The organism is Shewanella sp. 1180_01 (assembly GCF_052850535.1).
On record NZ_VXCT01000006.1, the window covers coordinates 1 to 57,671 of the forward strand.

At 45.2% G+C, this 57,671-nt stretch carries 50 protein-coding genes and 3 pseudogenes (1 of these 53 running past the window's edge); 31 read left to right on the forward strand and 22 right to left on the reverse strand.

Annotated elements, in window-relative coordinates; translation table 11 throughout:
- Positions 1–216 precede the first annotated feature (216 nt).
- Positions 217–2,847 (forward strand): TonB-dependent receptor plug domain-containing protein, encoded by a 2,631-nt coding sequence (locus tag FW758_RS05110; protein WP_446444816.1) that lies wholly within the window; start codon positions 217–219, stop codon positions 2,845–2,847.
- Between the two features lie 253 nt (positions 2,848–3,100).
- Positions 3,101–4,641: pseudogene (locus FW758_RS05115) on the forward strand (IS3 family transposase).
- A gap of 76 nt (positions 4,642–4,717) precedes the next feature.
- On the opposite strand, the pseudogene FW758_RS05120 reads toward FW758_RS05115, so the two are convergent.
- Positions 4,718–5,594, reverse strand: a pseudogene (locus FW758_RS05120) (IS982 family transposase).
- A 632-nt stretch (positions 5,595–6,226) separates the two neighbouring features.
- Here FW758_RS05120 and FW758_RS05125 point away from each other — a divergent pair.
- Genes FW758_RS05125 through FW758_RS05150 form a run of 6 tightly spaced genes read left to right on the forward strand, consistent with a single transcriptional unit; the run spans position 6,227 to position 11,181 of the window.
- Positions 6,227–7,009, forward strand: a complete 783-nt coding sequence (locus FW758_RS05125) for a DUF3450 domain-containing protein (RefSeq protein ID WP_012088828.1) — start codon at positions 6,227–6,229, stop codon at positions 7,007–7,009.
- Positions 7,009–8,364 (forward strand): MotA/TolQ/ExbB proton channel family protein, encoded by a 1,356-nt coding sequence (locus FW758_RS05130; protein WP_446444817.1) that lies wholly within the window; start codon positions 7,009–7,011, stop codon positions 8,362–8,364. Before FW758_RS05125 ends, FW758_RS05130 begins: the two co-directional genes overlap by 1 nt.
- The gene (locus tag FW758_RS05135) at positions 8,364–8,891 is read left to right on the forward strand and encodes a MotA/TolQ/ExbB proton channel family protein (RefSeq protein WP_006081157.1); all 528 of its coding nucleotides are present in this window, start codon (positions 8,364–8,366) and stop codon (positions 8,889–8,891) included. The genes FW758_RS05130 and FW758_RS05135 overlap by 1 nt, the downstream gene beginning before the upstream one ends.
- Before the next feature lie 13 nt (positions 8,892–8,904).
- Positions 8,905–9,309, forward strand: coding sequence for an ExbD/TolR family protein (locus FW758_RS05140; protein WP_006081158.1), 405 nt, complete (start codon positions 8,905–8,907; stop codon positions 9,307–9,309).
- 1 nt (position 9,310) lies between these two features.
- Complete coding sequence (locus FW758_RS05145) at positions 9,311–9,931, forward strand: energy transducer TonB (protein ID WP_012088830.1); 621 nt, start codon at positions 9,311–9,313, stop codon at positions 9,929–9,931.
- Between the two features lie 2 nt (positions 9,932–9,933).
- Positions 9,934–11,181: a tetratricopeptide repeat protein gene (locus tag FW758_RS05150; RefSeq protein WP_446444818.1), complete on the forward strand. Its 1,248-nt coding sequence runs from the start codon at positions 9,934–9,936 to the stop codon at positions 11,179–11,181.
- 75 nt (positions 11,182–11,256) lie between these two features.
- Here FW758_RS05150 and FW758_RS05155 read toward each other — a convergent pair whose 3' ends face one another.
- Positions 11,257–11,766, reverse strand: a complete 510-nt coding sequence (locus FW758_RS05155; RefSeq protein ID WP_259521925.1) for a diguanylate cyclase domain-containing protein — start codon at positions 11,764–11,766, stop codon at positions 11,257–11,259.
- A 79-nt stretch (positions 11,767–11,845) separates the two neighbouring features.
- Between FW758_RS05155 and FW758_RS05160 the strand changes: the two genes are divergently transcribed.
- The 5 genes from FW758_RS05160 (at position 11,846) to FW758_RS05180 (ending at position 15,452) form a co-directional block, all read left to right on the forward strand.
- Complete coding sequence (locus FW758_RS05160; RefSeq protein ID WP_413489548.1) at positions 11,846–13,675, forward strand: DUF885 domain-containing protein; 1,830 nt, start codon at positions 11,846–11,848, stop codon at positions 13,673–13,675.
- 170 nt (positions 13,676–13,845) lie between these two features.
- On the forward strand, positions 13,846–14,124 hold the full coding sequence (locus FW758_RS05165; protein WP_006081163.1) for a peptidylprolyl isomerase: 279 nt from the start codon (positions 13,846–13,848) through the stop codon (positions 14,122–14,124).
- Between the two features lie 68 nt (positions 14,125–14,192).
- On the forward strand, positions 14,193–14,729 hold the full coding sequence (locus tag FW758_RS05170) for a GNAT family N-acetyltransferase (protein WP_006081164.1): 537 nt from the start codon (positions 14,193–14,195) through the stop codon (positions 14,727–14,729).
- A gap of 74 nt (positions 14,730–14,803) precedes the next feature.
- Positions 14,804–15,034, forward strand: a complete 231-nt coding sequence (locus tag FW758_RS05175; protein ID WP_006081165.1) for an RNA-binding S4 domain-containing protein — start codon at positions 14,804–14,806, stop codon at positions 15,032–15,034.
- A gap of 22 nt (positions 15,035–15,056) precedes the next feature.
- Positions 15,057–15,452 (forward strand): ribonuclease E inhibitor RraB, encoded by a 396-nt coding sequence (locus tag FW758_RS05180; RefSeq protein ID WP_011846490.1) that lies wholly within the window; start codon positions 15,057–15,059, stop codon positions 15,450–15,452.
- A 166-nt stretch (positions 15,453–15,618) separates the two neighbouring features.
- On the opposite strand, the gene FW758_RS05185 is transcribed toward FW758_RS05180, so the two are convergent.
- Positions 15,619–16,506, reverse strand: coding sequence for a LysR family transcriptional regulator (locus FW758_RS05185; RefSeq protein WP_012088834.1), 888 nt, complete (start codon positions 16,504–16,506; stop codon positions 15,619–15,621).
- A gap of 156 nt (positions 16,507–16,662) precedes the next feature.
- Between FW758_RS05185 and FW758_RS05190 the strand changes: the two genes are divergently transcribed.
- The 4 genes from FW758_RS05190 to FW758_RS05205 all read left to right on the forward strand — a co-directional run bounded on the left by FW758_RS05190 (position 16,663) and on the right by FW758_RS05205 (position 23,632).
- Entirely contained in the window at positions 16,663–17,433 is a 771-nt protein-coding gene (locus tag FW758_RS05190) for a TSUP family transporter (RefSeq protein ID WP_259513322.1), read from the forward strand.
- 433 nt (positions 17,434–17,866) lie between these two features.
- The gene (locus FW758_RS05195; RefSeq protein WP_446444819.1) at positions 17,867–19,012 is read left to right on the forward strand and encodes an exonuclease SbcCD subunit D; all 1,146 of its coding nucleotides are present in this window, start codon (positions 17,867–17,869) and stop codon (positions 19,010–19,012) included.
- Positions 19,009–22,065, forward strand: coding sequence for an AAA family ATPase (locus FW758_RS05200; protein ID WP_446444820.1), 3,057 nt, complete (start codon positions 19,009–19,011; stop codon positions 22,063–22,065). Before FW758_RS05195 ends, FW758_RS05200 begins: the two co-directional genes overlap by 4 nt.
- 265 nt (positions 22,066–22,330) lie before the next feature.
- Positions 22,331–23,632 (forward strand): peptidoglycan DD-metalloendopeptidase family protein, encoded by a 1,302-nt coding sequence (locus tag FW758_RS05205; protein ID WP_006081171.1) that lies wholly within the window; start codon positions 22,331–22,333, stop codon positions 23,630–23,632.
- 358 nt (positions 23,633–23,990) lie between these two features.
- On the opposite strand, the gene FW758_RS05210 is transcribed toward FW758_RS05205, so the two are convergent.
- From FW758_RS05210 to FW758_RS05225, 4 genes are all read right to left on the reverse strand, one after another.
- Positions 23,991–24,446: a hypothetical protein gene (locus FW758_RS05210; protein ID WP_432325997.1), complete on the reverse strand. Its 456-nt coding sequence runs from the start codon at positions 24,444–24,446 to the stop codon at positions 23,991–23,993.
- Positions 24,447–24,536: 90 nt separating this feature from the next.
- Positions 24,537–25,061: a M48 family metallopeptidase gene (locus FW758_RS05215; RefSeq protein ID WP_107947072.1), complete on the reverse strand. Its 525-nt coding sequence runs from the start codon at positions 25,059–25,061 to the stop codon at positions 24,537–24,539.
- A gap of 47 nt (positions 25,062–25,108) precedes the next feature.
- Positions 25,109–25,546: a DUF3010 family protein gene (locus FW758_RS05220; protein WP_006081174.1), complete on the reverse strand. Its 438-nt coding sequence runs from the start codon at positions 25,544–25,546 to the stop codon at positions 25,109–25,111.
- 202 nt (positions 25,547–25,748) lie between these two features.
- On the reverse strand, positions 25,749–27,104 hold the full coding sequence (locus FW758_RS05225) for a DEAD/DEAH box helicase (protein ID WP_446444821.1): 1,356 nt from the start codon (positions 27,102–27,104) through the stop codon (positions 25,749–25,751).
- A 249-nt stretch (positions 27,105–27,353) separates the two neighbouring features.
- Between FW758_RS05225 and rssA the strand changes: the two genes are divergently transcribed.
- Positions 27,354–28,301, forward strand: a complete 948-nt coding sequence (gene rssA / locus FW758_RS05230; RefSeq protein WP_311999216.1) for a patatin-like phospholipase RssA — start codon at positions 27,354–27,356, stop codon at positions 28,299–28,301.
- A 130-nt stretch (positions 28,302–28,431) separates the two neighbouring features.
- Here the strand turns inward: rssA and FW758_RS05235 are convergent, their stop codons facing one another.
- A complete protein-coding gene (locus tag FW758_RS05235; protein ID WP_446444822.1) occupies positions 28,432–29,454 on the reverse strand; it encodes an NADP-dependent oxidoreductase in 1,023 nt (340 codons plus the stop codon).
- 147 nt (positions 29,455–29,601) lie between these two features.
- On the opposite strand from FW758_RS05235, the gene FW758_RS05240 reads away from it, so the two are divergent.
- From FW758_RS05240 to FW758_RS05270, 7 genes are all read left to right on the forward strand, one after another.
- On the forward strand, positions 29,602–30,120 hold the full coding sequence (locus tag FW758_RS05240) for a MarR family winged helix-turn-helix transcriptional regulator (RefSeq protein WP_446444823.1): 519 nt from the start codon (positions 29,602–29,604) through the stop codon (positions 30,118–30,120).
- Between the two features lie 120 nt (positions 30,121–30,240).
- Positions 30,241–30,930 carry a hypothetical protein gene (locus FW758_RS05245; RefSeq protein WP_446444824.1) on the forward strand — a complete coding sequence of 230 codons (690 nt, stop codon included), beginning with the start codon at positions 30,241–30,243 and terminating at the stop codon, positions 30,928–30,930.
- Positions 30,931–31,189: 259 nt separating this feature from the next.
- Positions 31,190–33,307, forward strand: coding sequence for an anaerobic ribonucleoside-triphosphate reductase (gene nrdD, locus FW758_RS05250; protein ID WP_347096542.1), 2,118 nt, complete (start codon positions 31,190–31,192; stop codon positions 33,305–33,307).
- Between the two features lie 119 nt (positions 33,308–33,426).
- Positions 33,427–33,888, forward strand: a complete 462-nt coding sequence (nrdG, locus tag FW758_RS05255; protein ID WP_115336134.1) for an anaerobic ribonucleoside-triphosphate reductase-activating protein — start codon at positions 33,427–33,429, stop codon at positions 33,886–33,888.
- Between the two features lie 114 nt (positions 33,889–34,002).
- On the forward strand, positions 34,003–34,359 hold the full coding sequence (locus tag FW758_RS05260; protein ID WP_107947079.1) for a YibL family ribosome-associated protein: 357 nt from the start codon (positions 34,003–34,005) through the stop codon (positions 34,357–34,359).
- Between the two features lie 273 nt (positions 34,360–34,632).
- Positions 34,633–35,247 carry a GTP cyclohydrolase II gene (gene ribA, locus FW758_RS05265; RefSeq protein WP_006087423.1) on the forward strand — a complete coding sequence of 205 codons (615 nt, stop codon included), beginning with the start codon at positions 34,633–34,635 and terminating at the stop codon, positions 35,245–35,247.
- A gap of 57 nt (positions 35,248–35,304) precedes the next feature.
- The gene (locus FW758_RS05270) at positions 35,305–36,282 is read left to right on the forward strand and encodes a hypothetical protein (RefSeq protein WP_432358327.1); all 978 of its coding nucleotides are present in this window, start codon (positions 35,305–35,307) and stop codon (positions 36,280–36,282) included.
- Positions 36,283–36,377: 95 nt separating this feature from the next.
- On the opposite strand, the gene FW758_RS05275 is transcribed toward FW758_RS05270, so the two are convergent.
- The 5 genes from FW758_RS05275 to FW758_RS05295 all read right to left on the reverse strand — a co-directional run bounded on the left by FW758_RS05275 (position 36,378) and on the right by FW758_RS05295 (position 41,743).
- Complete coding sequence (locus tag FW758_RS05275; protein ID WP_446444825.1) at positions 36,378–36,836, reverse strand: FlxA-like family protein; 459 nt, start codon at positions 36,834–36,836, stop codon at positions 36,378–36,380.
- Between the two features lie 278 nt (positions 36,837–37,114).
- Positions 37,115–37,498: a VF530 family protein gene (locus FW758_RS05280; protein ID WP_311900223.1), complete on the reverse strand. Its 384-nt coding sequence runs from the start codon at positions 37,496–37,498 to the stop codon at positions 37,115–37,117.
- A gap of 179 nt (positions 37,499–37,677) precedes the next feature.
- Complete coding sequence (locus FW758_RS05285) at positions 37,678–39,141, reverse strand: carbon starvation CstA family protein (protein WP_006087427.1); 1,464 nt, start codon at positions 39,139–39,141, stop codon at positions 37,678–37,680.
- 197 nt (positions 39,142–39,338) lie between these two features.
- Positions 39,339–40,049, reverse strand: coding sequence for a two-component system response regulator BtsR (gene btsR / locus FW758_RS05290; RefSeq protein ID WP_006081188.1), 711 nt, complete (start codon positions 40,047–40,049; stop codon positions 39,339–39,341).
- Positions 40,046–41,743 carry a sensor histidine kinase gene (locus FW758_RS05295; RefSeq protein ID WP_006087428.1) on the reverse strand — a complete coding sequence of 566 codons (1,698 nt, stop codon included), beginning with the start codon at positions 41,741–41,743 and terminating at the stop codon, positions 40,046–40,048. Before FW758_RS05295 ends, btsR begins: the two co-directional genes overlap by 4 nt.
- Positions 41,744–41,871: 128 nt before the next feature.
- On the opposite strand from FW758_RS05295, the gene FW758_RS05300 reads away from it, so the two are divergent.
- Positions 41,872–42,114, forward strand: a complete 243-nt coding sequence (locus FW758_RS05300; protein WP_115334993.1) for a YecH family metal-binding protein — start codon at positions 41,872–41,874, stop codon at positions 42,112–42,114.
- 289 nt (positions 42,115–42,403) lie between these two features.
- Here the strand turns inward: FW758_RS05300 and FW758_RS05305 are convergent, their stop codons facing one another.
- From FW758_RS05305 to FW758_RS05330, 6 genes are all read right to left on the reverse strand, one after another.
- Positions 42,404–42,748: a hypothetical protein gene (locus tag FW758_RS05305; protein WP_006081191.1), complete on the reverse strand. Its 345-nt coding sequence runs from the start codon at positions 42,746–42,748 to the stop codon at positions 42,404–42,406.
- The gene (locus FW758_RS05310; protein WP_006087431.1) at positions 42,735–43,403 is read right to left on the reverse strand and encodes an AAA family ATPase; all 669 of its coding nucleotides are present in this window, start codon (positions 43,401–43,403) and stop codon (positions 42,735–42,737) included. The genes FW758_RS05305 and FW758_RS05310 overlap by 14 nt, the downstream gene beginning before the upstream one ends.
- A gap of 76 nt (positions 43,404–43,479) precedes the next feature.
- Complete coding sequence (locus FW758_RS05315; RefSeq protein WP_446444826.1) at positions 43,480–43,782, reverse strand: PilZ domain-containing protein; 303 nt, start codon at positions 43,780–43,782, stop codon at positions 43,480–43,482.
- A 158-nt stretch (positions 43,783–43,940) separates the two neighbouring features.
- Positions 43,941–44,345 (reverse strand): phosphate-starvation-inducible protein PsiE, encoded by a 405-nt coding sequence (locus FW758_RS05320; protein ID WP_006081194.1) that lies wholly within the window; start codon positions 44,343–44,345, stop codon positions 43,941–43,943.
- Between the two features lie 138 nt (positions 44,346–44,483).
- Positions 44,484–45,656 carry an NnrS family protein gene (locus FW758_RS05325; protein WP_446444827.1) on the reverse strand — a complete coding sequence of 391 codons (1,173 nt, stop codon included), beginning with the start codon at positions 45,654–45,656 and terminating at the stop codon, positions 44,484–44,486.
- A 344-nt stretch (positions 45,657–46,000) separates the two neighbouring features.
- Positions 46,001–46,510, reverse strand: coding sequence for a DUF2062 domain-containing protein (locus tag FW758_RS05330; RefSeq protein ID WP_006087434.1), 510 nt, complete (start codon positions 46,508–46,510; stop codon positions 46,001–46,003).
- A 32-nt stretch (positions 46,511–46,542) separates the two neighbouring features.
- Between FW758_RS05330 and FW758_RS05335 the strand changes: the two genes are divergently transcribed.
- The 4 genes from FW758_RS05335 to FW758_RS05350 are packed head-to-tail and all read left to right on the forward strand — an operon-like array spanning position 46,543 to position 51,921.
- Positions 46,543–48,894, forward strand: a complete 2,352-nt coding sequence (locus tag FW758_RS05335) for a DNA internalization-related competence protein ComEC/Rec2 (protein ID WP_446444828.1) — start codon at positions 46,543–46,545, stop codon at positions 48,892–48,894.
- A 32-nt stretch (positions 48,895–48,926) separates the two neighbouring features.
- Positions 48,927–50,735, forward strand: a complete 1,809-nt coding sequence (gene msbA, locus FW758_RS05340; protein ID WP_446444829.1) for a lipid A export permease/ATP-binding protein MsbA — start codon at positions 48,927–48,929, stop codon at positions 50,733–50,735.
- Entirely contained in the window at positions 50,736–51,755 is a 1,020-nt protein-coding gene (lpxK, locus tag FW758_RS05345) for a tetraacyldisaccharide 4'-kinase (protein ID WP_446444830.1), read from the forward strand.
- Entirely contained in the window at positions 51,742–51,921 is a 180-nt protein-coding gene (locus FW758_RS05350; protein ID WP_006081200.1) for a Trm112 family protein, read from the forward strand. The genes lpxK and FW758_RS05350 overlap by 14 nt, the downstream gene beginning before the upstream one ends.
- 164 nt (positions 51,922–52,085) lie before the next feature.
- Here the strand turns inward: FW758_RS05350 and FW758_RS05355 are convergent, their stop codons facing one another.
- Positions 52,086–52,547, reverse strand: coding sequence for a hypothetical protein (locus FW758_RS05355; protein WP_446444831.1), 462 nt, complete (start codon positions 52,545–52,547; stop codon positions 52,086–52,088).
- Between the two features lie 132 nt (positions 52,548–52,679).
- Here FW758_RS05355 and FW758_RS05360 point away from each other — a divergent pair.
- Positions 52,680–53,369 (forward strand): annotated as a pseudogene (locus FW758_RS05360) (energy-coupling factor ABC transporter permease).
- Between the two features lie 169 nt (positions 53,370–53,538).
- Here the strand turns inward: FW758_RS05360 and FW758_RS05365 are convergent.
- Together FW758_RS05365 and FW758_RS05370 are read right to left on the reverse strand one after the other, a co-directional pair.
- Positions 53,539–53,895 (reverse strand): glutathione S-transferase N-terminal domain-containing protein, encoded by a 357-nt coding sequence (locus tag FW758_RS05365; RefSeq protein WP_006081203.1) that lies wholly within the window; start codon positions 53,893–53,895, stop codon positions 53,539–53,541.
- Positions 53,896–54,255: 360 nt separating this feature from the next.
- Positions 54,256–57,671, reverse strand: partial view of a DUF748 domain-containing protein gene (locus tag FW758_RS05370; protein ID WP_446444832.1) — the 3' portion only. The gene runs 55 nt beyond the window's last position; only the last 3,416 of its 3,471 coding nucleotides appear in the window; the start codon falls outside the window, past its right edge; its stop codon occupies positions 54,256–54,258.

Genomic DNA, 57,671 nt, shown 5'->3' on the forward strand with positions numbered 1-57,671 from the left:
AATATATGTTATAATTTTTGTTTAAAATGTTGATTAACTGTTTGCAATATGGTTGTATTGCGGTGGAAGAGTGATCTAGGAGTTTATATTGTTCCTAGATCTCAGATGGAGATTTAGGAAACTAAATAGTTTTCGAATCACAGATAGAGATAACTTTCTTGTCCACACGGCTTTAAAGAAATTAAGAAAAAAATTATATATCCAGGGAGATAGACAATGCTTACGAATAGCTTATTAGCTAAATCTGTGCGCTTAGCACTGATTGGCGGTGCCACAGTTGCAGCACTTAGTTCTTCAGCTGTATTTGCAGCTGAAGAAGATGGTGCAAACAAAGTTGAACGTATTGAAGTTACAGGTTCACGTATTAAACGTGTTGATATGGAAGGTCCAAGTCCAGTTCAAGTTTTTGACAAAGCGTTTATAGAGGCTACCGGAACACAAACTGTTGCAGACTTCTTATTTCAATCAAATTTCGCAGGCCCTGGCTTAACCTCAGAAAATGCGACTCTAGCTCAAGGTGCAGGAACTGCAAACTTCGATGCTCGTGGTTTTGGTGATGACTATACCGTATTTTTACTAAATGGTCGCCGTTTGCCAGGGTCTCCTGTGGGAGGTTCAGCCGCAACTGACTTAAATAACATTCCAATGGCTGCAGTTGAGCGTATTGAATTTTTGGCTGATGGTGCATCGGCTATTTACGGTGCAGATGCGATTTCTGGTGTTATTAACATTATCACTAAGAAAGATTTTGATGGTTTGTCGGTTAAAGCTCAGTATGGACAAAACCTTGAACACAGTGATGGCGAGCGCACCTCTTATGAGTTAGTTGCTGGCAGTGCAGGTGAAAAACACAGTACTTTAGTTGCTTTTGACTATTTCAAGCAAGAAGTTGTGGAAGCTGTAAATCGTCCTTTGATTAATTCAGCTGTTAGCCCAACTGGCGCTGATGGCCGCTCTCCTGCAGGCTTCCCAGGTACGTGGTTAGAAGAAGATTTTTCTACTGCTTATCCTGTAGCTGATTGTCCTGAATCGAGTAAACGTCCAACTACAGTAACTGATGCAGGCTTCGAGTGTGCATATGATGTTGCGCCATTATATCAAGCGGTTCCTAAATCAGAACGTTTCAACTTATTTGCATCTCATCATCAAGAGTTTTCAGATAATTTAAGCGGTTTCTTTGAAGCTCGTTACTCTCGCGCTAAAACAGAAGTGCGCAACGGTGCGGCGCCTGGTTTATTCGAAGTGCCAGCATCATCACCAGAAAATACTTTCGGCCGAGATATGCTTATCTATCGTCGAACAGTTGACGCTGGACCACGCTCACGTGATGGCGTTAACACAGCAACAAACTTAGCTTTTGGATTAGATTATCGTTTAAATGACAGCCATACGGTTTCTGGTTATTACGCAAAAAGCTGGGTGAATCAGAATCAAATGGGGCTTAATGGCCAAATTTCAAAGAAAGGTCTTTCAGATGCGGTTGCTGCTGGTCTAATTAAGCTAACAGAATTGAACCCTGCTGAACTATGGACTACAGAACCACATACTGCAGCGAATGGCAAAAAATATTGGATTTCAATCCCGACTCATCGTCAGGCGGCATTAACCGAAGAGATTGCCAACATTGGTATGAATGGTGACTTCGAAGTGATGGAAGGCTTAGGTTATGCAGTAGGTTATGAAACCCGTAAAGAAACCTATTACGATTATACTGATATAGCTCAAATTACGGCTGATGTTGCTGGTGGTGCTGCATCTTATGGTATCGGTGACCGCGAAATGAAAGCTGCATATGCAGAACTTGCGTTTACTCCAATTGAATCGTTAGAGCTTTCAGGTGCTCTACGTTATGACGATATCACAACTTCTGTTTCTGATCTCGGCAGTAAAACAACCTACAAGTTGGCCGCATCATGGCGCCCAGTGGATAGCTTGCTGCTTCGAGCATCTCACGCAACAGGCTTCAAAGCCCCAGCTTTAGGTCAACTTTTCTTAGGCGAGAGCTTTGGTGTGACAAGTGCTATTGATACTAAGGCTTGTCAAGCAGATCCAGTAAATGGCTGTAGTAAACGTGAACTTCAATCTAAAAGCGGTGGTAATAAAGATTTAAAACCTGAGGAGTCGACTTCTTACAACTTTGGTTTCTCTTGGGAAGCTATTGAAGGGTTAAGTATTACGACAGATTACTGGAATATTGAAGTTGATGGAAAAATCGGCTCACTTGGTGTTCAAGAAATCATTAACAACGAAGACAAATACCCACAGTTAGTGCATCGTGTAGGTGGAAATTTGTACCATCCTGATGCATATGTTGCAACCAACTTACAGAACCTAAGCTCTGAAAAAGGTCGCGGTATTGACTTCGATATTGGTTATAATTTTGACTTAGCTGGCGGTACTATGAGCCTAGGTCTGAAAAGTTCTTATTTAATTGAGCATTTGCGTCAGTCTTCTGCCACTCAACCTCTTTGTGATGATGCAGGAACGACTAGTGAACCAGAATGGCGTCAAAACCTGCGCGCTAGTTGGGAAACCAGCGATTACGGTGTAAGTGCGAATGCTAGATATATAGGTGAAACTACAGATAACCCAGCTGGTAAGCTAACAGGAACTTGTAATTCTCAAGATCCAAGCACAATTGTAACTGCTGACTCTTATACTCAGATCGATCTTCAAGCTTTCTACTTCTTGCCAACTGGAACAAAGTTAACAGTTGGTTTACGTAACGTGTTTGACGAAGCACCGGTGTACTCAGAAGAAGCTGGTGGCGGTTGGCCTTTCTATGATCAAGCTCTGTATGACAATATGGGTCGTTACATGTACTTATCATTGAGCCATTCGTTCTAATATCAGTTCGAAGTTCAAATTTTGAGTTCTTTAATAAGCCCTAATTTTTAGGGCTTATTTTTTATCAATTTAATTACATTCCAGTTGCAATAAAATCAATCCGAGCGTAAGTAAATAAAGTTCTGGTATTTTTTCAACACTTAAAATTTCAATAATTTTTTAGACGCACAAATTAGGATAGTAAAACCCTGTGTCAGGATAGTTGTCGCCTCAATTAATTGACAAATAAACAGGGAGCGGTAGGTTAAAGCAAGTGAATTATCAAAGGCATTCTGGTCAATTTAAAGAAGCGATATTAACCAAGCTTAGTCAAAGTGACTTGTCGGTTCGTCAGTTTGCAGCGCAAGAAGGCATTAAGCTCTCAACCCTGTATAGTTGGCAAAAGCAATTTAATACCTCAAGGTTAAACTTGTCAAAAGTCAGTTCATCGGATAAGTGGTCAAGTGAAGAAAAGTTTTCAGTGGTATTAGAAACCGCCTCTCTGACGGCAGTTGAGTTAGGTGAATATTGCCGAGCTAAGGGGTTATAGCCTGAGCAAGTTAACACATGGAAGCAAGCTTGTATTGCCGGTAATCCAAGCACGACACTGACGAGAAAAGCCAAGATAACACCTGAGCAGAAGACTGATAAAAAACGCATTAACGAGCTCGAACGAGAGTTACGTAGAAAGGATAAAGCGTTAGCAGAAGCGGCAGCTTTACTCGTCCTCGGAAAAAAGTTCGATGCCTATTGGAAAGAAAAAGAGGAAGACTGATTTCGCTGACTGATAGGCAAAATCACGCCCAGTGGGTCTACACTGCAATCGCATCAGGTGCGAGACAAGATAAGGCCTGTGAGGTGATTGGATTATCAACAAGAACCTTACAGCGTTGGCGAGTCGATGGTGACATTAGCGCAGATAAAAGGCCCAGCGCAACAAGGCCAGCGCCTGGGAATAAACTCAGTCAAGCTGAAAGACAGACTGTGATTGATGTGTGTAACAGTGAAGAGTTTGCCTCATTACCGCCAAGCCAAATTGTCCCTATACTTGCCGACAGAGGTGAGTATATCGCTTCTGAGTCGAGTTTTTACCGTGTCTTGCATGCTGAAAACATGCTGCATCACCGAGGCAAAGCTAAGCCAAGAAATGTCCATAAAAAGCCAACCAGTTATACGGCTAAAAAAGCGAACGAAGTGTGGAGTTGGGGTATTAGTTACCTGCCTACGACGGTGATAGGAAAGCACTATTATCTGTACATGATAGAAGATATTTACAGTCGAAAAATCGTCGGTTGGGAAGTTCATTACCACGAAACAGGTGAGCAAGCTGCAGCATTACTAGAGCGTACCGTCTGGTCAGAGAAATGCTTAAAGAAAGACGTTGTGTTGCACTCAGATAATGGCGCGCCCATGAAGAGCTTGACGATGCGAGCTAAGATGTACGATTTAGGCGTTGTGACCTCACGAAGCCGTCCAAGGGTGAGCAATGATAATCCGTACTCAGAATCGCTATTTAGAACGGTAAAGTATCATCCACGCTGGCCTAGTGAAGGCTTCAAATCATTAGATGAAGCGCGTAAATGGGTCAATGAATTTGTTTATTGGTACAACAACGAGCATCGTCATAGCAGGATTAAGTTTGTGACACCAAACCAAAGGCATGATGGTCTGGATGTTGGAATACTGGCGAAGCGAAAAGCGTTGTATCAGACAAAAAGAAAGGAACATTCAGAGCGATGGTAAAAAGAAGAGCGAAACTGGCAACCAATAGGCGCTGTGGCGTTAAATCCAGAGCAACATAAAGAAGCGGCTTAACAATTTAGGCGACAACTGTCTTGAAAAACGCCGAAAACTCCGAAGTGCAAAACTCGCTAATTAACCTGAGAGCGGTTTAACGAGTCATAACTGCAATAGCATTAAACTCCGCTTTAGTGAGGTTCAGTTGTGGCTTATTATCTTTCAATTGATAGGCGATGAGTCCCGCAATCATATTCAGCATAAAACCATGCACGCTGCGGTGTCTTGAGTGCTCTATTTGAGAGATGTTTTTTAACTGGTCGTTAATGGTCTCTATGATGAAACGTCTCGACAGCATCGCTCTATCCCACAACGACATCGCTTTTGCTTTCATATTTTTACGCAAGTTTGTCACCAGTGTGACGCCTTTCTCCAGCAATTCACTGGACAGTGCTTTACTGATATACCCTTTATCTGCATAGAGTTTATTCATGTCACTGTGTACCATCTCATTCACCGGTTTTGTGTCATGTACATTCGCAGGGGTCACTTTGGCCGCCACTATTCCACCTTGATGATTCACAATCAAATGCAGCTTAAAGCCATAGAACCACCCCATAGTACCTTTACCTCTGGACGCCAGTCCCGCCAAGGTTTTATGGCGATGAATACGCAGGTTATGACACACTTTGATGCTAGTTGAGTCAACAAATTCGATACCAGTGGGGTCACTCTTGAGGCTGGCAAAGTAGCTGCAAAGCGGGACTAAAGCCTTGGACATCACCTCAAGAAAGCGGGTATAGCTGAGTAAATGAGGAAAAGCAGATTTGTAGAAATGAGCCAGATAGCCGATGAAGAAGTTCTTGAAATCACGGTGGTGAGGCATTTAAAAGTATGATGATGGTCATCACTTCGCTCATCGTCATACGGCCAACGCGTTGACGCTTTCGTGTACCATCGGTTAATAGCGTTTTCCCCATTCAGTAATGAAAACCGCACAAAAAATCATCGATATTGCGAAACACTTCCACTAATTAATGCATAGGCTCTTCGTTGTGATGGGGTTTCTCTTGGTCGAAAGACCCGAACACTTGGAGGGCTATTAGTTCAAATTTTCTTATCCAGAGTTCAGGTTAGATAAGCTATCTTTGGTTACAGCTACATAGAAGGTTGCCTTGATTAATGAATCCGTGCTCTACATCCTCTGCAAAATCCTGTATCCCAAAGTCAATACGCAAGTAAAGATGACCTGCTTGAGTTCGTTTCATGTTGAAAGATGTTAATTGACAAAAAACTATTGAACGAAAGATGTTCTTTTATGCTATTGATTTATATTGCTTATTATTAATTTTAGATTTTGGTTACTCAATTTAATTAACTTTACCTGTGATATTTTGTTTAAAAAAACACCTTTCGTAAAATTTTTTATTCATAGCGCCTCTTTACACTAGTTTTTAGTCGGCTGAAATGTTGACACAGGTCAACATTTTGTGAAATGATGCCAGCGGGTCTATGCCTTTAAGGGCGTAGGAAAGGGAAGAAAAAACTAAGAACCACAAGAGAAAGACGAACTTACAGTAATTTTTTCGGCGAGCATTAATTGCTTCTCGTTTTGTTGCTGGTAAGTTAAACCTTTTTATTCACTTCAAATTGGTTGGGAACTATGTCCAAGGTAAGCAATAGAACAAAAATCGCTACTGCACTTGTTGGCGTGCTGGCATTAGCGAGCAGCAACTTAGTTGTTGCAGATCCTCTTACCGACGTGCAGAAAGCGGATAGTATGATCCATGCTGATGCTGCTGCGTCGCAAAAGAACGTTGATAAGTATTTCGATCAAGCACAAGACATGCTTTTTGAGTATGGTTCTGTCGCAGATGAGCGCGAATCACTGAAATCATATAACGATTATGTTGCCAGCTTAGTCGCTGATCAACAAAAGACAATGGACTCAGTGCAAGGTGACATCAATGGTGTTGATAAACTTCGCCAAGGCGTAGTGCCATTAATGTTTAAAATGGTTGAGTCATTAGAACAGTTTGTTCAATTAGATTTACCTTTCAACTCTGAAGTACGTACTAATCGTGTTAATGAGCTGAAAAACCTGCTTAATACTGCTGAAGTTACCTTAGCCGAAAAATACCGTTTAATTCTTGATGCTTATAGCATCGAGCGTGAATATGGTAGTGCGGTTGCTGTTAACCAAGGTAAATTAAACCTAGATGGTAAAGAAGTGTTGGTTGACTTCTTTAACTTAGGTCGTGTTGCTCTTTATGCACAGAGTTTAGATCAAAAGACTGGCTGGATGTACAACCCAGAATCTAAGGGTTGGGACAAGTTAGATGACAGCTACTTGCGTGAACTGACTAAAGGTATCCGCATTGCCCGTAAACAAGGTGCTCTAGATCTATTTGCGTTACCAATTCCTGCTGCGGAGACTGCACAATAATGAAGAAGTTAATTACTACAGCTGTGTTGGCTGCAAGTTTCTCTTTAACTGCTGGTATGGCTAGCGCTGCAGATGCGCCTAAGTCGATTGACCAATTATTGCAGCAAGTTAAAGTTGAACGCGCTGCAGAAGGCAAAATCAACAGCAAACGCGAGCAAGAATTCCAAGCAGAACGTGGTGATAAAGCTGCACTGTTAAAGCGTGAAAAAGATGCATTAGCCGCTGAAAAACAACGTGGTAAAGATTTAAACCAAGCGTTCTTAGATAACGAGCGTAAAATTGCTCAGTTAGAAGAAGATCTGAAAACTGCTCAAGGTGACTTGGGTGAGATGTTTGGTGTGGTTAAAGGTGAAGCCGGTGATTTCGCGGGTAAACTGGCAAGCTCAAACATCAGTGCTCAATACCCAAATCGTGATAAATTCATCGCTGATTTAGGTGCGCGTAAGCAATTACCTAAAATCGAAGAACTAGAGCAATTCTGGCAAGAGCAGCTGTTTGAAATGGCGCAATCTGGCAAAGTTGTTAAGTTCGAAGGTTCTGTTACTGGTATCGACGGAAGCGTTAAAACAACGACTATTCACCGTATCGGTTCTTACAACTTAACAGCCGATGGCAAATACGTTGTTTATAACCCTGAGTTAGGTTTAATTCAGCAGTTATCTCAACAACCAGAAGGTTACCAAGTTAGCGCGGTTGCTGACTGGGAAAAAATCACTTCAGGTACTGCATCATTCTATGTTGACCCTGCTCGCGGTGTACTGCTAAACATCTTCACTAACAAAGCTAGTTTTGAAGACCGTTTAGAAGCTGGTGGTACTATCGGTTACATCATTATTGCTCTGTTAGCACTGGGTTTATTAATCTCTATCGAACGTCTAGTCACTATGACTATTATTGGCGCTCGTGTTAATAGCCAACGTAAGAACGTCGATAAGCCTGGTAACAATGCTTTAGGTCGTATCTTAAAAGTTTACCAAGAAAACAAAGACGTTGATGTTGAAACGTTAGAGTTAAAACTTGATGAAGCGATTCTGAAAGAAACTCCAGCATTAGAAGCGCGTATTTCAATCATTAAAGTACTGGCCGCTATCGCACCTATGATGGGTCTGTTAGGTACAGTAACGGGTATGATTGCAACCTTCCAAAGTATCCAATTATTTGGTACTGGCGATCCAAAACTGATGGCGGGCGGTATTTCTATGGCGCTTATCACTACAGTTCAAGGTCTGGTTGCTGCACTACCGTTAATGTTAATGCATGCAGTTGTTGTTGCGCGTAGCAAGTCAATCGTTCAGATCCTTGAAGAGCAAAGTGCTGGTATCATCGCAGCACATGCTGAGAAGAGGGCTGACTAATGATGCTATACCTGATGGACATTTGGGATTCCGTCAGGGGCTTCATGGCCTCCGGAGGCGACGTCCTCTGGCTTGTAGCGGCTGTTCTGTTCTTAATGTGGGTCTTGATGCTTGAGCGTTATTGGTATCTTAATTGGATATCACCAAAGCAACATAAAGCAATCATAGCTGCATGGGACGCCAGAGAGGAAACGACCTCTTGGTATGCACACCGTATCCGTGAAGCTTGGATGTCCCAAGCGAAGCAAGATTTGAATGCACGTATGCTGATTATTAAAACCTTAGTGGCGATTTGTCCAATGATAGGTTTGTTAGGTACCGTAACAGGTATGATTTCAGTGTTCGATGTGATGGCAGTTCAGGGGACGAGTAATGCTCGTTTGATGGCGGCTGGTATTTCAATGGCGACTATGCCTACGATGGCAGGTATGGTTGCAGCATTATCGGGAGTGTTCTTCAGTACTCGCCTTGATGCAAAAATGAAGATCAGTTTAGAAAAGCTAAAAGACAGCATGCCGCACCACTAGAGAGAGATTGAACATGGCACGTAAAAAGCATTCCAGTATAGATGAGGAAGCGCAAATTGATATGACACCGATGCTCGACATCGTGTTCATCATGCTAATCTTCTTCATTGTAACAACGTCATTCGTGAAACCATCTGGTTTGGACTATAACAAACCAAAAGCTTCACAAGCGACTTCAAAGCCTTCGGCGAACATCTTTATCGGCGTCAGCAAAACGGGCGTGATCATGATGGAAAACCGTCAGGTTGATATCGAACGTGTAACAGCAAACGTTGAACGTATGCTGGCTGAAGCTCCTGAAGCTGCTGTATTGATTCAGGCTGATAAAGACGCAATGCACGGCTTAGTTGTTAAAGTTCTAGACCAAGTGAAAGCGGCTGGTATAGATAAAATTTCGGTATCTGCGGGGAACGATTAATATGCTAAGAGCACTAGTATCGATCATTATTGGTGCTGCTGTGACTTTTGGTCTGTTCGCTTTTATGGCGTTCTTGGTCGGTGGCGGCGCACAGCGCGGCGAAACATCGGCCGAGACCCCTGTAATTGAAATCACTATGGATAGACAGGATTCAAAAGCACAGAATAAGCCAAGGGTAGTGCCTAAGCCACCACCACCACCAGAGCAACCACAGAAGCCTGATACAACGCCACCTGATTCATCAAGTAATATTGATACATCAATGTCGTTCAATATGGGCGGTGTAGAAGCTGGCGGTGCAAGTACTGGTTTCAAATTAGGCAATATGATGACTCGCGATGGTGATGCTACGCCTATCGTTCGTATCGAACCTCAGTATCCAATTGCTGCGGCGCGTGATGGTAAAGAAGGTTGGGTACAACTTCGTTTCACCATCAACGAACTCGGTGGTATCGATGACGTTGAAGTTATTCAAGCTGAGCCAAAGCGTTTATTTGATAAAGAAGCGATTCGCGCACTGAAGAAGTGGAAGTACAAGCCAAAGATTGTTGATGGCAAGCCACTGAAGCAACCTGGTCAGACAGTTCAGCTGGACTTTACCTTAGATAAGGGAGGCAAATAACGATGCGTAATGTTAATAAAATCGCAGCTCTATTATTGCTTTCTGTTTGTGGCGGGACATTAACACTTTCTTCTGCGGTAGCGGAAGAAAAGTGTCCTATCGACAAACGTCAATCTAAAGCGGTAGGCGAAGGCGCAGCGAAGAAAGTTCAAAAGTCGTTCGAAGCTTATACTAATGGCCAGTTAGATGAAGCCATTGCTATTTTGCTCGAAGCTAATGCTAAGAACGACTTCGATAAGGCTTATGTTGCACGCATGTTAGGTAACTTTTATGCCGAAAAAGGCAAAATGGATACTGCGATCAAGTACCTAAAACAAGCTGTTGAAGCTGATATTTTAGGTGGCACAGATCATGCTGCAACTATGCGTCTTTATGCGGATTTGCTGTTACAAGAGAAGAAGTTTAAGGAATCGATTCCTTACTACTACAAGTGGATGGAATTCACTTGTAAATCTGACTCTCAAATATACCGTCGTATTGGTATTGCATATTCAGAGCTAAAACAGTGGGATAAAGTGATTGAAGTGGCCGATAAAGGTCTTTCATTAGCTGAAACCCCTGATAAAGGCTTATATCAGATGAAGCTAACTTCTTACTTCAACCAGAAGAAGTATAAGAAAGCTGTTGGCGTGTTAGAAGTCATGGTGCCATTATTCCCAGAAGATGGCAGACTGTGGGTTCAATTAGCGCAGTTTTATTTGATGGTTGAAGACTATGACAAGTCTCTTGCTACTTACGATTTAGCTTATAGAAATGGTTTCTTAGATAGCGCAGGTAACATTACCCGTTTAGCACAATTGATGGCACAGAAAGGTGCTCCATATCAAGCTGCTAAAGTGTATCAGAAACACATGAAATCAGGCTTGATTGCTGAGGATGCTAAGTCCTTAGAGATTTTGGCTGGTTTCTATCAAAATGCTAAAGAGTTTAAGCAAGCAGCTGATTATTATGGTAAAGCTGCCGCTATAAGCAAGGATGGTAAGACTTACCTGAAACAAGGTCGCTTACTAAACTTGGATGAACAATACACTGCTGCGATCCCTGTGCTTGAAAAAGCCATATCCATGGGCATTGATCATCCTGGCGAAGCAAACTTCGAATTAGCTTTGGCTCATTTAAGTTTGAAACAGTACAAGTCAGCTTATAACCGTGCAGTATTAGCTGCTAACGATAAGAAGACTGAGAAGAGTGCAAATAGCTATATCTCTTATATCAAAGAGAAAGCACGTATGCATAACATCACACTGTAATCGCTTGGCAGTTTAGCGTTTGAATTTGAAAGCCCCGAAAGGGGCTTTTTCTTTGCTACTAATTACAACACAAGCTTACTGTAAGCGGATTAAAGCTTGTGATTGATCATGGCTTTTTTCAAGATCTTGTGAGAGTTGGCTGACATTACTGAAGAGTGACTCGATTTTGTTTTCTTGCGTCGGTAAGCAAATACCGGCAGCAAGTTTATAATCGATTGTCAGCTTATGATTTTTACCAAAATCTTGGTTAAAGTCAGATATTTGTTGTTCTATTCGCTTTAACACTACCTCAGTTCCCACCTCATCTATGTTGAATAAACCCAGCGCAAAGTGATTATGATCAAGCCTAGCAATCATATCTGTTGCTCTTAATAGTGCTTCCTGCACTTGTTTGGTAAAGAATTCGAGTAAATGGGGTTGTTTGACGGTTTCATGAATGTGAGGGCACAGATACAATAGTGCCAAGCTTTGGTGTTCTCTCATGTGACGATGCCATTCTCGGTTGAATACTTCCATGAAATAGGTTTGGTTATAGACTCCAGTTTCTGGATCCCTGAAACCTGAGTTGCGGAACGAGTAGATCATAGATTAACTCCGATAGCAGACCTTGAACTAAGTATAGAAACAGTTCTGCAATAGCGGGCCAAAAAGGAGAAATATTAAAATGAAATTGGGTTTATTGGCAGGTTCGATAGCGTTAATCTTCACCCTTCAAGGCTGTTCTAAGCCTGAAGCCACTGCAGTTCAAGAAAACAGCCAAGCTAATGCAGTTGCAGAGCAGGGCGAAACACAAACGGCCGAGCAGCGTTATTTAGCGCTTGTGGATGCTTATTTTAAAGATTACCTAAAGCTTGAGCCCATCTACGCCACCTTTGTCGGCGTTAATGACTATAACGCCGATTTTGGCGGGGATCTAACCGAAGATTACCTCAAGGCTCGCCATGATCTTAATACTCACTATTTAGCTCAGGTGCGCGCGATAGATCCAAAGCAACTGCCCGCTGATTTACAGTTAAGTTATGATCTGTTTGTCTATGACCGTGATATGGCGTTGGTGGACGAAACTTTCCCATCTCGCTTTATGCCGATAAGCCAGTTCTATAGTACTGTTATTACCATGGTGCAGTTGGGAAGTGGCGAGAGTGCACAACCTTTTAATACTGTTCAAGATTATCGTAATTGGGAACAGAGAGTCGATGGTTTCATCAAGTGGGTAGCGCTTGCTGAAAATCGGATGAATCAAGGCATTGAAAGTAAAGTGGTGCTACCTCGGGTGTTGGTAGAGCGCATTATTCCCCAGTTAGACGCTATGCTAACGACTGATGCGACTCAGAGCATTTTCTACTCGCCCATTCAGCATTTTCCTGAGAGTTTTTCTGAGCAAGATAAAGCGGAATTGACAGCTCGTTATCAAGCCATGATAGCCGAACGTATCGTGCCAGCGTTAACGGACTTGCGTGATTACTTTAAGCAAACCTATTTACCCAAATCGCGGGCGACTGATGGTTGGTCTGGTTTACCTAACGGCAAAGCCTGGTATCAGCATCTGGCTAACTCACATACGACCACCACTATGTCTGTGGATGAAATTCATCAAATTGGCTTAAGTGAAGTGGCGCGAATTTTATCTGAGATGGATAAGGTACGTGAGCAGGTAGGTTTTAAGGGCGATTTGAAAGCATTTTTCGCGTCTTTATCTTCCGAATCTCAGTATTTCTACAGCGACCGTCAAGGTTTGATTGATGGTTATATGGTGTTGAAAGATAAAATCAATCAAGTGTTGCCTAACTACTTTAATGTAATGCCAAAGGCTGATTACGTGGTTAAGCCGGTTGAAAGTTTCAGAGAACAATCTGCGGCGGGTGCTTCTTACGAATCGCCAGCGGTGGATGGCAGTCGTCCAGGCGTGTTCTATATCAACACTTATAACCTCAAGGCGCAGCCAAAGTGGGGCATGACGACCTTATCTTTACACGAGGCTGCTCCTGGGCATCATTTCCAAATTGCAATCAAGCAAGAGCTAACCGGTGTGCCTGAGTTCCAGCGTTTCAGTGGTTATACGGCTTTCGAGGAAGGTTGGGCACTTTATGCTGAGTACTTAGGTATTGAGATGGGCTTGTTTACTGATCCTTACCAGTATTTTGGCAAGCTTTCCGATGAAATGCTGCGTGCGATGCGCTTAGTGGTAGATACCGGTCTTCATTCAAAAGGCTGGAGTCGTGAACAAGCGATTCAGTACATGAAAGATAACTCGCCGATGGCTGAAAGTGACATAGTCGCTGAAGTGGAGCGCTATATGGCGATCCCTGGTCAAGCTTTGTCTTACAAAGTCGGTCAGCTGAAGATCCTGGCACTGCGCGCCCGCGCTGAAAAAGCCTTGGGTGATAAATTTGATTTAAAAGCGTTCCACGATCAAATCCTCACCTCAGGTTCATTACCTATGGCGGTCATGGAGAACAAAATCGATCGTTGGATAGCGTCTAAACAGGCTTAGCCCGTAATATGCCGTTATTTGACTTTGATGTGAATGACGGCATTTTAAGACTTTTTTATTCAACAGAAAGTTTTTATACTGTTGATTCAAAACCTGTTAAAACGGATGTTTTAATGGAAATTCAATGATATTTGGGGCAAATGTCTCATGATCCTCACAGGAGTTTTACTATGGTCCAGGCAACAGCAAGACATTTGTTAGTCAGCAGCGAAGAGCAATGTCAAGCGCTGAAACAGCAAATATTGGAAGGCGCGGATTTCGCTCAAATTGCTCGCGCGCACTCTTCTTGCCCATCAGGTGCCCAAGGCGGCGAATTGGGGTCATTCGGTCCTGGTATGATGGTGAGAGAGTTTGATGAAGTTGTCTTCAGCGCGCCATTAAACGAAGTGCAAGGTCCAGTTAAAACGCAGTTTGGTTTTCATTTGCTTGAAGTGACCAGCCGCGCGTAAGTTTTACAGCTTATTTTACGGCAGCTTTTGCTGCCGTTTTTGTTTTATCTGCTCATCACGGAGTCACTATGCTGGAACTCTACACCGATAGATTGAAACTCAGGAGCTTACAAGATAGCGACTGGGAACATTTTTATGCGTTGCACAGCGATCCTGAGATTAATCGCTATGTGCGAGTGCCAGAGTCGCAAGAGGTGATCCGCAGTAAGTTTCAGCAGCGCTCCGATACTTGGTTTTACGGTTCAGGCGATTGGCTCACCCTAGTGATTGAGACCGTTGATACAGGGCAATTTGTCGGATTAACAGGTCTTTATTGCCAAAGCCTTGATGAGCAGCGTGCAGAAGTGGGTTACTTGCTGGCCGCAGAGGGCCACGGCAAGGGTTATGCGACTGAGAGCTTAATGGCGGTTATTGATTGGGCCTGCTTAAGTTTTAATGTGCATAAATTTGTTGGTCATTGCGCCAAAGATAATCATGCATCGGCGCGGGTTCTTGAAAAGTGCGGCTTCAGGCTTGAAGGCTTACTCAGGCAGCAATTCAAAATGGGTGAAAACTGGCTCGATGAATCGGTCTTCGGTTTACTCGCCGATGAAAGACGTCTCTAGCCAAATTATCTTCAGCGAATTTTGTGCGGTGCTGGTATAATGCCGCAGGTTTATTTTTAGAAGGCGTGTATTAAGTGGCGCAAATTAATCAATTAGCTTTGCATTCTGGCGAAGATTTCATTGAATTGTACAAAGTACTAAAAGTGCAGGGCATGAGCAATGCCGGCGGCGAAGCCAAGCATTTTATCGAGGAAGGTCAAGTCACTGTGAATGGTGAAGTTGAAACTCGTAAACGTAAAAAAATTATTGCGGGCGATATCGTCAGCTTTAATGGTGAATCAGTTCAAATCATTGCGGCAGAATAAGCCTGAAACAGTGGAGCAAGATATGCAATTTCCAGATGATGACAATGGTAAAATGCTGGCCGCAATGGCTGAAGCAGGAATCGATTTAACAAAAGAGTTAGATGTTGATTTCTTTTTGGTTTTTGATGACCAACGTGATGCTGAAACGGCGTTAGAAGAACTCACAAATTCTGACTTGCAAGGCGAGCTTGAGCTAAATCTGAATGATGAGCTGGGCAAGTGGGAAATCATTGTTTGCCTCAATATGGTACCTGATTACGATACTTTGGTTGAGCAAGAAGTCATGTTGAATGATTTTGCCGCCGAATTCGGTGGTATGACCGACGGCTGGGGCGTAATGCAACACCAAGACGGTGATGACGAGTTTATGGAAGATGATGACCATGAGCATGTCCACGGTGCTCATTGCAATCACTGATCCTGATTTGCTTTGACCTTTGAGTCTAAAAAACCACCTTCTTGGTGGTTTTTTATTGCCGTTTTTTTGCGCCCATTTGTTGCACTTGTTTTCAGTACTCAATAGTCTTATTTTGCTCACATTGCGTTATTGCACTTTGCTGGAATGGTGACATTCCAAATGTTGTTTAGTGGCGATAAGGCGCAAACACTTCTAACAACCAGTCGATAAAAGCTTGGGCTTTTAACGGCAGGCTAGGAGATTTGGGTGTGAGCAGGTAGTAGCGATAGGGGCTGGTGAAAGGGGCGTCAAAGGGAATGACTAAGCTGCCGTTTGCCAATTGCTCTTCGATAAAAAATCGCGGAATAAGCGCTGCCCCCATGCCACTGGCGGCGGCTTGACTCAGCATGTAGAAATGCTCGACGCCAAAGGTTTGTGCTTGGGTGAGTGTTAAGCCCACTTTTTCTGCCCAATATTCCCACAGTTCGGGTCTTGTAGTGTGTTTCAGTAAGGTGACGTGATTGATATCTTCGATATTTTGCAGTTTTGGCGCTAACGAAGGCGCGCAAACCAAACACAAATCCTCATCCATCAGTTTGATATAATTCGCGCCCTTAGGAATAGCTGTACAGCTGCGAATCGCAATATCATAACGGCCTTGGCTAAAGTCCACGGCAAAGTCACCAATCGACAAATCGACATAAAGGTGCGGATGGCGGGACTTAAACTGCTCCATTCTCGGGATGAGCCAATTAATGGTTAAGCTTGGCAGCACATTGATGGCTAAGGTTTGTGGCTTAGAAGGCTGACGGCGTAGGTCACTCGTTGCACTTGACAGGGTTTGCAGCGCGGCTTGGACATGGGGCAAATAGCGCTTGGCTTCATCGGTTAAACTGACTTTTTTATGTAAGCGCACAAAAAGCGCAAAACCCAAATAATCCTCTAATACTCGGATTTGTTTACTGACCGCACCATGGGTGACATGCAGCTCCTTGCTGGCTAATGTCATGCTCTGCAAGCGTGCAGCCGCTTCAAAAGCACGGAGGGAATTCAGTGGCGGCAGTTCGGTCAACATTTGATGTCCTACAGTTGCGGAATTAGAACAGGATTACAGATTTTGTGTGAATTTAACTCACGCAGTGACGACAATAACTCCTTTGCGTTTATTTGGCAAACGCAGTCTAATGCCCAGCAATCACTCCCTTTTTTATCAGAAGAATAATAAATCATTATGGAATTTGAACTGACGCTACAAATCGCAGCGATACTTTTTGCCGTCGCTATGGTGGCTGGTTTTATAGACTCAATCGCCGGTGGCGGAGGCTTGCTGACCATACCTGCACTCATGTGGGCTGGCTTGCCGCCTGCGGTTGCCTTAGGCACAAATAAGCTGCAGGCCTGTGGCGGCAGTTTTTTTGCCAGCTTGTACTTTGTCCGTAAAGGACTCGTGGATCTTAAATCCGTAAAGTTAGCCTTGATCTGTGCGTTCATCGGCGCGGCATTAGGCACTATTCTCGTTCAACTCGTCGATACCAAAGTGCTGGAATTAATGTTGCCATTTTTGATTTTGGCAATTGGTTGTTACTTCTTATTTTCGAAAAAGATTTCTGAAGACGATAAGCATCAAGTGCTGACACCTACCGCGTTTGCGTTCACTGCCGCGTTAGGTGTGGGATTGTACGATGGTTTTTTTGGTCCTGGCACTGGCAGCTTTTTTGCGCTGGCGTTTGTATCGTTAGCAGGTTTTGGTTTGGCTAAGGCTACGGCTCACGCGAAACTACTTAATTTCTCAACCAACATAGCTTCGCTGATTTTCTTCGCCTTGGGCGGCAAAGTGATTTGGTTATTAGGGTTAGTCATGCTCGCAGGACAAGCGATTGGCGCAACTTTGGGTTCTCGTCTGGTTGTGACCAAAGGCACGAAGATCATCAAGCCGCTCGTTGTGACTATGTCCCTTGCCATGAGCTTTAAACTCCTCGCAACGCAATATCACTTATTCTAATTGATTGTTTTTTTATCAATAAGCGCAGCATTAAACGGCGGATTAGTTAATCTTCGCGCGTAAGCTTAAGTTATTTTATTTTATTTTATTTTATTTTATTTTATTTTTATCTTATCTGAGTGACGTTCACCTTGGCTCATAAGTTTAGCTGAGGTGGATATCGCTCAGAATATCTTCTAAAGAGGATTGCAACGCCTCTTCCTACTTTGCAATAGGTGTACTCTTTCAAGGTTTTTGAATAGTATAACCTGTCAATTTTAATGCACTTTTTAGGCTTCTCATTTTTCTATGTGCATTTAAACGCTATGTCTTTATTTAATACGATTTAACCCGATTTGCATGCGTGCTGTGTCTATCTCGTCTGCCTTTTTTGCGTTGATGTGCCGGCACATGCGCTTGGGTTTAGCGCTACCACTTCTTTAAAAGAGCGATTATGAAATTTATCCACACCTCGGACTGGCACATAGGTCGTCAGTTACACAATCAATCATTACTGGATGACCAAGCCTTTGTGCTCGAGCAAATTATTGCATTAGCAGATGAGCATAAGGTGGATGCTGTGATTGTGGCGGGGGATATTTATGACAGATCGATTCCGCCAGCAAACGCGGTTGCGCTGTTAGATGATGTGCTCAACCGCTTAGTACAAGATTTAGGCCTGCAAGTGATTATGATTGCCGGTAACCACGATGGCCACGAGCGCTTAGGGTTTGCGGCAAAACAAATGGCGGCAAGTGGGTTACATATTATTGGTCCCTTGAGTGCTGACATTCATCCTATTACTTTGTCGAGTACAAGCGGTGATGTGGTTTTTTATCCCTTGCCTTACGCTGAACCTGCAACAGTTCGCCAAGTGTTTGAGTGTGAGGCATCGAGTCACGAAATGGCCATGGATGTGTTGCTGGAAAAAGTGCGTCAGCACGATAGCCAAGGCTTACCCAAGGTGGTGATAAGCCATTGCTTTTTGGATGGTGGCAGCGAATCAGAATCAGAACGGCCGCTCAGTATTGGTGGCGCCGATAAAATATCGCCAAAGCTCTTCACTGAGTTTGATTATGTCGCCCTTGGACATTTACACGGACCGCAATACAAAGGCGCCGAGCATGTGCGCTACTCAGGATCGATTTTGAAGTATTCCTTTAGTGAACAACATCAACACAAGTCGGTGACCTTAGTCGAACTGGGCACGCAAACGCCGATTGATATCCGTTTATTGCCGTTAACGTCGATGCGTGATGTTCGCATCTTAGAAGGGGAGTTAGACACTTTACTCGCCCAAGGTAAAACGGATGCAAAACGTGAGGATTACCTTATGGTCAGGCTCCTCGATAAACATGCGATTTTAGACGCTATGGGTAAACTTAGGGCCGTCTACCCTAATGTGCTGCATTTAGAGCGGACAGGCCTGATGGCGGGGCAGCAGCAAGTTGCTTTGAGCCGGGATCATATCAAAAAAGGCGAGATGGACATGTTTTGTGACTTTTTCTCCCAGGTGTCTGGCGAGTCATTGACGCAGGCACAGCAAGCCGTGATGGATGACCTCCTGACTAAGCTGCACAATGAGGAGCGCCAAGCATGAGACCCCTTAGCCTTTCAATGTCAGCCTTCGGCCCCTTTGCATCGACTCAGGCACTTGATTTTACAGCTCTTGGAACCAATCCGTTATTTCTTATCAACGGGCCCACAGGCGCGGGCAAGACGACCTTGCTCGATGGCATTTGTTTTGCGCTTTATGGCAAAACCACAGGTAATGAGCGTGAAGGTAGCCAAATGCGCTGCGATATGGCCGACGATAGTTTACTAACAGAAGTCACTTTCAGTTTTCAGCTCGGCAGTAACAGCTATCGTATTCGCCGGGTGCCAGAGCAAGAAAGAGTTAAGAAAAGCGGTGACGGCTCGACAGTGCAAAAGCCTGAAGCGCAGCTCTTTAAAATTGACGCCGATGGCAATGAAAGCTTATTAGTTGCCAGTAAAGTGTCCGAGGCCACCGCTGAGATTGAAGCTTTGACTGGGCTCGATGTGGAGCAGTTTCGCCAAGTGATGGTATTACCTCAGGGTAAGTTTCGCGAATTGTTAATGGCGGATTCTAAGGCGCGCGAGCAGATATTTAGTCAGTTATTTCAAACGCATATTTATCGCCGGATTGAAGATACCTTAAAAAATAAGGCTGCCGATATTAGCGGCTTAGTGAAAGAACAACGCAGCCGCCGCGATGGTATTTTACAAAGTGCTGGCCTAGCATCCGATGACGAGCTTAGCAATGAATTAGCCAAGCTCACACCTGAACTTGCGCTCGCTCAAAGTGCTAAGGAACAGGCATTACAGCAGCAACAATTAATCATTAAAACCAGCGATGCCGCTCAGCATCTACTGGCTGAATTTGCGCAGTTTGATATTTTAACTCAAACCGCTGCCACGCTCGAGGCGCAGCAAGAAAGCATAGTCGCACAAACCCATAAGCTGAACTTAGCCAAACAAGCGCAGCGTTTAGCGCCTATGGTTGAGGTGTTTTTAGCCCGTGAACAAGAAGCAAAAGCCGCCAATCTCGCCTTTAGCAATACGCAAATGGCACTGACTCAGGCCAAGCAAGCCTTTGATGATGCCGAGCTCAAAGCGCAAGACTTGCCCGTATCGGAAGCGTCGCTACTGGAACTGGAACAAGCCAAACAGCAACTGAATGCGCTAGGGCCGCAGCTTAGGGAGCTGGATAGACTCAATAAAACCCTCGAGCAAGAGCAAGCGCAGTTAGTTAGGGCTAAAGCACAGCTTCAGATCAGTAAAAATGAGTTAACCGCAGTGACTCAAAAACGCCGTGAACTGGAATCGGCTTTGCCACCATTGCAGGCCAATAGCGACACTCGCCTCTCATTGCAACAGGCGCACCAGCAGCAACAGCAGTTATTGTCGACTTATCAGCAATGGCAACAAGTGGCGGCAAGGGTATCGTCGACACAGGCAAAACTTGCCAATGCGAAAGCGCAAGGGCAACAACTCAATGCTGAGCATCAGCAAGCACAGGTTGCGCATAAAGCCCTATTATTGACTTGGCACCAAGGACAGGCAGCCATTTTAGCGCGGCAATTACAGCAAGATGAACCTTGCCCCGTCTGTGGCAGCCAAACGCATCCACAGCCAGCACAGAGCCAAGAGCCGCTCCCAAGTGATGAAGCGCTGCAATTGGCCCAAGACGCTGAAACGACGGCCCAAGATATCCTGAGCAAAGCCAGAGCGGAATACCGCGGATTACAGACACAGTTAGAAACCTTGCAGCAACAAGCGCAAGATCTCGCGGCCCAATTGGGCACAGCGGTTGATATTTCTCAAGATGAACATGCGCATACCTTGTCGCAATATGCTTTCTCACTCACGCAAGCTGAGCAAGCTCATCAAGATTTGCAGCAGTTACAGCAAGAAATTGTCTTGTTGCACGCGCAGGAAACGCATCTGCAACAAAAGCTGGAGCAAGGACAAACACACGATAGTGCGCTGCAATCTAAAGTGGATTTATTGCAGGGGCAGTTGGCGCACATGCAGCAAAGCGTCCCACCTGCGCTTGCAACGCTTGAGGCATTAACCGCAGCAATCACGCAAAACCAGCAACAGATAAGCCAGATTAAACAGCAGATTGCTGACGTGAGGGCGCTTCAGCAACAAACAGGGCAAACCTTTGTTGCAGCTAAAGCTGCATTGAATGGTGCCGAAAATACCGCTGAGGCGGCATTAGCTCAGCAAACGCGTGCCCAGCAGCAACTCAATCAGCAATTAGTCGCAGCGGGATTTACCGACCAACAGGCCTTATTTGCGGCCATGCTGGATGAAGATCAACTGCATGCATTAGCCAGCGAGATTGAGGCTTACCAGCAGCGCAGTGCTTTGACCAAGGCGCAGTGCGAGCAGTTAGCGCTGAAGCTCAAAGATAAAGTACCACCCGATAGCATTAAGCTCGCTGCCGAGCTTGAGTCGGTGCAGCAAGCATTACACGCAGCAGAGCAGGTATGGCAGTTACTTCACACTCGCACAGTACTACTGACCCAAACTCAAACCCAGCTGAGTATTGCAGATACGAAAGCTAAGGCGTTAGACGATGAATATGCAGTTATCGGCACGCTTGCCGATGTGGCGAATGGGAAAACAGGCAATAAGATCAGTTTGCAGCGTTTTGTATTAAGCGTACTGCTCGACGATGTGTTACTCGAAGCGAGCCATAGGCTGCATCTGATGAGTAAGGGACGTTATCGCTTGCTGCGCAAGGAAGATAGAGCAAAGGGCAACAAGGCGTCTGGGCTCGAGTTAGAAGTGGAAGATGCCTACACCTCAAAAGTGCGCCCTGTGGCAACCTTAAGCGGCGGCGAAAGTTTTATGGCGGCCTTGTCCATGGCGTTAGGGCTATCCGATGTGGTGCAAGCTTATGCTGGGGGGATCAAACTCGACACTTTATTTATCGATGAAGGCTTTGGCAGTTTAGACCAAGATTCATTGGAATTGGCGATTCGAACCTTGATGGATCTGCAGTCTTCGGGCCGCATGATAGGGGTGATCTCGCACGTTTCTGAGATGAAAGAGCAGATAAATACTCGCATCGACATCAATAAAACCTCACATGGGAGCGAAATGACGATAGTTTTGCCTTAGTCGCTCGTTCTCTCTGAGTCCAATAAATAACCTGCTGTTTTGTATATGTTATTTATTGTGACTCTTGCGTGTTTAACATTACGATAATGTGCGCAAACTGAGTTGAAAATGCCAACTGGCGCATGTTTCTTGTTAATAGTCAGGTAAAAGTACGAAATAGCATTTGTCATAATGGGATTTTTGGGATAAGTTGGAAAAAATTCGGGCTTCCCTCATAGGGACTGGTTCAAAAATAAAACGCAAAGTTAACGAAAGGTGAAAAGCGTTGCAGACAGGCAAACCCAACTTTATCAACTTATCGCAAACCCGTTTGCAGAACTTATCATCGACCCAAAAAAACATTCTATTAATGGGTGGTTTGTTGATTGGCGCTGCTATGTTAATGCCGAATAATGGTCATGTTGTGCCAACTGCTCAGCGTATCCCTGTTGTCCTCGATATTGAAAATATTCTCCCCCAAGTTTCTGAACCTGAAGTCCAAGATCAAGCAACCCTTATTAATAACGCTCCACAGTTTGAGCGAATTATCGTTTCTGGTGATACCTTAAGTGGGTTATTTTCGAAAGCGGGTGTTGATCAGCAGACCATGTATAAGGTGTTAGAAGCTGATTTAAATATTTTGGCACTTGATACCTTATTGCCTGGTAACAGAATGCAATTTTGGCTCGATAACGAAGGCCAATTACAGAAATTAGAACTTTATTTTAACGCCGCTCGCCAAGTGGTGTTTACACGTTATGAAGACGGCAGTTTTAATGTTGAAGAAGTCAACGTTGAAGGCGTTTGGCAAAATCGTATTATATCTGGCGATATTAAAGGCTCATTCTACGTCTCTGCACAAAAAATGGGTTTAGCTGCGGCAGACATTCAGCGGATTGAAGATTTACTCAAAGAAAAATTGAATTTCGCCCGTGATTTACGCGTTGGCGATAAATTCTCTGTTTTGGTAAATGATCAATATGTTGAAGGTGAAGCGACGGGCAGTAGCCAAATTTTAGGCGTGAGTATTAAAACTGGTCGTTCTGAAATTAGTGCATTTCAATATACTGATGGCAGTTATTACGATGCCAAGGGCCAGAGTTTAGTACGTGCGTTCCAGCGTTATCCATTAGCTAAACAACCTCGCATGAGTTCCCGTTTTAATCCATATCGTAAGCATCCTATTACTGGCCGTATTTCACCCCATAACGGAACCGACTTTTCAGTGCCTATCGGGACTAAAGTGATAGCTCCTGGTGATGGTGTTGTTAGTTTAGTGACTGATCACCAGTTCGCTGGTAAGTATATTGTGATTGACCACGGTGGTAAGTACCGCACCCGTTACCTGCATTTATCTAAGGCGCTTGTGCGTAAAGGTCAACGAGTGACACGAGGCCAAGTGATTGCTTTATCAGGTAATACTGGTCGTTCAACGGGTCCACACTTACATTATGAATTCCATATCAATGGTAAACCTGTTGACCCGTTGAAAGCGGATATCCCTATGTCTAGCAAATTAGCGAATCAAGACTTACGCACATTTACCAATATGGTGAAGAGTCGTGAAGCTATGATGAACCTTGGCTAATAGAGTTAATCTCGTCAAGTCTGAGTAAGCGTTTAAAGATTTTATTAATGCCGATGAAATGCAAATTTCATCGGCATTTTTGTTTCCATCATTCTTCTTGTTGTAGATGTTTTTCTGCTATCACAAGTATTCTTACAAGTTGTAAGGAAGCTTTAAATTTATTCGATCCGCAGTACTAACGATATACACAGAAGGGGATAAATAGAGCTGATGTGGTGAGCTTCAGTTAGGGTGTTATAGCGAGTTATTCTTTTGACAGTTAAGAGACTCAATTTGGCAGCTGATGACCTTTAAAGCTAACTAGCACGCTTTATTAGGGACTGAACAGAACTAAATACGTAGCGTTAAATAGCGTCTATCAGCTTGCTTGGCGTCTTTGCATCACTTTTAATGCACACTTGCACAGTTTACCTTTTAGAGCGGGACAGCCACCGCAGGGAGACTTTTTAAAAGGACGTAATGCAAAGCTGTGTTCTGTGGGTAAAGGAGTGAGCCGAGTAATCATAGTCGATGAAAATGTCGCATCATTAGCAGCAATAAACGTAGCCTTCGCTAGTTTTAACTGTTTCTTGAGTGCGGATTTATTGCTATGGGCAAATTCTTGTTGTGAAATGTGCTTCGTGAGTAATTTGGTGAGGTGTTTGCGCTGAGCTTTTTTATTAGTCAAAGATTTATCAGTCAGGGTGTTCAGATGAGATAAGGATGGAATCGCTTTTCCTGAACTTGAAACAGATCTTGCCTGTGTTTTGAGTAACTTTTTAGCTTGTTTTTTACACCACTTGCTCAAAAGTTTATCGATATTCTGTTTCGTCATTGTCGTTACTGAATTCTGCAGCGTGAGATACTTCAATATTCTAAATGAAAACTATTATCAGTCAAGTTGTGGGTGAAAAATATACTAAGGTCAAGTGTTGGCTTTATCTGCGCAATAAGGGGATATGTTGGCGTCGATACAGGTCAATAATAAGCGTAAATCAAATTCAAACTGGTGATAATCCGGCTCCATATGAGTACACAAATTATAGAAAGCCTTGTTGTGATCTTTTTCTTTTAAATGGGCTAATTCGTGTACAACGACCATACGTAATAAAGGCTCTGGTACACGCTTCAAACGTGAAGAGATGCGAATTTCGTTCTTAGCTTTGATTTTATTGCCTTGAACTCGCGCGACGTAGGAATGTAAGCCAAGTGCATGATGACTAATGTTAATTTTGTCATCAAAGATCACTTTTGAGAGCGGGGACGACTGGCGTAAAAATTGGTTTTTAATCGCTTGGGTGTAGTCGTACAGCGCTTTATCGCTGCGAACGCTATGTATGACAGGATGACGTTTCAACAGTAGCTTAGGTAATGTGCCAGCATCAAGATGTTGCTGTACCTGCTGTTGGATATCTGGGCTGTAACCGCTTAAGTATTTTAATGGATTCATAGGGCATTTGGCTCCGAATGACTTCGGAGCCTGAGTCATCGCATTACTTAAACTTTGCCGAAAATACGGCGATTTTGCTGGGCGTAAGCGGCTTCGAAAGCTAACTGCTGCACTTTTTTAAGATCTAAACTATCGAAATCAACCTGCGGTGGATTGCGCTTGTTTTGCTCTTTGATAGTGACAGGAGACAGTAAGCTGACAGGTAATTCACCTAATTGAATCGCGGCTTCAAGTTTAAAACTTGTGGCTGAGCCCGCCAATTTACCTTTTTGTTCACGTTCAATGATGACAACTTCATCAACGCGATAATCTTGCATAAGCTTATGAAAAGCGAAGTGAAACTCACGAATGGCTTCTGTGGTAGCAGATTGGGAAACGGTGAAAGACACCTTACGGCATTCTGGCACATTGAAGGTTTCACCTTCATAGCTCAATAAACTGATAATGGCTTCGCCACCTTTTAATTCAACACCACAAACTCTCATGTTACACCTTCAAAATATCGATAATAGCGCTATTGTAGCTGGAAATGACGTGAGGATCAGTGTTTACCCTGCGCTTTTGATTCGCTTGGCGACAGACTGATGCGCTTAGTGCGTCAATTCCCAGTATTCGATCAGCCAATGTGTTGTGTATCAGAAATAAAATCTGATGTTAAATCCACCGGCATGTATGCTTTAATTCTTTCTAAACTTCTTCTGTATCATTGTCTTGCAGCAATTTCGCCGCAGCAGGCTTTTTACGCATTGGTGCATCGCCAATGTCCACGCCCGTGATAAAACGCTTATCCCGTGAAGGCGCCGGTGTGGCTGCTTTAGTTCTTTTGCTCTTACCTTTAGCAAGCTCGGCTTTAGCAACATGTTTTGCTGGTGTCTGTTTGGCTTTGCTTTTTAGACCACTAAATTTAGCTTCTAGACCTGGAATAGTACTGATCTCAAAGGTCTTTCTAAGGAACACTTGGACTTTCTTAAAGTTGTCCCAATCTTTAGGTCCGACGAGCGATATCGCATCACCTTTCGCGCCAGCACGGCCAGTACGACCGATACGATGCACGTATTCTTCGGCAAATTTAGGCATGTCGAAGTTGACGACCAAAGACACATTGAGCAAATCCAAACCACGAGAGGCAACATCGGTTGTCACTAGGACTTGTTGTTGGCCACGGGCAAATTGGTCCATGATTTGGTTTCGTGCGGCTTGCTTTAAATCACCGCTGAGTGCGGCGGTTGCAAAACCTTGCTCAATTAATTTAGCGGCTAAGCGTTCTGTATCTGGGCGCGTCGCAGTAAAGATGATCACTTGCTTGTGGGTTTCATCTTTAAGTAAACGGGCTAATAACGCTTCTTTATGGTCTAAGTGGTCACATAAGAAGATGCGTTGGTGAATGTCGTTATGCTCAGAGTGAGCCGCGCCAATCGCCACGTGCGCTGGATTTTTTAGCAGCGTTGCCGCGATATCATTGATTTCGTCATGATCTAACGTGGCAGAAAACATCAGCGTTTGACGACGTTTATGATCGGCAGCATCGTTGATGGCTTTTAACTGCGGGGCAAAGCCTAAATCTAACATGCGGTCGGCTTCATCGAGCACGAGTAACTCTAACCCATTCAGGAATAAATGTTTTTGCTCTAAATGATCGGCGATACGGCCCGGCGTCGCGACAATAAAATGCGGTTCTTTCGCTAGGGCTTTAGCTTGATCGTTAAAGTTTTCACCGCCCAGAACGCTGATGGCCTTGTATTGGGTGTTGGCGACCAGCAAGCGAAGCTGACTATACACTTGATGTGCTAGTTCGCGGGTCGGTAATAAAATCAATACTCTAGGATCGCGTTTAGACAGTGAGCGGGTAGAAATGACTCTTTGCAATGCGGGTAACAAAAACGCTAAGGTTTTACCTGAGCCAGTTTTTGATGACGCCATTAAATCTTTACCTGCCAATGCGATAGGCAGTGCTTGTTCCTGGATGGCGGTGGGTTCTGTGATCCCCATATGTTTTATGCTTTGAAGCAGACGCTGGTCCAGAGAAAAATCGGTAAATTGCAAAGGTATATCCCCTAAATCTTAGTAAGGGCAGATTATAGCCTTAATCGCCCTAACTCAGCTATCCACATCGATGATTATCTCTGCTTCACGCATGGATTTATCGCGAAAGTGTGTCATTTACACTTAGTTGCCTGCATTTGTTTACATCGATGTTACAAGTACTTAATTGCCTTGGTTTCACCAATTGACAGTGGATATGAAAGGATTTTACGTTATCGTGTAGTGGATTGAGTAACAGGAGAATGATTTATGGCTAACGGAACAACCCCTTCGGTTGGTATTGCCTTGGGCAGTGGCGCTGCGAAAGGTTGGGCGCACATTGGCGTGTTGAATGGTCTTGCCGCCATGGGGATCAAACCCGATAAAGTTGCGGGATGTTCGGTGGGCGCTTTAGTGGGCGCCGCGTACGCCCATGACCATTTACCTGAATTAGAAGAATGGGTTCGGAGTTTCTCGAGCTGGGACGTACTTGGCTTGATGGACATTCGATGGCGTAAAGGCGGCCTTATCGGCGGTGATAAGGTATTTGATGTACTACAGGCTCGAATCGGGGATGTGAATATTGAGAACCTCAATCGTCCCTTTGCTGCGGTTGCGACCGACTTGTACTCCGGGCAGGAGATTTGGTTTACAGAAGGGGATTTACGTCAAGCGGTGCGAGCTTCTTGCTCTATGCCGGGGATTTTGGCGCCCGTGAGACAAGGTGACCGCTGGCTTGTCGATGGTGCTGTGGTGAATCCAGTGCCTGTTTCTGTCAGCCGTGCCATGGGCGTTGATGTGGTGATAGCCGTGGATTTATATGGTTATCATTCTGGTCGCATCCAAGTATTGCCGGTGAGCATGACGAGCCAAAAAAACGTTGAAGCTGAAATGGATATGCCTGCGCGACAAGATACTGGATTTATGGATTTGTTTGCCCGTGGCCGAGATTATGTCAGCAATCTGACCGATAAGTTTTCACTTGGCACTAAATCGAATCCTGGCATGATTGCTGTAATGTCGCAATCTATGGGCATTTTAGAGCAAAGACATAAACGGGCGCGCTTGATGGGCGATCCGCCAGATATTTGTATTGTGCCTGAGGTCGGCAATATCGGCACTATGGAGTTTCACCGTGCCGATGAGGCGATTGCCGCTGGCGAGGCTGCCGTTGAAAAGGTGGCCCACTTGATTGAAGCTGCGATGTGGAAGGGCTAATCCGTTAAAAGATAAACAGTTGACAATCAAATAGAAAAAGTCGGTACAACTCGCGTTATACCGACTTTTTGCTATCTAAAACTGAGTCTTGCTATCTAAAACTGAGCATTTATGTCGCTTTGATGGCGAGTTACGCTAATTTCACCAACATTTTACCGCGATTCTTACCTTCAAACAGACCGATAAAGGCATCAGGTGCTTGTTCAAGCCCTTGATAAATGGTTTGTTCAGCTTTGATTTTACCTTCAGCTAACCATTGAGCCATTTTAGCGGCAAATTCAGGATAATGCGCCCAATGTTCGGATACGATAAAACCTTCTAACTTAAGTTTACGCATCACTATCAGGGCCAAGTTGTCTGGACCGGGTGTTGGCGCAGTGTCGTTGTACTGCGAAATCATACCGCAAACGGCGATACGACCATGATCTTTCATATTGCTCAGCGCTGCGGCTAAATGCTCGCCACCGACGTTTTCAAAGTACACATCAATCCCTTCTGGCGCGGCTTTTGTGAGCGCTTGGGTGAGATTGCCACAGGTTTTGTAATTGATGATGGCATCAACACCATAGCTTCGCAGCAATTCCGCTTTTTCGTCTGAACCCACAGAGGCGATTACGCGAGCACCCATCAGTTTACCAATCTGGCAAGCAACACTGCCGACGGCGCCTGATGCGGCTGAAACAAACAGGGTTTCACCCGCTTTTAAATCTGCGATGCGAGTCAGTCCCGTCCACGCTGTCATGCCCGGCATACCCAGCACGCCGAGGAAATGTGAACTGTCTAATTCGGTTTGCGGCAGAGCGGTCAATCCAGCAGTGTCAGTGACAGCGTGCTCGCGCCAACCTAACATGCTGCTGACTTTAGTGCCTACTGGGAAATCACTGTTTTTAGACGCGATAACTTCACCAATCGCGCCGCCTTCTAAGACTTGATTCAAGGCGAAGGGCGGAACATAACTCTTACGATCTACCATGCGGCCGCGCATATAAGGGTCGACCGACATCCACAGGTTTTTTATCAACACTTGCCCATCGGCGAGCGGTGCTAAGGGATTATTTACTAAAGCAAAGTTTTCTGCCGTAGGCATGCCTTCAGGGCGACTGGCTAAATGGATTTCACGGGTTTCACGGGTTTCGGTAATAGTGCTATTCATAGAAAATTAACCTTTTGTTTGTGCGCAAACTAACTGCGTCAACTGTACGTGGCTTCATGACACAATGCAAATACTTTGCGCGCAAACTAGATGCGATGGGGCTGATCGGATAAGATAGCGCTATGTTTGAATGACAGGCGCTTATACGTGCAAAATTGTTTATCTCACCCAGAGCTTGGATCTACAGATCAGAGTCAAAATCCAGAGCTTCTAAACCCAGAGCCACAAAGCCTAGCGCCAAGTGATGCACTGTGTTTATCTGACAATGTGTGCTTCGCGCTATATTCTGCCAGTAATGCCTTAGTGCGCGCTTATCGGCCTTTACTCGAGGCATACGAGTTAACTTTCCCTCAATATCTGGTGATGCAAACCCTGTGGCGTCAAAATGGCTGTAGCCAAACACAGCTATCAATGGCGACTAAACTCGATATGGGAACCCTAACGCCAATCGTCAAGCGGTTAGAGGTAAAAGGCTTGATCACGCGTTTGGCCTGCGTTGAAGATGAGCGGAAAAAATTGATCACTCTGACGGCTCAGGGAGAGGCGATTAAGTATGAAGCCCTAGCCTTAAAGCAAACTTTGCTGAATAAAGTACAAATGGATGCAGAGGCACTCGATTTGTTGAGGCGGCAATGTCTTGCCCTTATTGAAGATTTACAGTCCTAGAGATAAAGCTACTGGTGCTGTTTGCTACCCGAGAATTCAGGCTCTGCACAGATTAATACTTGATTGGCTTAGTTTTTGCTTTAAAACCGTCATTGAGTCTTAGACGCCGAATTTTTGACGATGAATTCTATTTTAAACGCCTTCAATCTTAATCGCAGCAATACCAGCATCGCCGATGCCTATGGTGCCAATAGCCAAAAGACGAGTACGGCTAAAACCGATGCGACCACTGAGACCAAGAAAACTCAGACGGATGCCGCTAAACCCGACGCGGGTAAAGCCGATGAGATAGCGCTGTCGCCACGGGCGCAACGTGCACAGAAAATTCAGTCGATGGCGAAGGATTTTTTTGCCGATGGAAAATTTGGTGTCGCCGATATTCCCGCATTAGTGTCACGTTTACAAAAAGACGGCATTTTATCGGACGTGCAACTCGACCGTTTATCAAAAAACGGTATTACAGTTCCGAGCACAACCACGCCGAGTAAGCAGTCGCTGCAAGATTTCTTAGATGATGAGCTCAAATCATTAGCCAAAAAATCATCGAACAACCCCCTTATCAATACCTTGGTCGATGCGAAAAACGTTTTGACCAATATGGATGATGCTCAGTCGCCGGTGCTCGCTCAAAAAGCCACCAAAGTCCTTGGCCAGTTAACGGATTATTTAAACTCCGAGCCACCACTAACGGATACCCAAAAGCAGCAATGGCAGGGGCTTAAATCTATGATGCAACTCGCTTCTTCTATGGGCTCGCATCAGTCGGCATCGGGCCAACTCAGTAGTTATCTCGCACTCGCTAAACGTTAATCTTGAGTTATGGTGCTTGATCATCACTGATTTCAGGCATCAACTAGCTGGGTTTAATCAGCAGGTCAAGGCGCAATTTTCAGATAATTGGGCCTAGCTGCAGTTCTGGTTTGTTCTTTTATTTCATCCTAAAAACTATGATCTGGATCATGGACGCCTCACCGTCGCTGTAGCTTAATGCTCTACATATTGTGTTTTATGCTTTTAAAATCACTAGATGTAGTGTTAATTTTTAGGCGAGATGGAGAGGAACTGAACAATGCCAGTCGTAATTAAGCGTGATGGTTGCCGCACACCTTTTGATGAAACAAGGATAAGGGATGCAGTGAATGCCGCTGCAAACTCAGTTGGAATAGAGGATGGCGACTATGCAGCGACAGTGGCAGCGTGTATCAGTCAAAGCGTCGCGACCTTAACCGAAGTCGATATCCATCATCTGCAGGATGCGGTTGAGAATTTACTGATGGAAGGGCCGTACAAATCATTAGCGCGGGTGTATATCGAATACCGTCACGACCGAGATGTGTGCCGTGAAGCGACCAGTAAATTAAACCTCGAAATCCGTGGTTTAGTCGAGCAAAGCAATGCGGCGTTACTCAATGAAAATGCCAATAAAGATTCGAAAGTTATCCCAACTCAGCGGGATTTGCTCGCAGGTATAGTCGCCAAACATTATGCCAAGAGTCATATCTTGCCAAAGGATGTGGTTGCTGCCCATGAAGCGGGCGAGATCCACTACCACGACTTAGATTACTCACCGTTTTTCCCGATGTTTAACTGCATGCTGATTGATTTGGCGGGCATGTTAACCCATGGTTTTAAAATGGGTAATGCCGAAATCGAAACCCCTAAGTCTATTTCAACGGCGACAGCCGTCACCGCGCAGATCATTGCCCAAGTGGCGAGCCATATTTATGGCGGCACGACCATTAATCGTATCGACGAAGTGTTGGCGCCATTTGTCGCTAAGAGCTACGACAAGCACTACCAAATCGCCTTGAATTGGAAGATCACCGACGCCAAAGCTTTTGCCACGGCGCAAACTGAAAAAGAATGTCACGATGCATTTCAGTCTTTGGAGTATGAGGTTAATACCTTGCATACCGCCAACGGCCAAACACCATTCGTGACCTTTGGCTTTGGGTTAGGCACCTCGTGGGAATCCCGCTTAATTCAGCAATCTATGCTGAAAGTACGGATGGCGGGATTGGGTAAAAATCGTAAGACGGCAGTTTTTCCTAAGTTAGTGTTTGCGATTCGTGATGGCATTAATCACAAGACTGGCGATTGCAATTACGATGTCAAACAGATGGCGCTCAAGTGCGCGACTATGCGCATGTATCCCGACATTCTCAATTACGAGCAAGTCGAGAAAGTCACAGGTTCATTTAAAACCCCAATGGGCTGCCGCAGCTTTTTAGGCACCTACGAGGAAAATGGCGAACTCATGCATGAAGGACGTAATAATCTCGGGGTAGTGAGCTTAAACTTGCCGCGGATTGCTTTAGAAGCCAAGGGTGATGAAGCGGAATTTTATCGTCTTTTAGATGACAGACTAGTCTTAGCTCGCAAAGCGTTGGATACTCGCATTGAGCGACTCAATGGCGTTAAAGCCCGCGTGGCACCAATCCTCTATATGGAAGGCGCCTGTGGTGTGCGCTTGCGCGCCGATGATGATGTTTCTCAAATTTTTAAAAATGGTCGCGCGTCGATTTCACTCGGTTACATTGGCCTGCATGAAACCATGAATGCACTCTATGGCACCCAAACCCATGTATTTGACGATGCACAATTAAGGGACAAAGCCGTCGCTATTGTTGCCTATCTTAAAGCCGCCACGGATGCGTGGAAGGCTGAAACAGGTTATGGCTTTAGTCTGTATAGCACGCCAAGTGAGAGTCTCTGCAGCCGTTTTTGTAAACTGGATGCGAAGCAATTTGGCTTAGTCACAGGGGTGACGGACAAGGGCTATTACACAAATAGTTTCCACCTTGATGTGGAAAAAAGTGTAAATCCTTACGATAAAATTGATTTTGAACAGCCATATCCCGCAATCGCCAACGGCGGCTTTATTTGTTATGGCGAATATCCCAACATGCAGCATAACCTCGAAGCGCTGGAAAACGTGTGGGATTATAGTTATAGCCGCGTGCCTTACTATGGCACTAACACGCCAATTGATGAATGCTACGACTGTGGCTTTACTGGCGAATTTAGCTGTACCAGTAAAGGGTTCACTTGCCCTAAGTGCGGTAACCATGAGCCAAGTCGGGTGTCAGTGACGCGCCGAGTGTGCGGTTACTTAGGCAGCCCAGATGCGCGGCCCTTTAATTATGGTAAACAGGAAGAAGTAAAACGTAGGATCAAACACTTGTAACACAAATATTTTATTCTGCTTGTTAGACTTATTCCGTTGCATCACGTGGCATCAAATCAAATAGTGCCATGGGATAAGTCCCAATGTTAAAAGATGAAATGCACTATGAAGTACTATCAATGAATTACCATCAATATTTCCCTATAGATGTGGTCAATGGCCCTGGTACCCGTGCGACCTTGTTTGTCTCTGGCTGCGAGCACCAGTGCCGCGGTTGTTACAATCAAAGTACTTGGGATCCCCGTTCTGGGCATGTGTTTGATAAGACGATGGAAGATAGGATGATTGCCGATCTCAATGACAAGCGAATTGTACGCCGTGGTTTGTCGCTCTCGGGGGGCGATCCTTTATTGCCTGTCAATCTTAGTGCCATTTTGGCGCTCGTCAAACGAGTGAAGGCTGAGTGTAAGGGGAAGGATATTTGGCTGTGGACGGGTTATGTGCTTGATGAGTTGAGTGATGAACAGCGCGCCGTGTTGGCCTATATTGATGTGCTGGTGGATGGGAAATTTGAACAAAGTCTTGCCGATCCAAGTCTCGTATTTCGCGGTAGCAGCAATCAGATCATTCGTTTGTTATAAAAGCGGTAACGAGGATCTGTAACTTGCTGCTATAATCTCAGGCCTTGACACAGACGCTAGCATAATCAGGCTAAGATTTTACTGTGGCTAACTTAGGTAATTTAAGGTAACAGAATGAATTTAAAGCAAGAACTGCAGCAGCTTAACGATAAATTAGATAAATTTCGTCGTAAACTTGCTGCGGCTGAACAAAGAGGCGATGACGTCATTATTGCCCAGTTCAAGCGCGAAATCGCTGCAGTCACTAAGCAAATTGGCAGTGTGAAAGGCCAACAAACCCGCTTATTGAATAAGCAAGGTTCAGATATCAAAGGTTTGCCTTTCCATCGCGCTTTGACTAAAGAAGAACAAGCGGACATGGGCAAACTGAAAAAGTCTGTCAAAGGTCTTGTGGTGATCCACCCTATGACGGCTATCGGCCGTGAAATGGGGCTAAAGGAAGTCACTGGATACGCGCCCGCAAAATTTTAATGTGGGTTAGGCTGTCACTGACACGGGATCGAGTGTCGATCACGTGTTTGTGCGCCTAGTACTTTATGCACAGCTTCGTTTTAATCCATTCCTTCGTGCTGCCCATCGAAAATGACATTCATGTTTGGTTTAGTTGATTAAAACACTAAAGTATTTCTTGATTGTTCAAAAACACTTTAGAATAGTGCGCTTAGTAGGCTAAGTGCCTAATCCTCGTTTGTTTCTAGGGATCTTATTCGTCTCATGGAATGAGAGTTGTCGTTAAGGTTAAGTATGTCGATAAAATATGTCGCGACGTCAAAGTTACCCACTCCTTGGGGCGTGTTTGCCATGCATGGTTTTGAAGATACAGAATCAGGCAAAGAGCATGTTGCGCTCACATTCGGTACGCTCAGTGCGGATGAACCTGTGTTGGGTCGAATTCATTCCGAGTGTTTAACTGGCGATGCGTTATTTAGCTTGCGTTGTGACTGTGGTTTTCAGTTACAAGCGGCGATGCAAAATATTGCAGAAACGGGCAGTGGCTTTATCCTTTATTTGCGCCAAGAAGGCCGTGGCATTGGTTTGTTGAATAAAATCCGCGCCTACGAGCTGCAAGATAAAGGTGCCAACACAGTTGAAGCCAACGAGCAACTGGGCTTCGAAGCCGATATGCGTAAATACGACATGATCAAACCTATGCTGGAACAGATAGGCGTGAAGCATGTGCGTTTGATGACCAATAACCCTCGTAAAGTGAAAGCGATGAAGGAGTTTGGCATCGAAGTGGTTGAGCGCGTACCGTTGCAAGTTGGTAAGAATCGTTACAACGAAGCCTACTTAAAAACCAAATCCACCGAGCTTGGACACATGATGTCTGAATATCATTTTATGGATGAAAATAAGTAGCTTTGTATTTATGATGGGTCGACCGATTGAGTCAGAAATGAGTAAGGTTTAAGTCAATTGAGCCATTTTTTCAGTCGGTTGCCATTATGTTTGTCGTTAACTTGCTTAGTATTTCTGAGCATGGTTCCTGCCGTTTTCGCCAATAGTGCATCCTCCGCCAATACGTTTACACCTGCGACACTTACATCTGCGTCTCAAGCAAATGATGCTGGCTTGCCTGTCGATCCTGTTTCTATCAGTCATGTGCCTAGCAGTAATGCCAATGGCAGCAATCCGATAGAGTCGAGCAGTAATCCCAATTCTGTTTATGCCTTTGGTAGTTATCTCGGCACAGGGGTTTACCGCGCCGCCAACCAAAATGCGACCGTGGTCAGCATTCCGTTAAGTTTTGATTTAAAGAAAGATAGCGGAAGCCAGACTTGGTTACGTTTACCTATCTCCTTCGGCTTTTTTGATTATTTAGCCAAAGATATCACCGAAGGCGAGTTACCGTCGTCGATAGGTACTATGACCATTACCCCAGGTTTTGAGCACCACTGGCAGGCTAGCGAGAACACTCGAATGGAAGGGTATTTAGATATCGGTTTTGGTACTAACTTCGATAAAAACGATAACGTTGCCATTATCGCCTCTGGGATCAGTAGCTTGTATGATTTTACCCTAGCTGGGCAAGATGCGGTGTGGGTGTCGAGATTACGTTTCGCTGGGTACAGTGAGCACTATGGCAAGTTTGCCGATCAATTTGCGGTGTTACAAACTGGCGTTGATTTAGGATTAGCGCCGCGCTGGCAATGGTGGGATCTGCAGGTGCAACCAAGGATCTTTGCTGTGGGTTATTGGTATTTCAATGAGCTCAGATTTATCAGCGAGATAGAGCAAGATACCATAGTTTCAGGCAGTTATGAGGCTGGTTTTTCCCTCGCGTTTTCTAAGCCCGTTGGGGGCGAATTGCTGGGTGTTGATCGTATTGGATTCAGCTATCGCCGTGGTGATGGATTGAACATTTGGCGTTTGATGTTCAGCTTTCCCATCTAAGTAGGGTCAACTAGACGGCTTGAATATATAAACCGCTTGAACATGTCGATGTTGCGAACATGGGTTAACTTAGCACAGTATTATCACCGCTTAATTTAAGCCGATTCCTTTTTTTGGGCTTCGCGCATCTTCTTCTCAGTCAAGGTTGCTATCTGACTACTCAGCTGCATTATTTGCTCTTGGATCATCTTACGTTGCTGATCTGCGGTCTCTGAGTCATCATTTTCAAGCTTGGCCAACATTTCTTGGAGTGCCTTGATTTGCTCTTTTATTTTTTGGATCTGCTGGTCAATTAACGTCATGGGTTCTTCTGATGAGGCATTGTCGACTTCATTCTTTTTGGCTGAGGCTTTGTCTCTTAAGGTTGCGCCCACATCTGCGGATAAAGCTGCGCGGCCCGCATTAGAAATGGAGACAGTGTCTTGGCTATCTTGTGAGTCAGCGGACTCACTATTCGCTGTTTGTGTTGTGGCTGGTGTCGCTGCGATATATGCGCTTGATATGGCGGTGAAAGCTGAGCCAGTTGCGCTACTGTTTATTCCATTAATGTTCATTTAACACTCCATTGATGCAAACTGCGTTGATACTCAAGTCACTATAACAGTCGGTATCGGCCATAGATTTGAAAACTGAAGTCAATTTTTGGTTGTTCAGCTAAAAAGAGTGCAAGCTATTGGTTCAAAATCGATAAGTGAGTGCTATTCGCCGCAAATAGATTAAGGCTGTAGGTGAGTACAAATAGGTTAATGAAAATAGATCCGCATCAGGTTAATCACGACAATACAGCCCTTATGCTAGGGCTGTTTACGTTTTATGGCAGCAGAGGCGAGGATTAATTGTTACCCCAAATATGGCTGTTTACTGTGCCATCTGAGCTGGATTTATCGCTTTTAGCCGGCTTTTCAGGAGCGGTTTTAGTGGGCTTTTTAGTCGCGATTTTTGCCGCAGGCTTTTTAGCGGTTTGACTCGCTTCGGCTTTAGGTGGCGGTAACGGTAATTTGTTGGCTCTTAAATAAAGATATTCGACTTTATCCCGCGCCCACTCTGTTTTTCTTAAAAAACGTAAACTGGATTTGATGCTGGGATCGTGGGTAAAACAGCGGATATTAATTCTCTCACCTAATTCTTCCCAGCCGTATTTCTCGACTAAGTAAGTGATGATCGTTTCCAGTTTAATGCCGTGGAGCGGGTTATTCGATTGATTCATATTATGCATGTTGCAGTGTGCTATGGCGGGAGTATAGCAGTTTTGTATGCCTGATACAGTGTGCAATGGTATCGAGTCAAGCTTGAATACCTTGCTCGCTCACACCAGAGTCTGCAGTTATTGGTGGAGCAGTATGATCAAAACAGGCGCAATAAAGCGCCTGTTTTAGCTTGGTCATTCGGACTGTTTTATGAGTCTTTGACTGTTTCTTTAAGCTCAGTTTCTACCGGTAAATCAATCTCACCTTTACCTTTGGTTTTAACAATCAACAGCGCTGTAATCACTAAGGTGGTGACCACGCCTGCTATGGTTGATACCGTCATCGGTAAGCCTGCACCTAAGGTTGACGAGTTCAGCAGGAAGGTGATGACCACTGTGGTCATAAACATCGCTGGAATAGTCGCAATCCAATGCAGTTTGTTATGGCGTAACAGGTAAGCCGAAGCCGTCCACAGCATTAATACCGCGGTGGTTTGGTTTGCCACACCGAAGTAGCGCCAAATGACACCAAAATCCACTTGAGTCAACATACCGCCGATAACAAACAGTGGGAGAGCTAACACTAAGCGTTTTGGCAGTGAGATTTGTGGCATGTTGAAAAATTCAGCCAGAATCAAACGCGCAGATCGGAAAGCCGTATCACCTGAAGTAATCGGCAGTATAATTACACCTAGGATAGCCATAAAGCCACCGACAGCGCCTAACAGACCAGTAGAAGCCTCATAGACGACGTTGGCAGGGTTACCTGACATGCCCGCACTTAAGCCTTCAACACCGCCGAAGTAAGATAATGCAATCGCACACCAAAGCAGTGCAATAATGCCTTCGCCAATCATGGCGCCAAAGAAGACGAAGCGACCATTGGTTTCGTTTTCAACGCAGCGTGCCATTAATGGTGATTGCGTTGCATGGAAACCTGATACCGCGCCACAGGCGATGGTGATGAATAGCGCAGGCCAAAGTGGCATGTCATTTGGATTTAAGTTTTGGAAGAAATCGCCCGCTTGTACGTTAGGCAGTAAGGTGTGCTCGCTTGATAGGATAATCGCGAAAGCCAGACCGAACGACATGAAGAACAGTAAAGCGCCAAAGAAGGGGTATAAACGACCGATAATTTTATCGACTGGCACCACAGTTGCGATCAGGTAGTAGACGAAGATAATGCCGACGAAGATACTGACGTCCCAACCGGTAAGCTTGCCCAGTAAACCTGCAGGCGCAGAGATAAAGACCACACCAACCAGCAATAACAGCACAATAGCAAACACGTTCATGAAGTGTTTGGCACTCTTTCCTAAATATTTACCCGCAAGGTTTGGCACAGATTGGCCGCCGTTGCGCACTGATAACATGCCAGAGAAGTAGTCATGCACGGCACCCGCAAAGATACAGCCAACCACAATCCACAACATGGCCGCAGGACCATAGAGTGCACCTAAGATAGGACCAAAGATTGGGCCTACGCCTGCGATGTTTAATAATTGAATTAAATAGACTTTACCCTTAGACATAGGCACAAAGTCGACGCCATCAGTTTGAGCGAAAGCGGGTGTTTGACGATTAGCGTTAATGCCGAAGACTTTCTCGACAAAGGCGCCATAGATAAAGTAGCCGCCGATCAGCAGACCGACACAGAGTAGGAACCACATCATTTTTGTTATCTCCCCATTTGAGTTCTGGCGAGTGTAAACAAGTTGTTGATATAAAACTTCGCAATCTTAATGAGTGGTCGAAAATGCAGGGTGAGTGGTAATAGGTGGGCTTGAGTGGTTGCAATCGTATGTTAACGGCGGGTGTTGTTGGCCATCTTGTGACTAAAAATACCCGCTAAGATGGCTTTTTGCTTGAGTTATTGGAAGCCGAACAGCTGTTTAAGGCTCTTAAGATAACGCCGTGAGACGGGCACTTTATCCCCTGAGTGGGTGGTGACTTCGGCGCCCGTGTCTAACAGCTCAATTTCGGCAATCGCCTTAGGTGAAATCAAATACTGCCGATGGCAGCGCACCAGTGGGGTTTTTTCTTCAAACACTTTTAAGGTCAATTGGGTATGGACTTTGCCTTTTGTACTGGCCACATGGATGCCGCTCAAATCACTGAACACATATTCCACATCTTGGATGGCAATCACCTTGAGTTTATTGCCGCTGTAACAGGGAATATGTTCCAGACGCTTTGGGGTAATGGGATCCATAATTTGAGGCGTCAGATTTTTACGCACCCGAGTGAGGGTTTTACTGAGTCTCTCGGCATCTATCGGTTTGAGCAAATAATCGAAGGCATGGTTGTCGAAGGCCTTGACGGCAAATTCGTCGTAAGCGGTAACAAACACAATTTTCGGCATGTTATCAGGGTCGAGCATAGCGATAAGTTCCATGCCCGAAATGCGCGGCATTTGGATATCGAGAAAAATTAACTGAGGTTTTTCTTTGGCTATGCTTTGCAACGCCTCAATGGCATTAGCGCATTGACCAACAATTTCAATGTCGTGTTCTTGCCCCAAAAGATCGGCTAATTCTTCACGAGCAAACAGTTCATCATCAACAATTAAACAAGTGATCACGTGCGGGTGTCCATATTGGATATCTCAGGGTTTTCTATGGGTAATCTTATGGTGACACGAGTCAATTCATCGGCTTCGCATTCCACAGTGACACCATATTGCTCGCCAAAAATATTTTGAATGCGTTTATGCACTAAGTTCATCCCTAGGCCTTCAGAGCCCTCAACGGGCTGATATAATCCGGCATTGTCTGTGACTTCTAATTCCAGCACATCATTTTCGAGCTTGCCCGTCACTTTGATCTGCCCTTGCTCTATCATGTGCGAAGTGCCGTGCTTTACCGCATTCTCAATAATCGGCTGCAGGGTAAAGGCCGGTACTTTGCAGTGGTAGAGTGATTCAGGTATCGCGATACTGACTTGTAATTTATCAATAAAACGCGCTTTTTCAATGGTGAGATAGGACGCGATGTGATCTAGCTCATCCCCAAGCGTCACTAAGCCTGTAGTTCGCTTTAAATTGATCCGTAAAAATTGTGATAACTGCTGCAGCAACTGCTTAGACATATCGGGATCGCGCTTGATAATCGCGCTAATGGTATTGAGAGCATTGAACAGAAAGTGTGGATTAACCTGCGCTTGCAGTAATTTCAATTCGGCTTGAGTCAGCAGATTTTGTTGTTGCTCAAATCGGCCATAAAGTATTTGGTTGGATAACAGACGGGCAATACCTTCACCTAAAGTGCGGTTAATATTCAAAAAAAGCTTATTTTTCGGCTCGTAGAGTTTAATGGTGCCAATGACTTCGGTATCACTGCGCAGTGGGATCACCAGACTCGATCCTAAACGACAATTACTTGAAATAGAACATGAATAGGGCATTTCAACGCCATCGGCGAACATAACTTTATTTTGATTAATCGCCTCTAAGGTGATCTTGGAAGAAATCGGCGTGCCAGGCAGATGATGATCGGCACCTATACCAATAAAAGCTAACAGTTTTTCCCTGTCGGTGATGGCTACTGCGCCCACATTGGTTTCTTCTATGACGATTTTGGCGACACGGCTGCTGCTTTCTTCGTTAAATCCTTTTGATAGCAGTCCGACACTGCGTTCGGCTATCTTTAATGCTTTAGTTGAAAAACTGGAGGAGAGTTTATCGAACATGGTTTTTTGGTCGCGGATCATGCTCATAAAGAGTGCCGCTCCCACTGAATTGACTAACAACATGGGCGGCGCGATTTGGCGCACTAATTCCCATGCATCATCGAAGGGGCGGGCGACCAGTAAGATGATGCTCATTTGCATCATTTCGGCATAAAAAGTCACTAGGCAAACGAGTAATGGATTGTAGATAAGCTCACTTTTACCCGCACGTCTTAAGTAGAAGCTTATCATCCCTGCGGATAATCCTTCTAAGGTGGTGGAAATGGCGCAGGCTATTTCCGTAAAGCCGCCCATACTGTAGCGGTGAAGGCCACCTGTTAGTCCTACTAGAAAACCAGTAACGGGCCCGCCTAATAATCCACCTAACACAGCGCCCATAGCACGGGTATTTGCAATCGCACCTGATGTTTGTTCACCAAAATAGGTGGCCATGATGCAGAAACTTGAAAAAATCAGATACATAAAAATCTTATGTGGCAGACGCGGGGAGGTTTCGGCAAACAGTTTAAACAGCGGCGTTTTACTGACTAAGTAAACGATCACTAAGTACAGCGACATCTGTTGGGTCAATAATAGGATCAAAGACATAATGGCTCACATTATCGTCACAGATGTCAGCGCAGTGGTATCAATTAGAAAGTCTGTGCGCGAGATCAGGGTTCAAATTCAACCGTTAGGATATAAAGAACAATAAAATTGCATCTTTAGGAGGACATATGTCCAATTCTGTTCACGGTCATGATGTTATGGCGCTGATGGTAGCGCAAGGGGCCGCTATTATAAAGCCTGAATTATTATGCCTTATGGGACAAAAGTTTGGCTTTGCGGCTCGATACCATACGTGTAGTGCCGCCGATCTTAGTGCTGAAGCATTGATTCAGTTACTCATAGGTAAAGGTAAGTTTCACGAAACGCCCCAAGGCATTGAACTGGCCGCTGGGAGAACGTGTGAGCACTAACCTATTGTGGCCCTACATATTTTGACGATGGCGTAACAGTCATAAGAGAGCGTAACAGTAATACGAGATTGTAATCAGAGTGTGGTAATCGTTTGACCATAGTTCGACACCTAGCGAGACTGATTTTACTGATTGGGTTTATCACCTTAGAAGCTTAAGCGAGAAGTACCAGTATTAGGTTTAAGCCTAAGTTTCCCAAATTTCTTGAGGTTTAGCTATCTTGAGTTTGAGCTTAAGGCAGCTTGGAGCTCAGGATTCTAAAAGCTCTGATTCCTTGAATCCCTGAAACTTAGGTTTCGTCGTGGCGTTTATTGGCAATTTGGTCCTGCTGAGCGGGGGTGAGTTGGCTAAACTCATGGATCAAAATACGCAGTAAGCGAGATTTTGCAATGCTGGTGGATTTCGATAGGGAATCGAGCTGAGCAATACTCTTCTCTGTCAGGGTAAAGGTAGCGTGGCGATAAATCTTAGTCGACTTTTTATCTAAGCCCTTAACTATCGCTTGAGTCTGAGCCGCGGCTAATAAACTCGCCTTACCTAAGGCGTAGTTATTGGCATCTTCAATGAAATCATCGACAGAAACCGGCTTGATGATTTGCTTCGGTTTCTTACGTTTAAGATCAGTTAAGCTCATAGCTATTTTCTGGTGGCATGGCGAATAACTCATCCGTTATGGCGCGGATCTCATCGGCTGCTTTACCATCGGGTTCGATTTCAACCACAGAGGAGCCTTTTTCTTCACTGTCATCATAAATATTTCGACAAAAGGTGACAGAATTCAACACCCTTAACCCAAAGGACTGCACTACATCTTTGGCTTCTAAAATACGTTTAAATTGTGTGGGAAGCGCAGGGCATTGGGTTAGCACTATAGTGGCGATCATTTTAGGATTTACCATCTTACAAGTGCTGAGCATGTCTTCCATGTGGGGTAATGTCTTAAGATCGCGTCTTTTAGGTCTGAGGGGAATGACAACATAGGTGGCTACCGACATGGCTGCGCGCATGGCTAAGTTATCCTGACCACCACAGTCTACAATCACGTAATCAAAACGCTCATTGAGGCTGAGTAAATCATTGCGAATTTTACCATAAAGCTGAATGCAGTTAATGCTGGGCAGACTGGGATCATTATTTCTTGCTTGGATCCAATCTGAAGTGGTGCGCTGGGGATCACAATCGACCATGAGGACGTTTGCTTGAAATTTTTGCTTAATATAAACGGCAAGATTTTGAGCGAGACAACTTTTTCCGCTACCACCTTTTTCACCACCTACCAGCAAGATCATAGTGACGCCCCTTCATGAATCGTTCAATTCATTGAGTGTAGAACAGACCCATTAAACCTGCGAAATTTAAGTTAAATTAAAGCAGTTGCATGGCTATGTGGTAGCTTTGGTCGTGGCATTTTGCGCAGCGGCAAACTTGTCCTTTGACGGTATTTTGTTGTGTGGTATCGGGATTAAAGGTCACTTCGATGAGTTCGCCCAGTGCAAAGGGACGTTTATAATCGAATAAAATACCGCGTCTTGCTAAGTCAATACACACGCCTTCATCGGATTGCTTCATGCCTTGCGCGTCGACCCAATGTAAGGCGACACGCTCCGCTTCCATGTCCACTCGCAGTGATGTGCGTTTTTCTTCAAAACCAGTAGTATGGTCATCCATAACTCAATTGCCCCGTAAATTATTGATCTCAGTAAAACTAGCATAATTGCTTTTTGGCAGAATACCAATGTGAAAGCTAGGTCTTTGATAATAGTTTTAAAACGAGGACAGCAAGCGCCATTGAATAAGCCTTCAATAGCACCAACTCAGGTGCTTGATTAATTGTCGTATTCTTGGTTTTTAGGATAGGGCATTTTTAACTGACCCCAACGAATGACGATCACAGTTGCCGCTAAAATTAACGTTGACAGTGATATCGCGGCAATACGCCAATCTTCCATACTCTTCATATCTAAAATGAGATACCGAGCCAAGGCCACAATCGCAATATAAAGCGGCATACGCACGGGTAATTTACCGGATTCGTAGTAGTTCGCCACCATGGCTAAGACTTCTAAGAAAATGAATAACAGGAGTAAATCGGCTAGTGCGACCATACGGACAGATACAATATGCACAATTTCTTGGCCTATCGCGACGATAGTGGCAATAGCGATAACAAACAGGACTAAGTGTTCTACGGCTTTAAGGCTCTTAGAACCATATTGGTGATAAAATGGCATGGGCATTCCCTACTTGATGTTTTTATAAATAGTAACAGTAAAAATCAGCTTATAGGGAAAAGCTAGCCGCCGCTGTGTGACTTAATTCACAGATATGTTTAATCCTAAATGCAGCGCAAAGCTCAGTGTCAGTATGTTCTAACCGGGGCGACCATCGATTCTGGCTTGGCACAACATAGGCCCATAGCTGATACAGAAACAGCCAAAGGCGATGACCCAAGATGTAATGGCGGCGAGTAATAATGATGCCGACCAAAGCGGGATAACTCCTGCCAATACTCGAAACACTGCCGCGAGCAGGATTAATCCAAAGGCATACTTCATTATGCTTGGCGGTTGCAGAGTGCGGCCAGTATGTCCTAACGAAACCCGCGCCATCATAGCTAAAATCATTCCCGCTAAACCGCCAACCGTTATCGCGTGCATGCCAACGGATAAGGGGAGTCCAAAAGCAATAAGTGCTAAACCGAGTGGAATACACACATAACTGAGATGCAGTGACCAGAGTAAGGGAACGCGCCAGCAGGAATACCAGCCCCAGCGATGCCAGCGCAGCAATAAAATCAGACTCGCAATCCCAGCCATACTGCGAAGCAATATTTGCTCTTGCAGGATTAAGCTAATGACTAATCCAAAGAGACTGATAAAGCTCAGCCATTCGAGCATTGGCAGCGGTTTTTTACGCTGCCATTGGGTTGCGCGCTCGGTGAAAAAAGGGATCACTCGGCCGCCTAAGAGTGCGACTATGATGCTGATTAACACAACCGCGCCATATAAGCCTATGTTTATCCATTCAAATTGATTTGTTAGTACACCGTAGTAACTCAGTGCATTCATTAGGGTGAGCAAGGTGAGAATGGGGATAAACACAAAGTTTCGCCATTGACGAACGCGGATCACTGCTTGGGCGAGTATTAACGCCGTTAGCGGCAAAAATAGTAAGTCGATAAACATGATAAGTGTAAAGGGAATCGCTAGCGGCATTAGCAATAACAGCCTTGGCAATAACCACAGGCTGAATAACCCCAACAACCCAACAGCTTTAATCCCAGCTTGGCCCGTCCAGTTTTGCACCGCAGTTAATAAAAAACCCGCGACCACGGCACAGACAAATCCGAAAATCATTTCGTGACCATGCCACCAAAGTGGATTAACGGATTGCGGCAACAGATTGAACCCTGAAAGGAATCCTCCCCAGATCCCTAATACCAATACACTGAATAAACTCGCAAACAGGAAAAAAGGCCGAAAGCCTAATCTGAATAAGGCGATTCGTGGTTGTAAATGTGCGGGCTCATCAATGTTCAACATAACTGGCTCTTGAGTATCTGACTAAATCTGTCGGATATTTTAAGCTGCAATTAAAATGAATGTATATATCTCGATATGAGTATTCCTCGTGCTGCGTCTGTTTAAGACGCAAACTTAGTCTGCACAGATGGTGCAATTTTACATGAAAAGCGACAAACTCAAGCGTGAAAGGAGTGAGGTGGCGGACATTGAAACGACAGGATGTAAAGCAAGGGAAGCCAATAGATTGCAATGCACATTAGGCCATGAAGGGTAATCTAAGTCATTGTTCCGCTTATGCTGTTACTTAGGTTAACTAGCCTTCGGCTAAAACTGCATCAGCATAAGCGGTGGGAAAGGAGAGGTTATTTATTCTTACGTTTTTGCCACTTAAACATAATGGAATATTTCCACAGATTGTTAATCAGCAAATAGCCCACTGCGGAAAAAATTACCCCAAGAACAAGGCATCCCAGTAAAAACGCCGGACCTATGGTGGCAAGGGAGGCTTCAATCCATTGCCAACTGGCTTCGAAGGCAAAATCTTGCGGCGCATGGCCGAGTATCTTAGCGCCGAGCAAATACGCGCCATAAAACATCACTGGCATAGTTAAGGGATTGGTTATCCAGACTAATGCGACAGAAACGGGAATATTAACGTTAAATAGAATGGCAAAAGCCGCCGCAACTACCATCTGAAATGGCATAGGGATCCAGGCGACAAATAATCCTACGGCGAATGCGCCAGGGGCGGATTTGCGATTTAGCGCCCACAAATTGGGATTATGTAATAAGCGTCCGAACATGCGTAAGTGTTTATGCTCACGCAAGGTTTCAGGCTTAGGCATAAATCTTTTGATTAATTTTTTTGGCATAGGCTGAAATTGCTGTCTTAACTTAGTTCACTATGAATCGATTCATGTTTGGCTTTAGTGCCATCTTGTTATCAGCGATGTTGTGGCCTTCGCTGCCGCCAGTCAGTTATATACCCTACCTTGTTGTTGGGGCGTTAATTTTATACCGAAAAATCCCTGTCTGCGCAGGTGGACTCTTTGCAATGGCATGGCTAACTGGTTTTTGCTTAGGATTATCTAGGCAGGATCTTCCAGTGTTACAACAACCTATACAGGTTAGGGGCGAAATCATATCACTAGTTAGTCGAAACAGCGACTGGCTAAGTTTGGATATATCGGTCATTAAACCAAATTTAATCTTAGGGCCAAATGCAAAATTGCGACTCACGTGGAAAGATCCGCCAGAAGTCGATGTCGGTCAGGTTTGGCAGTTTACCTTGATGCCTAAGCGTATTGCTAGCGTGTTAAATCAAGGTGGCTACAACGAGCAGAAACAATTAATCAGCCAACATGTTGTCGGTAAAGGGCGAGTGATAGAGGCGCAGTTACTTGCGTTTTCACCTTCACTGCGTAACAAGCTGATAAGCACATTGACGCCTGAATTAGTCTCTTTGCCGCAAGGTGATATTCTACTCGCCTTACTTTTGGGTGATAAGCAGTTGATCTCAAAAGTGCGTTGGCAAGCATTACGACAGACAGGTACGGGTCATTTAGTGGCGATATCTGGCTTGCATCTTTCGGTCATAGCAGCATGGATTTACACATGCCTTTTGTTTGGCTTAAGTCGCTTAGTGCCACATCAGAGTCGGCGTAATATCACCCTTGCCTTAGTCGCAGCGGGCATAGGCGCCGTATTTTATGCCTATCTTGCTGGCTTTGGCATTTCGACGCAGCGTGCATTAGTGATGATTCTGCTGTTAATGCTGTTGAGTCTATTAAAGCGCTTTTCTACGGCGTGGGAGCGCTTATTATTCGCCCTGTTCATTGTATTGCTGCTTGATCCGCTCGCTTGTTTAAGTGCGGGGTTTTGGCTGTCGTTTTGTGCTTTAGGCATCATCTTATACACCTTAGAAATCCAACCAAGGGAATTTACCCCCGCGTCGACTCGAAGGGCGCGTTTACGCACAGGGATGATGCAGTTTTGGGCTATCCAATGGCGCTTAAGTCTCGGGCTTGGATTATTGCAAGCGGCACTCTTTGGCGGCGTGAGCGTACACAGTCTGTGGATGAACATCTTGGCCGTGCCTTGGTTTAGCTTTGTCGTGATCCCCTTAGCCATGGCGGGATTTGTCTGCTGGTGGCTTGGGACGGCTTTGGGATTATCTCACTTCGGACTCTCTTCGCTTGGAGTACTGCGTCTCAGTGATTGGAGTTTATCGCCCTATGCGCAGTTGCTCGACATCAGCCGGCAATTACCCGCCCATTGGTTAGCACTCTCTGACAGCCTATTAGCCTTAGGATTCTGCGCGCTCGTTGGTGGTGTGTTATGGCGCTATGTGCCTAAGCATAAACACTATATTGCTTGGTTAAGCCTATTGAGTTTGTTGTTTATTCCCGCATTACTTTTTTGTATGACGCTGTGGTCTCCCGTGCAAACCCATCGATGGACCATGCATTTACTCGATGTGGGCCAAGGTTTAGCCGTGGTGATTGAAAAGAATGGCAAGGGGTTTATCTATGACACGGGCGCAGCTTTCGGTGATGATTTCAGTTATGCGGAGCGGGTGATATTGCCCTTCCTAAAAGCCAAAGGCATCCAAGAGATTGATTATATTGTTATCAGCCATAGCGATAACGATCATGCGGGCGGTGCGCCTGTCTTGATGGAGGTTTATCCAAAGGCTTTAGTGATCACAGATGTTGCTGGCTTTAGCGGCCAAGATTGCCGCCCAAGGCAGATTCAATGGCAAGGATTGCGCCTTAACTTACTCTCGCCGCCTCAAGTGCTGGCGGGCAATAATGGCTCTTGTGTGGTGCGCATTGATGATGGCCTGCAGAGTCTGCTGCTCACCGGGGATATTGAAAAACAAACCGAAGCGGCACTATTACGTAGTGAGTTAAGTGTGAGCGGTGATCTAAGTGACCTAAACGAGTTACAAAGCGACGTGCTGGTAGCGCCGCACCATGGCAGCAAAACCTCGTCGACAGAGGCCTTTATCGATGCCGTAGCCCCTAAGTTAGTGCTTTTCCCTGCGGGTTTTGCTAATCGCTATGGTTTTCCTAAATCCACAGTGGTTGAGCGGTATCAGCGACGAGAGATAAGGAGCCTGACCACAGGGACAGAAGGGCAGATTAGTGTGATTTTTCAGCAGTCTGAGTTAGAGGTAAAGACCTATCGTGGTGATTTAGCGCCATTTTGGTACAACTCTCTGTTTAGATTTGGTGACTTGATTAATCCAGAGTAGAATGCCTACTTTGCCATAATTTAGTGTTATCAATGACAACATCTCCTAAAGACGAAATGTGGACAGTTTTCAAACGATTACTGGGCTATATAAAACAGATGAAAGGCATGTTTATGCTTTCAGTTGCGGGATTAATTATTTATGGTCTCGTCGATGCCGCCTTTATCGCTTTCATCGGCCCCTTTATCGATAAGGGTTTTTCCGGCGGCGCACCCGCTGCGGTCACCAATGGCATAGCCTTGCCAACCAGTGAAGGTTTCCACGCGAACAACGACGTGCTAATGATGGCGCCGCTTGTGGTTATCCTCATGTTTTCCCTGCGCGGTTTTGCCAACTTTGTTTCGACCTACGGCATTTCATACATGAGTGCGCGTTTGATCATGGACATGCGTCAGCAAGTGTTTGAGCATTATCTGAGTCTGCCTGTCAGTTACATGGACAAGGAAAATACCGGTAACTTGATTTCAAAAGTCACCTTCGATACTGAGCAAATCGCTCGAGCATCGGGAAGTGCATTGATTTCTATCGTCCGCGACAGTGTGACTGTATTGGGTATGCTGGCACTGATGTTCTATAACTCTTGGAAGTTATCCCTGTGTATCTTAGTGATCGGGCCGATTATGGGCATGGTCATTGCTGTGGTCAGTCGTCGATTCCGTAAGGTTTCTAAGCAAATTCAAACCGCCATGGGCGGCGTGAGTGCCACGACTGAGCAAATGATTAAGGGCCATAAAAACGTATTGGCCTTTGGTGGACAAGAAACCGAAGCCACTCGTTTTGCTAAAGTGAACGATCAAAACCGTCATCAAAATATGAAGTTAGCTGTGGCGCAAGCCATTAGCCAGCCGTTGATCATGATTATCGGCTCATTCGCCTTAGCCTTTGTGCTTTATGCGGCAAGCTTAGACAGCATGAAAGCCGATCTCACCGCCGGTACCTTCGCGACAATTCTTGGCGCTATGATGGCCATGTTGCAACCCATTAAAAACTTAACCCGAGTGAACGCTGAATTCCAACGGGGTATTGCAGCTTGTACCACAGTGTTTGAATTACTGGATACGCTGCCAGAATCCGACACCGGCACTTATACCGTTGAGCGCGCTAAGGGTCATTTACGTTTCGATAAGGTCTGTTTTACCTATGACAGCCAAGACCGCCGAGCGCTAGAATATGTTGATTTTGAAGTTAAACCGGGTCAAACCTTAGCGCTAGTTGGCCGTTCTGGCTCAGGTAAGTCGACTATCGCCAGTCTAGTGACCCGTTTTTATACGGGGCTCGAATCCGGCGATATTCTGCTTGATGATGTCAGCATTTACGATTACTCGCTAAAATCGCTGCGTAATCAAGTGGCTCTGGTATCGCAGCAGGTGACCTTATTCAACGATACGATTGCTAACAACATCGCCTACGCCTATCCGGGTGAAGCAACGCGTGAGCAGATTATTGAAGCGGCGACCTTGGCCTATGCGATGGAGTTTATTGACCAGCTGCCCCAAGGCCTTGATACCCAAGTGGGTGAAAATGGCGTGTTATTGTCCGGTGGTCAAAGACAGCGGATTGCGATTGCGCGCGCTATGTTGCGTGATGCGCCTGTATTGATCCTCGATGAAGCGACCTCGGCATTGGATACTGAGTCAGAAAAAGCGATTCAGAAAGGCTTAGACAACCTCAGACAAAACCGTACCTCAGTAGTGATCGCCCACAGGTTGTCGACTATCGAGAGTGCCGATCAAATTTTAGTGGTGGATCAGGGACGTATCGTCGAGCGCGGGACGCACCAATCACTATTGGAATTAAATGGCATGTACGCCAAATTGTACCAAATGCAATTCGGTAGCTAGATGCAGACCTTAGTGAATAAAATTTGGTATCAGGGCCATCCACTGCGATGGCTCTTGTTGCCTTTATCGGGCGTATTCGCGGTGATCACTTATGTGCGCCGCGCCTTGTTTCGCCTCGGATTCAAACCACAAACGGCAATGCCAGTGCCTGTCATCGTTGTTGGTAATATTACCGTCGGTGGCAGCGGTAAGACGCCAACCGTGATTTATCTGATTGAGCTACTGCGCCAGCATGGGTTTCACCCCGGAGTGATCAGTCGTGGTTATGGCGTTGATATTCAAGGTGTTAAAACGGTTAACTTAGGCGCGAGCGCGGTAGAGGTCGGTGATGAACCTGCCATGATAGTGGCGCGCACTCAAGTGCCCATGGTGGTTGGCGCCAAACGCGTCGATGCGGCTAATGCGCTTATTGCCGAGTTTGGTGTGGATGTCATCATCTGCGACGATGGGCTGCAGCATTATGCGCTGGGGCGTGATATTGAGCTGGTGGTGATTGATGGTCAACGCGGTTTAGGCAATGGCCTGCTGTTGCCGGCAGGTCCGCTGCGTGAAGGTGCGTGGCGTCTCGATGCCGTGGATTTTATCGTCTGTAATGGCGGACCCGCAGCAAAAGGTCAGTTCGAAATGCAACTGGCCCCAACTGACGTGAAGCCCGTTAAATGCGATGCAAACTGCAGTAATTACAGTTTCGATAAATCTCAGCCGCTGGTTGCGATGGCGGGTATTGGTAACCCTGCGCGTTTCTTTGAATCGCTGCGCGCCCAAGGTTATCAACTGGCGCTATGCCAGGGTTTTGATGATCATCAGCCCTACGATAAAACCCAATTACGTGATTTAGCCCAAGACTTGCCGCTATTGATGACAGAAAAAGATGCGGTTAAATGTCGCGATTTTGCACAAGAGAACTGGTGGTATTTGGCGGTCAATGCCAAGCTATCCCCACAATTTGATGAGCAGCTGCTCGCACGTCTTCGCGAGGTGGCTGCAGCTAAACAAGGAAACTTCCATGGCATTCGATAAAAAATTGTTAGATATAGTGGCTTGCCCTGTGTGTAAGGGAAAACTTGAGTACGATAAAACGACGCAGCAGTTGATTTGTAAGGCAGATAAGCTGGCCTATCCGATCACTGAAGGTATCCCTGTGTTATTAGAAAATCGTGCTGTGCCGCTGACTGAATCAGTTTAGTCTGATGTGAATGCGCGTATTGTCCAATACGCGCATACTTACCTTTTTGAGCTTCTCTTATTATTGTTTTCGCTATTTTTAGCCGATTAACAGTGCTTATCTAATCTTGCGTCTTTTCTATGCTTAGACCTTAGCCACGCAAATCTAAGTGACTCAAACCTTCGCTAATAGTTCACAAATTTCTGTTTATCGGCATTGGTCGCGCCTTCTTGGCATTCACCACGAATTTCGCCTCGACCGGGTTCGATAATCCGACTCAATTCGATATAACCTTCGCGGCAATAACCTGTCATTTCAAGGGTTTTCGTTAAACCTAATTCGACTTGTCGTCCCCAAACTTCTAATGAGTCCTGTAGATTTTGCATCGCGCGACGTTGTTCACGGGGATCTTGCATGCTACGCACGCGGGCATCGTGCGGGAAAGGGCGGTCTGCATCACCCATATTAGATTTATCATCGACCAGCCGCGCTGTGTAGCTGAAGAGTTTAAGGCCATCGGCTTTAATGTCTGTGGTTAACTTATCCCGTAATTTTCCGGCAAGTTCACTAGGATCGATGGGGGCACTGCTACAGGCGATGAGCGAGAAACAACTTAAGATGGCAAGGCTGAGGTATCGAAGCGGCATAATCAAATTTAACTCTTAGGTTATTAACTGACAGCAGAATACCTTAATATGACTCTAAAGTTCATGGATTTATGGCATCTTCATGGACTGAGTGTGACTCTATTGGCGCAATGGATTAAGGATGGGCGATTAATGTTGGCGTTTTGGTCGAATAAATGGGCGCAAATCGAGTGGGATATGAGCCTGACTCAAGGCATATGCCTTATGCTCTTGGCGTTATGGCTTTATGCAATATGGCCAAAAGACGAGTTAGCGCAGATCCGGCGGGATAAAAATCTGCAGTTACGCTTGTTACTGACGCTGGTGGGCGTCAATGCGCTGTGGTCGTTAAATGCCAGTATTCAAACTGGGTTGCATCTGCATTTTCTGGGAATAGTAACCTGTATGCTGATGTTCGGTTGGCGTCTTGCGACAGTGGCATTACTGTTGCCGAGCGCTTTTTTTAGTCTTTTTGTACTAAAATAGCCCGCTGATTTTGGGGCTTTTAGTCTGTTCGCCATGGCTGTGCCGCTGTTCCTGTGTTTTGTTTTATACAGTCGCAGTTACCATTTATTTCCTAAACACATTTTTGTGTTTATCTTCGTCGGCGGTTTTATCAATGCGGGCCTTTCAACTGTGTTTCATCAATTGAGTTGGGCGATGTGGTTGTGGTCTGCAGCGGATTACGATTGGAATGTGTTAGTGGATGACTACTTTATGCTAATCCCTTTGCTGGCGTTCCCCGAGGCATTGCTTAATGGTATGGCGGTAACGCTATTGGTGGTGTATCAGCCCCAGTGGTTATTTGATTATTCTGACCGTGAATATTTGTGGCGTAAGTAGATGTGATTAAACAACGCAATAAAAGAACTGCGCCCGAAACCTTGGTATTTCAACGGAAAACCCATTGTAAAGTTCATTGGGAAGTCCATTGAAAAGTCGATTAAACAGTTCATTAAAAAGGCACTGGGCGCACTTACTTGGAGATTTACACAGACAGTTGCACCGCGATTTAGGCGAAGCGTTGGTCTAAGTAGTTAATGATTTCTTTAGACTCATACAACCACTGTACTTGGCCGTTTTCTTCAATACGCAGACAAGGTACTTGCTGTTTGCCACCTTGGGCGACGAGCTCATCTTTGTGTGGCGCTTTTTTAGCGTCGTGGGTCACTATATTGAGTCCCTGACGGCGCATTGCACGGCGGACTTTTACGCAAAATGGGCAAGCTGGATACTGATACAGGGCTAATGCTTGAGTTTGAGTATCAATCTGTTGTTGCTCTGCCAGTGGACGTTGGCGCTTTTTAGGGCTAAATACGAAGTTTAAAAACAGAATGATCCTGCCTAAAATCCAGCGAATGATAAACATGTCAGTGACCTCAATGATAATGTGTGTTGAAAAGTGATTCGTGTGTCAATGGCGCCGTCGCAAATGTGCGACGAAACTGAGATTTAGCGATTCGTGCGTGCGATCCCAGTTGCATAAAGGCCGCAGAGTGTAACCTATGGCACAAAGCGCGGCCAACATTTTAGTGTGGATTAACAGGTAGAAGATTCTTTGGCGACAAGGACAGCGTTTTCGCTTAGCGGTAACAATTAGATATGCGCTTAGCTATACATTTAGGCATGCTCTTCACCATAAGAAAGAAGCCCGCTAAAGGTAAACTTTAGCGGGCTTCTTTTATCGTAAACACAGCAACATTAACCCATTGCTTGAGTTATTGCGCGTCTATTGCGCATCTATGGTAAGGCTCACTTGGGCCACATTTTGGGTTAAACTCACTCGGCTTTCGAGCAAGAAGATCCGCTCTGGGGCAATCTCTTTCACGTCTACAAGGTAAGCTTTGACGGCTTTTGCTCTTTCTTGGGCCAAATTACCCAACATGCCATCGTTAACATTCTGCGCTTTTACCGACAGATTATATAAAGCGATATGCCAGCGGGTGGTGATTTGGTCATCGGAAAGCTGCGCGTCTTTGGCCTCTGCTACAACTGTGTCTTTTATTAGTGCCGGATCGGCTTTAACTTCCTGCTCATAGAGCTTCACTAGCGCATCGGCGAGCGGCCCTTGGGTCGGGAATTGGCTTGGACTTAAATCATTAGGTAACGCACTGAACTCGATATTGGCTAACTTAGCCAATTTACGCTTCATGATACGCTCAGCAATCGCTTGGCTGTCATTGATGGCATCGACTTCACCTTCAACGCTGAGCTTAAGCATAGGTCTGTCGAGTAAGGCGCTGGCGAGTTTGTCTAAACTTTTCTGCTCATCTTCACTTAGGCTGAATTGAGCGGCGGCAAAGCTGATTTTGTCTAAGGTTTCGTCTGAACCTATCAGCCCCGCTAAGAAAGTGAAGGGCGCAGTGACGGCTTTAGTGATCACATTGGTAATCGCCGTCATTATGATGCTGCCGACACTAAAGCTGGGTGAGTCTAAATCGCCAGAGACCTCCATACCTAAATCAATCACGCCGTTACGGTCCTGTAACAGCGCAATGGCGAGCGTGATAGGTAAGCTAGTGGCAAGGTCACTGTTACTGGGTTTACCGAGTTTCAGTTGATCTATGACTAGATGGTTATTGCCCTTGAGCTTGTTCTGATCGAGTTTGTAGTTCAGCGACAGTGATAACTGTCCCTTATCTATGTAGTAACCCGCATAGGTGCCTGAGTAAGGATTGACTGACGTTAGCTCAACACTTTTGAAGATCAAATCGAGATCTAAATATGGCATGTCTAACAAAGGGTTAATATCGCCTTTTAGGGTCACAGGCGCGTACTTGTCAATCTTACCTTTGATATCGACCGAGGCTTTAGTGCCTGGTATGGATGACAGGTGAGTGATATTGCCTTCAAGCAGCTCAATTCCCGAAGCAAAATTCGGAGTCAGTGAGTTATCGGCAAAGTAAGCCGAGCCTTGGCTAAAGCTAATTTTTTGAATATCGAGGCTCAGCTCAGGCGTTGTTGACTTGCTCGCCATTTGCGGCTCGGTTGCGGTTTGCTTAGCAGGGGGCGCGCTGTTCGTTGTCGCACTATTCGTTACTGAAGCTGCAATAGGCGCTTCGACGATAAGGTCGCTGATATTAGTGCTTCTATCTTTAGCGATCACCACTTTGGCGTAGGGTTGATTAAAGGCTAAGTGATCGATTTTGATTTGATTTTTTTGTTGGTCAAAATCTAGCTGATTGATATTCATCTTTTGCCATTTGACCAGCGGGGCATTACGCAATTTGTCATGAATGGCTAAATCATCGAGCTCAACACTGCCGCCGTAAATGGCTTTACCCTTGGCATCAGCCGTGAGCTTGCCTGCAGAGCTTAATAAACCACTCTTAAGCTGGATATTCACGTAGGGGGCAAGATACGGTTGGAGCTGGATTAACGCGAGCTTATCGAGTTGAATATCGGCATCTATGGCTTCGCCTGGCACATCGACCTGGCCTTGGGAGCTTAAAGTACCTTTGTCATTAATGCTGAGTTGTAGCGCATATTCAATCGGCTCGGCCAAGGTGCTGGTGATAGTTTTTGTTGAAAAGTTGAGCGGATACACACGCCATTGCTGCGGTGTCTCAGTTAACTTTTGCTCCGACAGATTAAGATCGTAGTTTTCAATATTGAGCGCATCGAGTTGCACGAACCAAGTGTCTGTTGACGCCGTTACTGGCGCTTGCTTGATTGGCTGTTGTGGATCTGCCTCTGAAGCGACTTCTGCAGTGGCTTCATGAGTGGCATCAGCTGTGATGTTTGCGGCGGCCTCAGTATTTTGCTCCGTTTTATTGTTCTCGCTGGCTGTGGCTAATTCGCTTTCTGTTGGTTTGTCTGCGGTATCGCTTGCATCAGTTGCCGTCTCGGTTATTTGAGGCTTTTCTTCCACTTGCGTGACTTGTGCGCTCTCAACATTTTTGGCCTCTAGTGGCTTAGCATCTGCCGGTTTAGTTTCTATCGAATTAGCATCTATCGGCTTAGCATCGATGGAATTAGCAACTAGCGGCGCTGCACTTGTAGACGCACTGGCGGATTTAGGTATGAACAAGCTCGCGAGATCGAGTCCGTCTGGATTCAAAATGGCGTTTACAGTGAGGCCATCACTGTGAAGCTTATTGATGCGTACTTGCTGCTGCTTCAGATCCATTGTAATACCGTCGAGGGCAAAGATTGGCAGCTTGACCACTGAGCGCTCTTGGTCGTTAAAGTTCAGTTTTTCAACAATAAACTGGCCATTGTTGCTGGTGACTTGTAACTCGCCATTCTCGGCAAGATCCACTTGATACTGAGTCTTGGCAGTGATCTCGCCATCGGTAAGTGCTGGCTTAAATTGATCGTCGATAAATCGCCAGAGTGGTCTCAGTTTCAGTTTGGCGATGTGGACGTCACCCGCAACTTTTAGTGGGAACAGTTGGAATTGCCCCTGCAAACTGATTTCACCAGCATGATCATCACTGAGTTGTATCGCATAGTGATTGTGCTGAATTGGCATAACTTGGGAGCCAGAGCCAGTATCAGAGGATGATTGGGCGTTTGGTGTCGGGTTGGCTTCAGTCTTATTTGCTTTTGTGGCTGGTGCTACTGAGGCCGACAATGCCGACATCAAATATTCAGTATCGAGCTGACTGAGTTTTAAATTGATATTGGGATAATTAATTTTAGCAAGGGTAATTTTGTCATCGAAGTTAAATTGCCCTGCATCTAACACAAATTGGTTGAGCAGGACACGAACGGGGGCGCTGGCTTCTGCGGGTGTTGTTTCTGTGCTCGCGGAGGAATGCTCGTTCAAGGTCTGCAGAATATCGTCGAAGTTGAATCCAGCTTTGCCTTTTTTCTCCACGCGGATGATGTGTGCGTAGGGCGCTTGTATGTGTATGTTTTCGATAACGGCGGCGCGATTAAAAACAGATTGCCAAAAGTTCACTTCGAATTGGACTTGCGCTAAGCCTGCAAACGGTTTTTCGTCTTTTTCTTTAATGGCCAGTTGGTCGATTTCGACTTTGAAATTAAAGGGATTGATGCGGATATCCCCGAGGGTGACGGGACGGCCGAGTAAAGCAGAGAGTTTTTCGGGTGCCAGCGTGGTTATCGCATAGGGCAGGATTAAACCTAATGTGCAGACATAGCTAAGGTAGACGGCGGTGAGGTAAACAAGCACACGCA

Bases quoted from the DNA above. Each gene is read 5' to 3' on its own strand.
- FW758_RS05355 (WP_446444831.1), bottom strand. From the start codon at position 52,547: ATGCCGCTTCGATACCTCAGCCTTGCCATCTTAAGTTGTTTCTCGCTC.
- nrdG (WP_115336134.1), top strand. From the start codon at position 33,427: ATGAATTACCATCAATATTTCCCTATAGATGTGGTCAATGGCCCTGGT.
- FW758_RS05195 (WP_446444819.1), top strand. From the start codon at position 17,867: ATGAAATTTATCCACACCTCGGACTGGCACATAGGTCGTCAGTTACAC.
- FW758_RS05365 (WP_006081203.1), bottom strand. From the start codon at position 53,895: ATGTTTATCATTCGCTGGATTTTAGGCAGGATCATTCTGTTTTTAAAC.
- ribA (WP_006087423.1), top strand. From the start codon at position 34,633: ATGTCGATAAAATATGTCGCGACGTCAAAGTTACCCACTCCTTGGGGC.
- FW758_RS05160 (WP_413489548.1), top strand. From the start codon at position 11,846: ATGAAATTGGGTTTATTGGCAGGTTCGATAGCGTTAATCTTCACCCTT.
- FW758_RS05145 (WP_012088830.1), top strand. From the start codon at position 9,311: ATGCTAAGAGCACTAGTATCGATCATTATTGGTGCTGCTGTGACTTTT.
- FW758_RS05295 (WP_006087428.1), bottom strand. From the start codon at position 41,743: ATGTCTTTGATCCTATTATTGACCCAACAGATGTCGCTGTACTTAGTG.
- FW758_RS05150 (WP_446444818.1), top strand. From the start codon at position 9,934: ATGCGTAATGTTAATAAAATCGCAGCTCTATTATTGCTTTCTGTTTGT.
- FW758_RS05325 (WP_446444827.1), bottom strand. From the start codon at position 45,656: ATGTTGAACATTGATGAGCCCGCACATTTACAACCACGAATCGCCTTA.
- FW758_RS05235 (WP_446444822.1), bottom strand. From the start codon at position 29,454: ATGAATAGCACTATTACCGAAACCCGTGAAACCCGTGAAATCCATTTA.
- FW758_RS05200 (WP_446444820.1), top strand. From the start codon at position 19,009: ATGAGACCCCTTAGCCTTTCAATGTCAGCCTTCGGCCCCTTTGCATCG.
- FW758_RS05155 (WP_259521925.1), bottom strand. From the start codon at position 11,766: ATGATCTACTCGTTCCGCAACTCAGGTTTCAGGGATCCAGAAACTGGA.
- FW758_RS05330 (WP_006087434.1), bottom strand. From the start codon at position 46,510: ATGCCAAAAAAATTAATCAAAAGATTTATGCCTAAGCCTGAAACCTTG.
- FW758_RS05275 (WP_446444825.1), bottom strand. From the start codon at position 36,836: ATGAACATTAATGGAATAAACAGTAGCGCAACTGGCTCAGCTTTCACC.
- FW758_RS05350 (WP_006081200.1), top strand. From the start codon at position 51,742: ATGGCATTCGATAAAAAATTGTTAGATATAGTGGCTTGCCCTGTGTGT.
- FW758_RS05210 (WP_432325997.1), bottom strand. From the start codon at position 24,446: ATGACGAAACAGAATATCGATAAACTTTTGAGCAAGTGGTGTAAAAAA.
- FW758_RS05220 (WP_006081174.1), bottom strand. From the start codon at position 25,546: ATGAGAGTTTGTGGTGTTGAATTAAAAGGTGGCGAAGCCATTATCAGT.
- FW758_RS05130 (WP_446444817.1), top strand. From the start codon at position 7,009: ATGAAGAAGTTAATTACTACAGCTGTGTTGGCTGCAAGTTTCTCTTTA.
- FW758_RS05335 (WP_446444828.1), top strand. From the start codon at position 46,543: ATGAATCGATTCATGTTTGGCTTTAGTGCCATCTTGTTATCAGCGATG.
- FW758_RS05310 (WP_006087431.1), bottom strand. From the start codon at position 43,403: ATGATCTTGCTGGTAGGTGGTGAAAAAGGTGGTAGCGGAAAAAGTTGT.
- FW758_RS05320 (WP_006081194.1), bottom strand. From the start codon at position 44,345: ATGCCATTTTATCACCAATATGGTTCTAAGAGCCTTAAAGCCGTAGAA.
- FW758_RS05185 (WP_012088834.1), bottom strand. From the start codon at position 16,506: ATGTTGACCGAACTGCCGCCACTGAATTCCCTCCGTGCTTTTGAAGCG.
- FW758_RS05190 (WP_259513322.1), top strand. From the start codon at position 16,663: ATGGAATTTGAACTGACGCTACAAATCGCAGCGATACTTTTTGCCGTC.
- FW758_RS05215 (WP_107947072.1), bottom strand. From the start codon at position 25,061: ATGAATCCATTAAAATACTTAAGCGGTTACAGCCCAGATATCCAACAG.
- FW758_RS05305 (WP_006081191.1), bottom strand. From the start codon at position 42,748: ATGAGCTTAACTGATCTTAAACGTAAGAAACCGAAGCAAATCATCAAG.
- FW758_RS05285 (WP_006087427.1), bottom strand. From the start codon at position 39,141: ATGATGTGGTTCCTACTCTGTGTCGGTCTGCTGATCGGCGGCTACTTT.
- FW758_RS05110 (WP_446444816.1), top strand. From the start codon at position 217: ATGCTTACGAATAGCTTATTAGCTAAATCTGTGCGCTTAGCACTGATT.
- FW758_RS05245 (WP_446444824.1), top strand. From the start codon at position 30,241: ATGAATTCTATTTTAAACGCCTTCAATCTTAATCGCAGCAATACCAGC.
- FW758_RS05125 (WP_012088828.1), top strand. From the start codon at position 6,227: ATGTCCAAGGTAAGCAATAGAACAAAAATCGCTACTGCACTTGTTGGC.
- FW758_RS05170 (WP_006081164.1), top strand. From the start codon at position 14,193: ATGCTGGAACTCTACACCGATAGATTGAAACTCAGGAGCTTACAAGAT.
- FW758_RS05180 (WP_011846490.1), top strand. From the start codon at position 15,057: ATGCAATTTCCAGATGATGACAATGGTAAAATGCTGGCCGCAATGGCT.
- FW758_RS05315 (WP_446444826.1), bottom strand. From the start codon at position 43,782: ATGGATGACCATACTACTGGTTTTGAAGAAAAACGCACATCACTGCGA.
- msbA (WP_446444829.1), top strand. From the start codon at position 48,927: ATGACAACATCTCCTAAAGACGAAATGTGGACAGTTTTCAAACGATTA.
- FW758_RS05260 (WP_107947079.1), top strand. From the start codon at position 34,003: ATGAATTTAAAGCAAGAACTGCAGCAGCTTAACGATAAATTAGATAAA.
- FW758_RS05140 (WP_006081158.1), top strand. From the start codon at position 8,905: ATGGCACGTAAAAAGCATTCCAGTATAGATGAGGAAGCGCAAATTGAT.
- FW758_RS05300 (WP_115334993.1), top strand. From the start codon at position 41,872: ATGTCCAATTCTGTTCACGGTCATGATGTTATGGCGCTGATGGTAGCG.
- FW758_RS05165 (WP_006081163.1), top strand. From the start codon at position 13,846: ATGGTCCAGGCAACAGCAAGACATTTGTTAGTCAGCAGCGAAGAGCAA.
- lpxK (WP_446444830.1), top strand. From the start codon at position 50,736: ATGCAGACCTTAGTGAATAAAATTTGGTATCAGGGCCATCCACTGCGA.
- FW758_RS05135 (WP_006081157.1), top strand. From the start codon at position 8,364: ATGATGCTATACCTGATGGACATTTGGGATTCCGTCAGGGGCTTCATG.
- FW758_RS05280 (WP_311900223.1), bottom strand. From the start codon at position 37,498: ATGCATAATATGAATCAATCGAATAACCCGCTCCACGGCATTAAACTG.
- rssA (WP_311999216.1), top strand. From the start codon at position 27,354: ATGGCTAACGGAACAACCCCTTCGGTTGGTATTGCCTTGGGCAGTGGC.
- nrdD (WP_347096542.1), top strand. From the start codon at position 31,190: ATGCCAGTCGTAATTAAGCGTGATGGTTGCCGCACACCTTTTGATGAA.